General features: G+C 73.9%; 55 protein-coding genes (2 of these 55 only partly in view). 32 read left to right on the forward strand and 23 right to left on the reverse strand.

Annotated elements, in window-relative coordinates; translation table 11 throughout:
• On the forward strand, positions 1 to 728 hold the 3' portion of the coding sequence (dapB, locus tag ACIQLL_RS13135; RefSeq protein ID WP_402468135.1) for a 4-hydroxy-tetrahydrodipicolinate reductase. 43 nt of this gene lie to the left of the window's left edge; 728 of the gene's 771 nt are visible here — the last part of the coding sequence; its start codon lies off the left edge, out of view; it ends in the stop codon at positions 726 to 728.
• Positions 725 to 1213: a hypothetical protein gene (locus ACIQLL_RS13140; protein ID WP_402467838.1), complete on the forward strand. Its 489-nt coding sequence runs from the start codon at positions 725 to 727 to the stop codon at positions 1211 to 1213. The genes dapB and ACIQLL_RS13140 overlap by 4 nt, the downstream gene beginning before the upstream one ends.
• Here the strand turns inward: ACIQLL_RS13140 and ACIQLL_RS13145 are convergent.
• The 3 genes from ACIQLL_RS13145 to ACIQLL_RS13155 all read right to left on the reverse strand — a co-directional run bounded on the left by ACIQLL_RS13145 (position 1197) and on the right by ACIQLL_RS13155 (position 3160).
• The gene (locus tag ACIQLL_RS13145; protein WP_402467841.1) at positions 1197 to 1670 is read right to left on the reverse strand and encodes a hypothetical protein; all 474 of its coding nucleotides are present in this window, start codon (positions 1668 to 1670) and stop codon (positions 1197 to 1199) included. The two genes, ACIQLL_RS13140 and ACIQLL_RS13145, sit on opposite strands and share 17 nt — an antisense overlap.
• A 118-nt stretch (positions 1671 to 1788) precedes the next feature.
• Entirely contained in the window at positions 1789 to 2985 is a 1197-nt protein-coding gene (locus tag ACIQLL_RS13150; RefSeq protein ID WP_402467844.1) for an MFS transporter, read from the reverse strand.
• Positions 2986 to 3016: 31 nt separating this feature from the next.
• Complete coding sequence (locus ACIQLL_RS13155; protein WP_402468156.1) at positions 3017 to 3160, reverse strand: hypothetical protein; 144 nt, start codon at positions 3158 to 3160, stop codon at positions 3017 to 3019.
• Between the two features lie 125 nt (positions 3161 to 3285).
• On the opposite strand from ACIQLL_RS13155, the gene ACIQLL_RS13160 reads away from it, so the two are divergent.
• Positions 3286 to 4197: an HdeD family acid-resistance protein gene (locus ACIQLL_RS13160; RefSeq protein WP_402467847.1), complete on the forward strand. Its 912-nt coding sequence runs from the start codon at positions 3286 to 3288 to the stop codon at positions 4195 to 4197.
• A gap of 26 nt (positions 4198 to 4223) precedes the next feature.
• On the opposite strand, the gene ACIQLL_RS13165 is transcribed toward ACIQLL_RS13160, so the two are convergent.
• Genes ACIQLL_RS13165 through ACIQLL_RS13185 form a run of 5 tightly spaced genes read right to left on the reverse strand, consistent with a single transcriptional unit; the run spans position 4224 to position 8551 of the window.
• On the reverse strand, positions 4224 to 4730 hold the full coding sequence (locus ACIQLL_RS13165; RefSeq protein WP_402467850.1) for a GNAT family N-acetyltransferase: 507 nt from the start codon (positions 4728 to 4730) through the stop codon (positions 4224 to 4226).
• Between the two features lie 24 nt (positions 4731 to 4754).
• The gene (locus tag ACIQLL_RS13170; protein ID WP_402467853.1) at positions 4755 to 6011 is read right to left on the reverse strand and encodes an MFS transporter; all 1257 of its coding nucleotides are present in this window, start codon (positions 6009 to 6011) and stop codon (positions 4755 to 4757) included.
• Between the two features lie 4 nt (positions 6012 to 6015).
• Positions 6016 to 6336: an AzlD domain-containing protein gene (locus tag ACIQLL_RS13175; protein WP_402467856.1), complete on the reverse strand. Its 321-nt coding sequence runs from the start codon at positions 6334 to 6336 to the stop codon at positions 6016 to 6018.
• A complete protein-coding gene (locus tag ACIQLL_RS13180; RefSeq protein WP_402467859.1) occupies positions 6333 to 7052 on the reverse strand; it encodes an AzlC family ABC transporter permease in 720 nt (239 codons plus the stop codon). Before ACIQLL_RS13180 ends, ACIQLL_RS13175 begins: the two co-directional genes overlap by 4 nt.
• Positions 7053 to 7084: 32 nt before the next feature.
• Positions 7085 to 8551, reverse strand: coding sequence for an NAD-dependent succinate-semialdehyde dehydrogenase (locus ACIQLL_RS13185; RefSeq protein ID WP_402467862.1), 1467 nt, complete (start codon positions 8549 to 8551; stop codon positions 7085 to 7087).
• A gap of 163 nt (positions 8552 to 8714) precedes the next feature.
• Between ACIQLL_RS13185 and dapA the strand changes: the two genes are divergently transcribed.
• The 4 genes from dapA to ACIQLL_RS13205 all read left to right on the forward strand — a co-directional run bounded on the left by dapA (position 8715) and on the right by ACIQLL_RS13205 (position 15115).
• The gene (dapA, locus tag ACIQLL_RS13190; protein ID WP_402467864.1) at positions 8715 to 9638 is read left to right on the forward strand and encodes a 4-hydroxy-tetrahydrodipicolinate synthase; all 924 of its coding nucleotides are present in this window, start codon (positions 8715 to 8717) and stop codon (positions 9636 to 9638) included.
• A 22-nt stretch (positions 9639 to 9660) separates the two neighbouring features.
• Positions 9661 to 11346, forward strand: coding sequence for a ribonuclease J (locus ACIQLL_RS13195; RefSeq protein ID WP_402467867.1), 1686 nt, complete (start codon positions 9661 to 9663; stop codon positions 11344 to 11346).
• Between the two features lie 317 nt (positions 11347 to 11663).
• Positions 11664 to 12266 (forward strand): DUF4328 domain-containing protein, encoded by a 603-nt coding sequence (locus ACIQLL_RS13200; RefSeq protein ID WP_402467870.1) that lies wholly within the window; start codon positions 11664 to 11666, stop codon positions 12264 to 12266.
• Positions 12267 to 12565: 299 nt separating this feature from the next.
• Positions 12566 to 15115 (forward strand): DNA translocase FtsK 4TM domain-containing protein, encoded by a 2550-nt coding sequence (locus ACIQLL_RS13205; protein ID WP_449768908.1) that lies wholly within the window; start codon positions 12566 to 12568, stop codon positions 15113 to 15115.
• Positions 15116 to 15168: 53 nt separating this feature from the next.
• Here the strand turns inward: ACIQLL_RS13205 and ACIQLL_RS13210 are convergent, their stop codons facing one another.
• Positions 15169 to 16470: a CapA family protein gene (locus ACIQLL_RS13210; RefSeq protein ID WP_402467872.1), complete on the reverse strand. Its 1302-nt coding sequence runs from the start codon at positions 16468 to 16470 to the stop codon at positions 15169 to 15171.
• Positions 16471 to 16562: 92 nt separating this feature from the next.
• Between ACIQLL_RS13210 and pgsA the strand changes: the two genes are divergently transcribed.
• The 3 genes from pgsA (at position 16563) to ACIQLL_RS13225 (ending at position 18187) form a co-directional block, all read left to right on the forward strand.
• Complete coding sequence (pgsA, locus tag ACIQLL_RS13215) at positions 16563 to 17186, forward strand: CDP-diacylglycerol--glycerol-3-phosphate 3-phosphatidyltransferase (protein WP_402467874.1); 624 nt, start codon at positions 16563 to 16565, stop codon at positions 17184 to 17186.
• A complete protein-coding gene (locus ACIQLL_RS13220; RefSeq protein ID WP_402467877.1) occupies positions 17183 to 17659 on the forward strand; it encodes a CinA family protein in 477 nt (158 codons plus the stop codon). The genes pgsA and ACIQLL_RS13220 overlap by 4 nt, the downstream gene beginning before the upstream one ends.
• A gap of 201 nt (positions 17660 to 17860) precedes the next feature.
• Complete coding sequence (locus ACIQLL_RS13225; RefSeq protein ID WP_402467879.1) at positions 17861 to 18187, forward strand: helix-turn-helix domain-containing protein; 327 nt, start codon at positions 17861 to 17863, stop codon at positions 18185 to 18187.
• A gap of 2 nt (positions 18188 to 18189) precedes the next feature.
• Here the strand turns inward: ACIQLL_RS13225 and ACIQLL_RS13230 are convergent, their stop codons facing one another.
• Complete coding sequence (locus ACIQLL_RS13230) at positions 18190 to 18993, reverse strand: DNA-formamidopyrimidine glycosylase family protein (protein ID WP_402467882.1); 804 nt, start codon at positions 18991 to 18993, stop codon at positions 18190 to 18192.
• A gap of 45 nt (positions 18994 to 19038) precedes the next feature.
• A complete protein-coding gene (locus ACIQLL_RS13235; protein ID WP_402467885.1) occupies positions 19039 to 23778 on the reverse strand; it encodes an ATP-dependent helicase in 4740 nt (1579 codons plus the stop codon).
• Positions 23779 to 23833: 55 nt separating this feature from the next.
• Here ACIQLL_RS13235 and ACIQLL_RS13240 point away from each other — a divergent pair, with 55 nt between their 5' ends.
• The 4 genes from ACIQLL_RS13240 (at position 23834) to ACIQLL_RS13255 (ending at position 27110) form a co-directional block, all read left to right on the forward strand.
• Entirely contained in the window at positions 23834 to 24067 is a 234-nt protein-coding gene (locus ACIQLL_RS13240) for a DUF3046 domain-containing protein (RefSeq protein ID WP_402467887.1), read from the forward strand.
• A 230-nt stretch (positions 24068 to 24297) separates the two neighbouring features.
• Positions 24298 to 25443, forward strand: coding sequence for a recombinase RecA (gene recA / locus ACIQLL_RS13245; RefSeq protein WP_402467890.1), 1146 nt, complete (start codon positions 24298 to 24300; stop codon positions 25441 to 25443).
• A gap of 41 nt (positions 25444 to 25484) precedes the next feature.
• Positions 25485 to 26054, forward strand: a complete 570-nt coding sequence (locus ACIQLL_RS13250; protein ID WP_402467892.1) for a regulatory protein RecX — start codon at positions 25485 to 25487, stop codon at positions 26052 to 26054.
• A gap of 102 nt (positions 26055 to 26156) precedes the next feature.
• Positions 26157 to 27110: a quinone oxidoreductase family protein gene (locus ACIQLL_RS13255; RefSeq protein WP_402467894.1), complete on the forward strand. Its 954-nt coding sequence runs from the start codon at positions 26157 to 26159 to the stop codon at positions 27108 to 27110.
• A gap of 26 nt (positions 27111 to 27136) precedes the next feature.
• On the opposite strand, the gene ACIQLL_RS13260 is transcribed toward ACIQLL_RS13255, so the two are convergent.
• The 4 genes from ACIQLL_RS13260 to ACIQLL_RS13275 all read right to left on the reverse strand — a co-directional run bounded on the left by ACIQLL_RS13260 (position 27137) and on the right by ACIQLL_RS13275 (position 30548).
• Positions 27137 to 28084 (reverse strand): amino acid ABC transporter permease, encoded by a 948-nt coding sequence (locus tag ACIQLL_RS13260; RefSeq protein ID WP_402467897.1) that lies wholly within the window; start codon positions 28082 to 28084, stop codon positions 27137 to 27139.
• Positions 28081 to 28758: an ABC transporter permease subunit gene (locus tag ACIQLL_RS13265; protein ID WP_402467899.1), complete on the reverse strand. Its 678-nt coding sequence runs from the start codon at positions 28756 to 28758 to the stop codon at positions 28081 to 28083. The genes ACIQLL_RS13260 and ACIQLL_RS13265 overlap by 4 nt, the downstream gene beginning before the upstream one ends.
• 116 nt (positions 28759 to 28874) lie before the next feature.
• Positions 28875 to 29729 (reverse strand): glutamate ABC transporter substrate-binding protein, encoded by an 855-nt coding sequence (locus tag ACIQLL_RS13270; protein WP_402467902.1) that lies wholly within the window; start codon positions 29727 to 29729, stop codon positions 28875 to 28877.
• 39 nt (positions 29730 to 29768) lie between these two features.
• Complete coding sequence (locus ACIQLL_RS13275) at positions 29769 to 30548, reverse strand: amino acid ABC transporter ATP-binding protein (RefSeq protein ID WP_402467904.1); 780 nt, start codon at positions 30546 to 30548, stop codon at positions 29769 to 29771.
• Positions 30549 to 30695: 147 nt separating this feature from the next.
• Between ACIQLL_RS13275 and miaB the strand changes: the two genes are divergently transcribed.
• Positions 30696 to 32342 carry a tRNA (N6-isopentenyl adenosine(37)-C2)-methylthiotransferase MiaB gene (miaB, locus tag ACIQLL_RS13280; protein ID WP_402467906.1) on the forward strand — a complete coding sequence of 549 codons (1647 nt, stop codon included), beginning with the start codon at positions 30696 to 30698 and terminating at the stop codon, positions 32340 to 32342.
• Between the two features lie 60 nt (positions 32343 to 32402).
• On the opposite strand, the gene ACIQLL_RS13285 is transcribed toward miaB, so the two are convergent.
• A complete protein-coding gene (locus ACIQLL_RS13285) occupies positions 32403 to 32909 on the reverse strand; it encodes a type III secretion system chaperone family protein (protein ID WP_402467908.1) in 507 nt (168 codons plus the stop codon).
• Positions 32906 to 33469, reverse strand: a complete 564-nt coding sequence (locus tag ACIQLL_RS13290; RefSeq protein ID WP_402467910.1) for a YbjN domain-containing protein — start codon at positions 33467 to 33469, stop codon at positions 32906 to 32908. The genes ACIQLL_RS13285 and ACIQLL_RS13290 overlap by 4 nt, the downstream gene beginning before the upstream one ends.
• 35 nt (positions 33470 to 33504) lie before the next feature.
• Here ACIQLL_RS13290 and ACIQLL_RS13295 point away from each other — a divergent pair, with 35 nt between their 5' ends.
• The 3 genes from ACIQLL_RS13295 to dapF all read left to right on the forward strand — a co-directional run bounded on the left by ACIQLL_RS13295 (position 33505) and on the right by dapF (position 36079).
• The gene (locus ACIQLL_RS13295) at positions 33505 to 34098 is read left to right on the forward strand and encodes a hypothetical protein (protein WP_402467912.1); all 594 of its coding nucleotides are present in this window, start codon (positions 33505 to 33507) and stop codon (positions 34096 to 34098) included.
• Between the two features lie 68 nt (positions 34099 to 34166).
• Positions 34167 to 35147 (forward strand): tRNA (adenosine(37)-N6)-dimethylallyltransferase MiaA, encoded by a 981-nt coding sequence (gene miaA / locus ACIQLL_RS13300; RefSeq protein WP_402467914.1) that lies wholly within the window; start codon positions 34167 to 34169, stop codon positions 35145 to 35147.
• A complete protein-coding gene (gene dapF / locus ACIQLL_RS13305) occupies positions 35144 to 36079 on the forward strand; it encodes a diaminopimelate epimerase (RefSeq protein ID WP_402467916.1) in 936 nt (311 codons plus the stop codon). Before miaA ends, dapF begins: the two co-directional genes overlap by 4 nt.
• A gap of 81 nt (positions 36080 to 36160) precedes the next feature.
• Here the strand turns inward: dapF and ACIQLL_RS13310 are convergent, their stop codons facing one another.
• Entirely contained in the window at positions 36161 to 36712 is a 552-nt protein-coding gene (locus ACIQLL_RS13310) for a class I SAM-dependent methyltransferase (protein WP_402468141.1), read from the reverse strand.
• A 149-nt stretch (positions 36713 to 36861) separates the two neighbouring features.
• Between ACIQLL_RS13310 and hflX the strand changes: the two genes are divergently transcribed.
• From hflX to ACIQLL_RS13325, 3 genes are read left to right on the forward strand one after another with little or no spacing between them, the layout of a single operon-like run.
• Entirely contained in the window at positions 36862 to 38394 is a 1533-nt protein-coding gene (gene hflX, locus ACIQLL_RS13315) for a GTPase HflX (protein ID WP_402467918.1), read from the forward strand.
• Positions 38395 to 38444: 50 nt separating this feature from the next.
• Positions 38445 to 40508, forward strand: coding sequence for an ATP-dependent DNA helicase (locus tag ACIQLL_RS13320; protein WP_402467921.1), 2064 nt, complete (start codon positions 38445 to 38447; stop codon positions 40506 to 40508).
• A gap of 10 nt (positions 40509 to 40518) precedes the next feature.
• On the forward strand, positions 40519 to 41478 hold the full coding sequence (locus ACIQLL_RS13325; protein ID WP_402467923.1) for an L-lactate dehydrogenase: 960 nt from the start codon (positions 40519 to 40521) through the stop codon (positions 41476 to 41478).
• 24 nt (positions 41479 to 41502) lie between these two features.
• On the opposite strand, the gene lexA is transcribed toward ACIQLL_RS13325, so the two are convergent.
• Complete coding sequence (gene lexA / locus ACIQLL_RS13330) at positions 41503 to 42255, reverse strand: transcriptional repressor LexA (RefSeq protein ID WP_402467925.1); 753 nt, start codon at positions 42253 to 42255, stop codon at positions 41503 to 41505.
• 228 nt (positions 42256 to 42483) lie between these two features.
• Here lexA and ACIQLL_RS13335 point away from each other — a divergent pair, with 228 nt between their 5' ends.
• From ACIQLL_RS13335 to ACIQLL_RS13345, 3 genes are all read left to right on the forward strand, one after another.
• Complete coding sequence (locus tag ACIQLL_RS13335; RefSeq protein ID WP_402467928.1) at positions 42484 to 42825, forward strand: LysM peptidoglycan-binding domain-containing protein; 342 nt, start codon at positions 42484 to 42486, stop codon at positions 42823 to 42825.
• Between the two features lie 88 nt (positions 42826 to 42913).
• On the forward strand, positions 42914 to 43405 hold the full coding sequence (gene nrdR / locus ACIQLL_RS13340) for a transcriptional regulator NrdR (RefSeq protein ID WP_402467931.1): 492 nt from the start codon (positions 42914 to 42916) through the stop codon (positions 43403 to 43405).
• 40 nt (positions 43406 to 43445) lie between these two features.
• Positions 43446 to 43628 (forward strand): DUF5302 domain-containing protein, encoded by a 183-nt coding sequence (locus tag ACIQLL_RS13345; RefSeq protein ID WP_402467934.1) that lies wholly within the window; start codon positions 43446 to 43448, stop codon positions 43626 to 43628.
• Between the two features lie 15 nt (positions 43629 to 43643).
• Here the strand turns inward: ACIQLL_RS13345 and serA are convergent, their stop codons facing one another.
• Both serA and ACIQLL_RS13355 read right to left on the reverse strand, forming a co-directional pair.
• The gene (serA, locus tag ACIQLL_RS13350; protein WP_402467937.1) at positions 43644 to 44882 is read right to left on the reverse strand and encodes a phosphoglycerate dehydrogenase; all 1239 of its coding nucleotides are present in this window, start codon (positions 44880 to 44882) and stop codon (positions 43644 to 43646) included.
• A 43-nt stretch (positions 44883 to 44925) separates the two neighbouring features.
• On the reverse strand, positions 44926 to 47187 hold the full coding sequence (locus ACIQLL_RS13355) for a HelD family protein (RefSeq protein WP_402467939.1): 2262 nt from the start codon (positions 47185 to 47187) through the stop codon (positions 44926 to 44928).
• 142 nt (positions 47188 to 47329) lie between these two features.
• Between ACIQLL_RS13355 and ACIQLL_RS13360 the strand changes: the two genes are divergently transcribed.
• From ACIQLL_RS13360 to ACIQLL_RS13380, 5 genes are all read left to right on the forward strand, one after another.
• On the forward strand, positions 47330 to 48637 hold the full coding sequence (locus tag ACIQLL_RS13360) for a PP2C family protein-serine/threonine phosphatase (RefSeq protein WP_402467942.1): 1308 nt from the start codon (positions 47330 to 47332) through the stop codon (positions 48635 to 48637).
• On the forward strand, positions 48634 to 49803 hold the full coding sequence (locus ACIQLL_RS13365; RefSeq protein ID WP_402467944.1) for a sensor histidine kinase: 1170 nt from the start codon (positions 48634 to 48636) through the stop codon (positions 49801 to 49803). The genes ACIQLL_RS13360 and ACIQLL_RS13365 overlap by 4 nt, the downstream gene beginning before the upstream one ends.
• A 9-nt stretch (positions 49804 to 49812) precedes the next feature.
• Positions 49813 to 50256, forward strand: coding sequence for a response regulator (locus ACIQLL_RS13370; protein WP_402467947.1), 444 nt, complete (start codon positions 49813 to 49815; stop codon positions 50254 to 50256).
• A gap of 79 nt (positions 50257 to 50335) precedes the next feature.
• Complete coding sequence (locus tag ACIQLL_RS13375; protein WP_402467949.1) at positions 50336 to 51268, forward strand: PAC2 family protein; 933 nt, start codon at positions 50336 to 50338, stop codon at positions 51266 to 51268.
• Between the two features lie 204 nt (positions 51269 to 51472).
• Positions 51473 to 51676, forward strand: a complete 204-nt coding sequence (locus tag ACIQLL_RS13380) for a cold-shock protein (RefSeq protein ID WP_402467951.1) — start codon at positions 51473 to 51475, stop codon at positions 51674 to 51676.
• A 144-nt stretch (positions 51677 to 51820) separates the two neighbouring features.
• Here the strand turns inward: ACIQLL_RS13380 and ACIQLL_RS13385 are convergent, their stop codons facing one another.
• Positions 51821 to 52624 (reverse strand): spermidine synthase, encoded by an 804-nt coding sequence (locus ACIQLL_RS13385; RefSeq protein WP_402467954.1) that lies wholly within the window; start codon positions 52622 to 52624, stop codon positions 51821 to 51823.
• Positions 52625 to 52807: 183 nt separating this feature from the next.
• On the opposite strand from ACIQLL_RS13385, the gene ACIQLL_RS13390 reads away from it, so the two are divergent.
• Genes ACIQLL_RS13390 through ACIQLL_RS13400 form a run of 3 tightly spaced genes read left to right on the forward strand, consistent with a single transcriptional unit; the run spans position 52808 to position 54956 of the window.
• A complete protein-coding gene (locus tag ACIQLL_RS13390; RefSeq protein WP_402467956.1) occupies positions 52808 to 53245 on the forward strand; it encodes an SAV_6107 family HEPN domain-containing protein in 438 nt (145 codons plus the stop codon).
• The gene (locus ACIQLL_RS13395) at positions 53242 to 54516 is read left to right on the forward strand and encodes a DNA polymerase IV (RefSeq protein ID WP_402467959.1); all 1275 of its coding nucleotides are present in this window, start codon (positions 53242 to 53244) and stop codon (positions 54514 to 54516) included. The genes ACIQLL_RS13390 and ACIQLL_RS13395 overlap by 4 nt, the downstream gene beginning before the upstream one ends.
• Positions 54517 to 54554: 38 nt before the next feature.
• Positions 54555 to 54956, forward strand: a complete 402-nt coding sequence (locus ACIQLL_RS13400; protein ID WP_402467961.1) for a DUF3040 domain-containing protein — start codon at positions 54555 to 54557, stop codon at positions 54954 to 54956.
• A gap of 83 nt (positions 54957 to 55039) precedes the next feature.
• On the opposite strand, the gene ACIQLL_RS13405 is transcribed toward ACIQLL_RS13400, so the two are convergent.
• Positions 55040 to 55577: the 3' end of a transglutaminase family protein gene (locus tag ACIQLL_RS13405; RefSeq protein ID WP_402467964.1), read on the reverse strand. Its footprint extends 1688 nt past the window's final position; only the last 538 of its 2226 coding nucleotides appear in the window; its start codon lies off the right edge, out of view; it ends in the stop codon at positions 55040 to 55042.

Consider the following 55577-nt stretch of genomic DNA (forward strand, 5'->3'; position numbering starts at 1 on the left):
GCATGGGAGCCCAGACGTGCGCGGCCGTCGAGGCGGCCGAGGACCTGGAGCTCGTGGCGCGGCTCGACGCGTCCGACGACGTCGGTGCCGGCGTGCGCGCGTCCGGAGCCCACGTCGCCGTGGACTTCACGGTCCCGTCGGTGACCGAGGACAACGTCCACGCGGTGCTCGACGCCGGTGCGCACGCCGTCGTCGGCACGACCGGGTGGGACGCGGCGTCCCGCGGCCGTGTCGCCCAGCACCTCGACCGGCTGAACGACCGGCACGAGGGCGGCCTCGGCGTGCTCATCGCACCGAACTTCGGGCTGTCCGCCGTGCTGGCGATGACCTTCGCCGCGAAGGCGGCCCGGTACTTCGAGTCGGCCGAGGTCGTCGAGCTGCACCACCCGGACAAGGTCGACGCGCCGTCGGGCACCGCCCGCCACACCGCGGCCGCCATCGCTGCCGCGCGGGCGGAGGCCGGTCTGGGGTCCGCGCCGGACGCGACGCAGGCCGGCTGGGAGGCGCGAGGCGCCGACGTCGACGGCGTCCGGGTGCACGCCGTCCGCCTGCGGGGGCTGGTCGCGCACGAGGAGATCCTCTTCGGCAACGTCGGCGAGCAGCTGACGATCCGTCAGGACTCGTTCGACCGCGCCAGCTTCATGCCGGGTGTGCTGCTGGCCGTCCGCGAGGTCGTCGGGCGCCCCGGCCTGACGGTCGGCCTCGAGAACGTCCTGGACCTGTCGTGACCGACGGGCCCGCGCCCGACGCCGCCCCGCGGCGTCGTCTGCCCCGGGGACTCGTGGGGGCCGTCACCGTGACGGTCCTGCTCGGGATCTACGTGTGGGCGATCGGCGGCCGGGGCCTGGCGATGCTGCGCAGCGGAGAACCGGTGCTGGTCGCCATCGGCGCGGCGGTGCTGGTCATACCGTTGCTCGTCCTGGGCCTCGTCGCTCGTGAGTTCTGGCTGGCCGCGCGGGTGCAGCGCATGGCGGACATCCTGGCCGCCGGCGGCCGGCTGCCCGTCGACGAGCTGCCGCGCTCACCCGGCGGCCGGATCGACCGGGACGCGGCGGACGCCGCGTTCGCCGACGCCCGCGCCGCCGTCGAGAGCGATCCGGACAGCTGGGAGGCCTGGTACCACCTGGCCTTCGCCTACGACGCCGCCCGGGACCGTCGCCGGGCCCGCGCGGCGCTGCGTCGGGCGTCGGCGCTCTTCACCGGCGAGCGCTGACCGGCACCTCCGGGAGCCGCGTCCAGCAGTACAGCGCGTGCCGCACCTCGGCGGCGCGCCACGCGAGCTCACCCAGTGCGACGACGGCCGGGACGACCAGCGCGGGATCCGCACCGGGAGTCCGTCCGGCCCAGTCCAGCGCCGCCTCGGACAGCCGCACGGCCGAGGTCGTGGCGAGGCGGTCGGTCAGCTCGGTCGACACGGTGACCACCCAGGGGCCCTCGTCCGCGCCGACGACGAGGATGCCGTGCCGCGGGTCCGCCGTGACCTCGCCGTACGGACGCCCGCAGACGTGCTCCGCGAGGGTGCCCAGCATCACGAACGGCTCGACGCCCGGCATGCGGACCGTGTCGAAGAGCGGCTCGCCCGACCCGCGGGCCGACGTCGAGGGTCCGTCCTCGGCGTGCACCACGGTGGCCGCCAGGGCGTCCCCGGGCGCCGCGAAGTAGTCGGTCACGACCTGCGCGCCTCGTGCCGTCCTGGAATGCCGCACCTCGGTGCTCCGTCCCATCCGGCCAGCGTGCCACCCGGGTGCTACGCCGTGGTCACGACGGGGTTTCGGTCGGCGAACACCATCACCCGACGTCGCGTGGGAAGGCGGTGCGGGCCACCAGGACGCACGCGAGCGCGGCCGCGACGAGGCCCGCGCCGACCAGCGCCAGCGACGAGGGGCTCGTGGCTGCCAGGACGGCGGACCCGACGGCCGCCCCCAGTCCGATGCCGAGGTTGGAGGTGCCGTTGACGAACGCGCCGGCCAGGTCGGGGTCGGTGCCTCGTGCGCGCAGCGCCGCCGCCTGGAAGGTGGCGGGGATCGCACCGAAGGCGGCGAGCCAGATCCCGGCACACACCAGGACCGGCGCGATGGCCGGGAGGGTGGCCGACACCGCGACCAGCGCGCCGGCGATCACCGCCGTGGCGGCGACCGTGAGCGCGCGGGGCCGGCGGTCCAGGAACCGCGCCGCGGCCCAGAGGCCGACCAGGCCGACGGCGCCGAACACGAGCAGCACCGGCCCGACCGATCCCTCCGGCAGGCCGGTCGAGAGCAGCAGCGGCGAGACGTAGGTGTAGACCGTGTAGTGCCCGCAGAACAGCACGGTGTTCGTCGCGACGACGATCCCCAGCCGGACACGTCCACGGCGCGCACCGGCCCGACCGGTGGTGGTCGCGGGCTCCACGACGACGGCCGGCAGGAGGCGCGCCACCAGCACGGCGGTGAGCCCGCAGACCGCCGCCAGCACGCCGAACGACCACCGCCAGCCGACCGCGTCCCCGAGGGAGGTGCCCAGCGGCACCCCGAGCACGAAGCCCAGCGTGCCACCGGCGGTGACCAGCGTCAGTGCACGTCCGGTGTGCAGCGGTCCCACCAGCCGCGACGCATAGGCGATCGACACCGAGAAGAACACCGCGTGCCCGATCCCGCCGAGCGTCCGCGCGGCAGCGACCGTCAGGAAGGTCGGAGCGACGGCCACCAGCAGGTTGCTCACGGCGTAGGTCGTGACGGTGACCAGCAGCAAGGGCTTGCGGGGGTAGGAGCGGGTGGCGACCGTCAGCGGCACGGCGAGCGCGGCGACGACGAACGCGTACACGGTCACCAGCAGGCCGGCGCGTGCCTCGGTGACGTCGACCCCCCGCGCGAGCTGGGGGAGCAGTCCGACGGGCAGGACCTCGGTGGTGATGGCGACGAAGTTCGCGACGGCGAGGACCGTGATCCCCGCCGCCGCGTCCCGGACCGTACGGTGCTGCGGCGGGGGAGCGCCGGGCTCGGAGGACATCGCCTCATCGTCCCATCCCGCGCCGTCGTGCTCAGGCCGTCAGACCGTGCCCGCAGCGGAACAACGGGTCGATCGTGTCGAAGGGCACGTCCTCGCGGGAGGCCTCGACGGCCGCCGTCGATCGGGGCAGGTCGAACGGCAGCCTGCCGCGGGGCGGCGCGCAACGGGCCGACATGGCCGCGATGCTCCGCGCGTACCTCGACCAGCTGCTCGCGGACTGACCGCCCGGCGCCGTCGGGCGCTGTGGACACCGTGCGCCTACCATGGCCGCAGGTCAGCAGGCCGGGACGAGGGGATCACATGGCGCGCGACGATGCAGGCACGACGCCCGGAGCGGAGCTCGAGGCACCGGCACCGAACCCCTTCCGGAGGGTCTGGTGGCTGCCGGTGGTCCGCGGGATCGCGTTCGTGGTGCTCGGGCTGCTGCTGATGATCGAACCGCTCGGCGAGCTGGCCGTGCTGCGCCTGGTGATCGGGGCGTTCCTCGTCCTGGACGCCGTGCTGGTGCTGGTCCAGTGGCTGGCCCACCGCCGTCAGGTCGGGTCGGCCTGGTGGCTGGCGCAGGCGGCCGTCAACGTGCTCTTCGGCGCCGCCGTGGCGTTCTGGCCCGACCTGTCCGAGACGCCGCTCTACTACGTGCTGGCGAGCTGGACCATCGTGCTGGGCATCGTGGCCGTGGTGGGCGGGGTCGCCCTCGCACGCAACCGTGACCTCGGCTGGCCCTGGATGGTCACGTTCGGCATCGTCGCGGCGCTGTTCGGGGTGCTGCTGGTGACCCGCCCCCTCGACTCGCTCGACGTGCTGCGACTCGTGGCGATCGTGTTCGCCCTGTTCGCGTTCGTCGCGGGGTCGATCCACCTGGTCTCCGGCTTCGCCGTGCGGTCGGTGGCCCGAGAGCTGGCCGACCTGCGCGAGCAGGCCGAGAAGGTCGGCGTCGTCGTCACCGGGGGGTCCGTGCTGGGGGCGGCCAACCCGCAGGCGGCCCCGGCCCGCGCGTCCGCGGCCGACGCCGTCGGGCCCCGGACCGGCGTCGAGGGCATCGCGCACCCGCCCGCCGTCGCCCCGCCCGCTTCGACGACGACCCCGGTGGCGCCGGACGATCACCCGGACGAGGCGAGGCCGGGCCCGAGCACCGAGGCGGGGCCGGAGCCGAGCACCGACGCGGGGACCGGGTCACGGCCCGGCCGTCCGTCCGGGCCCGACGAGCCGTAGGCGGGGGGACGCCCGGCGCTTCCGGGTCAGATCGTGGCCGACCAGCGGCGTTCGACGACGTCGCGCACGCCGGTCGCGAGCGCCCGCTCCGAGCCGTCGGGGCCGAGCCCGGACGAGGCGAGGAACCGTTCGCGACCCTCGTCACCGTCGAGGACCCAGGTGACCACGTCCGTCGCGCCGTCGGTGCGCAGCCGGTCCACGCTGGCCGCCAGGAGGCGGGAGCCGTGCCCGGCGAGCCGATGGTCCGGGTCGACCTCGAGGGCGAGGAGCTGCCCGGGGGCGACCGCGGCGAAACCGACGACCCGCGCCCCGTCGAGCGCGACCAGGACCGCGAACCCCCGGCCCGGCGGCCGGGCGATCGCGTCGGCCCAGCGCTGGTGCATCGTGGCCTCGTCGAGCGCGTCGACCGCCCCGCCCAGGGTGTCGGCGTGGGTGGCGCGCCAGGCACCGACCTGGACGCGGGTCACCGCCTCCTCGTCACCGGGGACGGCGGGCCGGACCGAGACGTCGGCGGTCTCGCGGAACAGTGCCATGTCCACCACCCTAGGGGGTGCGGATCATCGTCCGGGCGCCCGCTCGCGGCCGGTGCCGAGGGGCCGGACCTGTCCGGCGACGGAGAGGCTGAGCACGACCGCCCCGCAGATCGCCAGCAGGGCCGAGCGCACGCCGACCTCGTCGGCGAGCAGCCCGAGCAGGGGTGGGGCGGCGAGCATCGCCACGGTGGAGAACGACGTCGCCACGGCGACGCGGGGGGCGGCGTGCACCGGCTCGTCGGAGGCCGCGGAGATGGCGATCGGGTTGGCGAGCGCCGCGCCGCAGCCCCACAGCACGATCCCGGCCCACGCCACCGGCAGTGCCGGCGCGAGACCGAACAGCAGCAGTCCCAGCAGGGCGGCCGCCCCCGAGGCACGCAGCACCGCCACCCGTCCGTAGCGGTCGATGAGGCCCGTGCCGGCGAACCGGACGACGGTCATCGAACCGACGAACGTGCCGTAGGCCACCGCGCCCACCGCCTCGCGGGAACCGAACCCGTCCACCACCGCCAGCGACAGCCAGGTGTTCGCCGACCCCTCCGACAACGACGCGGCCAGCAGCACGAGGCCGACGAGCAGCGTGCGGGGCTCGCGCCAGGCGCCCAGGGCGGCGTGCAGGCCCGCGCCGCGGCGAACCGCCGGGGCGTCCGGACCCGGCGTCCCCGTGCGTTCGGGCGAGAACGCCGTCGACGGCACGATCAGGAGGGCACGGGCGACCGTCACGACGCCGGTCACGGCGACGAGCTGCACCGCCACGGGTGCGCCGGACCACGCGAACGCCGCGGCGACCAGGGCCCCCAGCGCCGCTCCGACGGAGAAGGCGGCGTGGAAGTGCGGCAGGATCGCCCGCCCGACGACACGCTCGACGGCAGCCGCGTTGATGTTGATCGGGATGTTGGTCAACGCGCCGCACATGCCGTTGATCAGCGCCCCGGCGGCGAACAGGACGGCGCTGCCGGTCGTCGTGCCGAGGGCGAGCAGGCCGAACCCGGCTATGTTGCCCACGGTGGCTGATGCGAGCGTCGCCCTGCTGCCGAACCGCGCCACGACCGCGCCGGTGCCGAGCACGGCGATCAGCGTGCCCGCCCCGCCGACGACGAGGAGGGCGCCGAGCTGGCCCGCCGTCAGCCCCAGGTCGGCGCGGATCGAGGGCAGGCGGCTCATCCAGGACGTGCCCAGCACGCCGAACAGGGCGAACTGTGCCATCAGCGACCAGCGGGTGGCGCCGACGCCGGTGCGACCCGTCGTGGCGGGAGGCCCGGAGGGGAGCGGGGTGGGCATCGGCTCAGCCCCACCCGAGGGCGCGCAGCGCTGCCGCCGAGGCCGCGGCGAGGATGACGACCACGATGAAGGGCGCGCGCAGCGCGAGGGCGACCGCCGCCACCGCCAGGGCGGGCACACGCGCGTCGACGACGACGTGCTGGCCGTCGGCGACGGTCTGCACGACGACCAGGGCGGCCAGCAGCGCGACCGTGACCAGCGTGGAGGTGCGCTGCACCCGGTCGGTGGCCAGCCAGTGCTCGGGGATCAGGTGCCCGCCCAGCTTGAGGGCGAACGAGGCGAGGGAGGCCACCAGCACGGTCACCCACAGGACGGTGGTGGTCATCGGCCGCCCTCCGCGCCGGACCCGGTGTCCGCCGTCGGGCGCGGGGGACGGGTGACGAACCCGGCGACGATCGCGGCCGCAGCGGCTCCGAGCACCGGGACGCCTGCCGGGGTCAGCGGGATCAGCGCGAGGGACACGGCCACGGCCAGCGCGGCAACGAGCTGGGCCTGCCGGGCTGCCAGGCGTGGCCAGACCAGCGCCAGGAACGCGGCCCCGGCGGCGGCGTCCAGGCCCCAGGCCCGAGGGTCGCCGAGCGCGTCCCCGGCGAGGGCGCCCACCAGAGTGAAGGCGTTCCACAGGACGAACACACCGAGACCGGTGACCCAGAACCCGACCCGGGTGGCCGCGGGCTCGCGCTGCCCCACGGCCACCGCCGTCGACTCGTCGATCGTGATCTGGGCGGCCACGGCCCGGCGCCAACCCCGGACCTCCAGCAGCGGGGCGACGACCGCGCCGTAGAGGGAGTTGCGGACCCCGAGCAGCGTCGAGGTCGCCACCGCCGCCACCGGGGAGCCACCGGCGGCGACGACGCCGATGAGGGCGAACTGGGAGCCTCCGGAGAACAGCAGCAGGCTGAGCACAGCGGTCTGCACCACGGAGAGCCCCGCCACGACGGCGAGCGCACCGAACGAGATCCCGTAGAGCCCCGTCGCCAGGGAGACGCTCAGCCCCTGGCGCAGGGCAGCCGAGACCGCAGGAGATCGGGGAGGGAGCACGGCGCTAGGAAATCATGCCCGGCGCCGCCGGATCACATCGCGACGTACACCGTCTCCAGGTACTCCTCGAGCCCGGCCTCGCCACCCTCGCGGCCCAGGCCCGACTGCTTCACCCCGCCGAACGGGGCGCTCGCGTCGGAGACCATCCCACGGTTGATCCCGATCATGCCGGAGTCGATCTCGTGGGCGGCCCGCATCGCCAGGTCGACGTCACGGGTGTACGCGTAGGCGGCCAGCCCGTACTCCGTGTCGTTGGCCAGGGCGATGCCTGCGTCGGCGCCGTCGAACACCACCACCGGGGCCACCGGACCGAAGATCTCCTCGGCCACGCAGCGGGCGTCGGCCGGGACGTCGGCGAGCACCGTCGGCGGGTAGAAGTACCCGGGCCCGTCGGGCAGCTCGCCACCGGTGAGCGCCCGGGCACCCCGGCCGGTGGCGTCGTCGACCAGCTCGTGGACCTTGGCCACCGCGTCGGCCCCGATGAGCGGCCCCACGTCGTGGCCCTCGGCGCCGGGCCCCACCGTGAGCCGCTCGAAGCGCGCGGCGAGGCGGTCGGCGAACTCTCCGGCGACGGCGGAGTCCACGAGGAACCGGTTGGCGCCCACGCAGGACTGGCCGCCGTTGCGCAGCTTGGCGACCATGGCACCCTCGACGGCGGCATCGAGGTCCGCGTCGGCGAACACGACGAACGGCGCGTTGCCGCCGAGCTCCATCGAGCAGTTCAGCACCTGCTCGGCGGCCTGGCCGAGCAGCACCCGCCCGACGCCGGTGGAGCCGGTGAAGGAGAGCTTGCGCAGGCGGGGGTCGGCGATCACCGGTGCGGTGACGGTGCGTGCCGAGGAGGTCGGCACCACGTTGATCACACCGGCGGGCAGGTCCCGTGCCGCGAGCTCGCCGCGCACGATCTCGGCCACGGCCATCGTGGTCAGGGGGGTGAGCTGGGCGGGCTTGATGACCACGGGGCAGCCGGCCGCCAGGGCCGGGCCGATCTTGCGGGTCGCCATCGCGATGGGGAAGTTCCACGGCGTGATGAGCAACGCGGGACCGACCGGACGGCGGTGCACGAGCTGACGGTTCGCGCCGGCGGGCGCGGTGCGCAGCAGGCCCGGGGCGCGGACCGCCTCCTCGGCGAACCAGCGGAAGAACTCGGCGCCGTAGGCCACCTCGGCCCGCGACTCGGCGAGCGGCTTGCCGCCCTCGGCCGTGATGAGCGCCGCCAGCTCCTCGGTGCGGTCCACGATCGCCTCGAAGCAGGCGCGCAGCAGCTCGGCACGGTCGCGCGGGGCGACGGCGGCCCAGGCGGGCGCCGCCTCGTGCGCGGCGGCCAGGGCAGCCAGGCCGTCCTCGCCGGTGCCGTCCGCCACGCTGGTGAGCACCTCCTCGGTCGCCGGGTCGGAGACCTCGAAGGTGGCGCCGCCCGAGGCGGGGCGCCACTCGCCACCGACCAGGACCTGGGTGGGGACGTCGCGGACGGGGGAGGGGAGCGTCGTCGCAGTCATACCGTCCAGTATGTGACCGCCCGACGTCTGCGCACCACCGCGCCGCGGCACGTGGGCGTGCGTGGCACGTCGTCTCACGCCGCGGGTGCCGGACCACGGCGTCGCGGGGCGCCACACCTGGTCGTCGGCGCCCCGGGAGCCCGGTGAACGGTACGGTGTCCCCATGACGCTTCCCGGTACGCCTGCGCGCCCTTTCGGGGCCGTCCTGACGGCCATGGTGACGCCCATGACGGCGTCGGGCGAGGTCGACCTCGACGCCGCGGTGCAGCTCGCCGTACGACTGGTCGACCAGGGCAACGACGGGCTCGTCCTGTCGGGGACCACCGGCGAGGCGCCGGTAACCCACACGCCGGAGAAGTCCGACCTCGTGCGCGCCGTCGTCGGGGCCGTCGGGGACCGTGCCGTGGTCCTGTCGGGTGCCGGCTCCAACGACACGGCACACGCCGTGCGCATGGCCGAGCAGGCCGCCGACGCCGGGGCGCACGGGCTGCTCGTCGTCTCGCCGTACTACTCGCGGCCCACGCAGGAGGGCCTCTACCAGCACTTCGCGACCGTCGCCGACGCGACGGACCTGCCGGTGATGCTCTACGACATCCCCGGCCGCGCCGGGGTGCGCATCTCCCCGGCCACCTACGCGCGGATCGCCGCGCACCCCCGCGTCCTGGCGGCCAAGGACGCCACGGGTGACGTCGCCTCCGTCCCGTTCCTGCGCCAGGCCACCGGGCTGGCGTGGTACTCCGGTGACGACGGGCTGCTGCTGCCGTTCCTCGCCCACGGCGCGGCCGGCATCGTGTCGGTGTCCGCGCACCTCGTCGGTGGCGCGTTCGCCGAGGTCGTGCGGCGGTTCGACGCGGGCGACCACGTCGGAGCGCTCGACGTCTTCACCTCGACCCTCCCGGTCGTCTCGGCCATGAACGGCGCCGGTGCGCAGGCGGTCATGGTCAAGGCCGCGCTGCAGATCCTCGGCGTCCACCCGAACCGCGAGCTGCGCCTGCCGAACGTCGCCGCCACGGACGACGACGTCGCCGCGGTGCGCGCCGCCCTCATCGCCGGCGGCGTCCTGGACGCCGCCACCGTCCCCCAGTAACGAACCAGGCCTTGGAGGCCCCGTGAGCCACCCTCACCCCGAACTTCCCCTTCCCCCCGAGCTGCCCGCAGGCGGACTGCGCATCGTGGCTCTCGGCGGGCTGGGCGAGGTCGGCCGCAACATGGCCGTCCTCGAGTACGACGGCCGGCTGCTCGTCATCGACTGCGGCGTCCTGTTCCCCGAGGACCACCAGCCCGGCGTCGACCTGATCCTGCCGGACTTCGACTACATCGCCGACCGCATGGACGACATCGAGGCGATCGTCCTGACCCACGGTCACGAGGACCACATCGGCGCCGTGCCGTATCTGCTGCGCCGCCGCCGCGACATCCCGATCTACGGCTCGCAGCTGACCCTCGCGTTCATCGAGGCCAAGCTCAAGGAGCACCGGATCAAGCCCGTCACGCGCGTCGTGGCGGAGAACGACACCGTCACCCTGGGCGTGTTCGACCTCGAGTTCGTCGCGGTCAACCACTCCATCCCCGACGCGCTCGCCGTGGCCGTCACCACCGGGGCCGGCACCGTCCTGCACACGGGTGACTTCAAGATGGACCAGCTCCCGCTGGACGGCCGGGTCACCGACCTGCGTGCCTTCGCGCGCCTGGGCGAGCGGGGCGTCGACCTGTTCATGGTCGACTCCACCAACGCCGAGGTCCCCGGGTTCGTCACCAACGAGGTCGAGATCGGGCCGGTCCTGGACAGCGTGTTCGCGCAGGCGGAGAAGCGGATCGTCGTCGCGTCGTTCTCCTCCCACGTGCACCGCGTCCAGCAGGTCCTCAACGCCGCCTACGCCCACGGCCGCAAGGTCGCGCTCGCCGGCCGGTCGATGATCCGCAACATGGGCATCGCTGCCGAGCTCGGCTACCTGGACGTGCCGCCCGGCGTGCTGGTCGACCTCAAGCGCACCGGGGACATCCCGGACGACCAGCTCGTGTACATGTGCACCGGCTCGCAGGGCGAGCCGATGGCGGCGCTGAGCCGGATGGCCAACGGCGACCACCGGGTGGCGATCGGGCACGGCGACACCGTGATCCTGGCCAGCTCCCTGATCCCCGGCAACGAGAACTCGGTGTTCCGGGTGATCAACGGCCTGACGCGCCTGGGCGCGCGCGTCGTGCACTCCGGCAACGCCAAGGTGCACGTCTCCGGTCACGCCAGCGCCGGCGAGCTGCTGTACTGCTACAACATCCTGCAGCCCAAGAACGTCATGCCGGTGCACGGCGAGGTGCGACACCTCGTGGCGAACGCGGCGCTCGCGGTCCGGACGGGTGTCCCGGCCGACCGGGTGGTGCTGGCCGAGGACGGCGTCGTCGTCGACCTCGTGGACGGCAAGGCGTCCGTCGTCGGCGCGGTGCCCTGCGGCTACGTGTTCGTCGACGGGTCGTCCGTGGGCGAGGTCACCGAGAACGAGCTGAAGGACCGCCGGGTCCTCAGCGAGGAGGGATTCGTCTCGGTGTTCGCCGTCGTGGACTCCGCGACCGGCAAGGTGCTCGCCGGGCCGCAGATCCTGGCGCGCGGCATGGCCGAGGACGCCGCGGTCTTCGACGACATCCAGCCGGACGTCGTCAAGGCTCTCGAGGACGCGATCGCCGGCGGTGCCACGGACACCCACCAGCTCCAGCAGGTGATGCGCCGCGTGATCGGTCAGTGGGTCAACCGTCGGCTCCGGCGTCGTCCGATGATCGTCCCCGTGGTCGTGGAGGCCTGAGCCGGAGCGAGCGTGCGAGTGCAGGCTCGGGCCTCCCGTCGCCCCGAGACGGACCGGGCGACTGGGCCCGGGGGATGTCGCTTGACGCTACTATGACGCGACTTGTCCCGCTCATGGAGAATTCGATGTCGCATCCGGACCCGTTTGTTCCGCCGCTTCCAGCGTCCGCGTCCGAAAGTGGTGTGCCACGGACGGGACATGAGCCCCGTCCGGCGTACGGTGCCCGTGCTCCGCTTCCCCCGTCGGGTGCCGCGCCGCACCACGGCACGGGGCGCGACGTCGGGAACGGGCCGTGGTCGTGGGTCTCGGGGCCGTCCGTGCCCTCCGTGCTGGCGGGCTGGACGATCGGACTGGCGGTGGCGTGGGCGGCCGTCCAGGTTCTGACCTTCGTGACGTCGTTCGAGGCGGCCGAGGTGTACTCGCGGGGGATCGACGCCGGCGGCGCCACGGCCGTCCTGACGGCCTACGACGGTATCGGGTTCGTCTTCTTCCCGATCCAGGTCGCGACGTTCGTCGTGGCCTGCCAGTGGTTGTTCCGGTCTCGCGAGCTGACCGCGGTGCTCCAGCCGCGCGAGCGCCACAAGCGCCGCCCGGTCTGGGTCTGGCTCGGCTGGGTCGTGCCCGTGGTGGCGCTGTGGTTCCCGTTCCAGGTCGTCCGTGACATCCGGAGCGGAACGACGGGGCTGCGGCGGACCACGGGGCTGGGGTCGTGGTGGGCCTCGTGGCTGGTGATGGTTTGGGCCTCGACCCAGGCGGCGCGGTCTTCCATCGGCATCAGGCCGCTGGATCCGGCGCTCATGCCCGTCCTGGAAGGGGTGGCCGCGGTCGCTGCCGTCATCGGTGTCGTGCTCTGGATCCGGATCGTGCGTGAGATCACTGCCGCGCAGCGAGCCCGTCTGGAGATGCCTCCCGGCGTGTGAGCCCGGCCGCGATCCCGCTGAACGGCGGCGTGACACGCGTCCACGACCTGCGCCGTCGTGACGCGGCGGACGGGTACGGTGGTCGCATCATGGCGACCCGCAGCCCTGCCCGGAGAACGGCCGGCGGACCGAGCCGGTCCGGCCGGTCGGCCGGGGCCTCGACGGCGCGCACCCGAGCGGTGTCCGCGCCGTCGAAGCGTGCCTCGGGGTCGCGCAGCGGGGGCCGGTCGGCGGGCGCCAAGCAGCGGTCCGGCACCACGCGCCGGCCGGCCCGCAGCGGACCGCCGTGGCCGGTCAGGATGGTTCGCGGCGCCTACCTCGGCGTCGCCCACGGGCTGGGGGCACTGACCCGCACGATCACCAAGGGAGCGAGAGACCTGGAACCCGAGCACCGCCGAGACGGCGTGGCCTTCTTCCTCGTGGCCGTCGCGATCGTCGTGGCCGCCCGCGAGTGGTGGGGCATCCCCGGCACCTTCGGCGACGGCGTCCATGCCGTCGTGGCCGGAACGGTCGGCCTGGCGGGGGTCGCTGTCCCCGTGCTCCTGCTGTGGCTCGCGGTGCGCCTGATGCGCCATCCGGAACGTGGTCATGCGAACTCGCGGGTCGCGATCGGCCTGAGCCTGATCGTCATCTCGGTGTGCGCGCTCGTCGCCGTCGCCGAGGACACGCCGTCCCCGCGGGACGGGTTCGCCCCGGTGCAGGACGCCGGCGGCATCATCGGGTACCTGACGGCCACGCCGGTGGTGATCGGGGTGACGGAGTGGGTGGCGGTACCGCTGTTCCTCCTGCTCGGGTTCTTCGGCCTGCTGGTGGTCACGGCGACGCCGGTGCACCGCATCCCCGAGCGGGTGCAGGGGCTCTACGACCGGCTGACGGGCAACCGCCACGCCGAGGAGGAGCCCGCCGACGGCTTGCGGCTGGCCGAGGGGGTCTCCGCGCACGACGGCTCCGACGAGCGGGCGCCCACGAAGCGTCGTCGGCGGCGCACCAAGGCCGAGCGGGCGGCGGAGGCGGCAGCGGCCGAGCTCGACGAGTACGCCGGTGACGAGGCCTTCGAGAAAGCGGCGACACTGGCGGCGGGCGACGACTCGCCGGCGGGCGCGCCGGCAGACCGGTCCGCGGCCACCCAGCTCGTCCCGGCGGGCTCGACCCGTCCGGCACCGGGTCCGGCCGCGGCGACGCCGGGACCGCCCGAGCCGCGTCCGGCCCCGCAGGGTCGTGCCGAGCAGCCGATGCTCTCGGGGGACACCGTGTACCTGCTGCCGAGCGAGGACGCGCTCGGCAAGGGCGCGCCGCACAAGACGCGCTCGGCGGTCAACGACCGGGTGGTCGCCTCCCTGGAGGAGGTCTTCGACCAGTTCGGCGTGGATGCCAAGGTCAGCAACTTCACGCGGGGCCCGACGGTCACCCGCTACGAGGTCGAGGTCGGGCCGAAGACGAAGGTCGAACGCATCACCTCGCTGTCGAACAACATCGCCTACGCCGTGGCCAGCGCGGACGTGCGGATCCTGTCGCCGATCCCGGGCAAGTCCGCGATCGGCATCGAGATCCCGAACACGGACCGCGAGACGGTGGTCCTCGGCGACGTGCTGCGCTCCTCGGCCGCCCGCCGCACGGAGCACCCGATGGTCATGGGCGTGGGCAAGGACGTCGAGGGCGGGTTCGTGGTGGCGAACCTCGCCAAGATGCCGCACATCCTCGTCGCCGGTGCCACCGGTGCGGGCAAGTCGAGCTTCATCAACTCGATGATCACCTCGATCCTCATGCGTTCGACGCCGGAGCAGGTGCGACTGATCCTGGTCGACCCCAAGCGGGTCGAGCTGACGATCTACGAGGGCATCCCGCACCTGATCACGCCGATCATCACGAACCCGAAGAAGGCCGCCGAGGCGCTCGACTGGGTGGTCCGGGAGATGGACGCCCGGTACGACGACCTGGCCACCTACGGGTACAAGCACATCGACGACTTCAACGCCGCGGTGCGGGCGGGCAAGGTCACGCCGCCCCCCGGCTCGGAGCGCAAGGTGGCCGCGTACCCGTACCTCCTGGTGGTGGTGGACGAGCTGGCGGACCTGATGATGGTGGCACCCCGGGACGTGGAGGCCGCGATCCAGCGGATCACCCAGCTCGCGCGTGCCGCCGGCATCCACCTGGTGCTGGCCACGCAGCGACCGTCGGTCGATGTCGTGACCGGTCTGATCAAGGCGAACGTCCCCTCCCGGCTGGCCTTCGCGACGTCGTCCCTGGCGGACTCGCGGGTGGTGCTGGACCAGCCCGGGGCCGAGAAGCTCGTCGGACAGGGTGACGCGCTGTTCCTGCCGATGGGTGCGGCCAAGCCGATGCGTGTGCAGGGGGCGTGGGTCACCGAGTCCGAGGTCCATGCCGTCGTCGACCACGTCAAGTCCCAGCTCAAGCCCGTCTACCGGCCGGACGTGACGGCTCCGGCCGCCGCGAAGAAGCAGATCGACGAGGACATCGGCGACGACCTCGACCTGCTGCTGCAGGCGGCCGAGCTGGTCGTCTCGACCCAGTTCGGCTCCACCTCGATGCTGCAGCGCAAGCTCCGGGTCGGGTTCGCCAAGGCCGGGCGCCTCATGGACCTGCTCGAGTCCCGCGAGATCGTGGGCCCCTCGGAGGGGTCCAAGGCCCGCGACGTGATGGTGCAGCCGGAGAACCTGCCTGCGGCGCTGGCTCTCCTGCGGGGCGAGACGACGCCCGCCTACGACCAGGACGCGGACGGCACGCCGGCGGCAGACCAGTACGCTGACGGTACGGACGGGCACCGTCCACCCGTGGCGACCGACTACCACGACGGCGCCGACACCGATGCCGAGGACCCGGTGCGCTGACGGCACGGCACAGATCGGGCGCTGTCGGTGCCCGGCGTGGGCCGTCGCCCCCGTCAGCCCTTGCCCTGGCCGGCTCCGCGCGGCACGACCGTGGGTGGTGGGCCCGACGGCTCCGGGGGCTCGGTCCGCTCGGCGGCCTGCTCGCCGACGGCGTCGGCCACGCGCTGCTCCCGCGCCGCCAGGTCCGCCGCCGAGAGCGTGGAGCCGTCCCGGTCGTCCAGGAGGTCCCTGATCACGAACGCGCGGTGGCCTGCCGGGATGTCGACGGTGGTGCCCGTCCATCGGACCCGGGTCACCCGCAGCGGGTCGGAGGCGCGCTCCTGGGCGAAGGTGGCGGACAGCAGCACGCCGTTGCTCGTCCGCGCGTCGCAGCACGCCGCGCTCTGGTTGGACAGCAGGTTGCCGAGGCCGTAGGCCACCCACATCCCCGTGCCTCCCGGCCCGCCGTCGAGTCGGTCGATGCGCTGCGGGACGTGCGCGTGGTGCCCGATCACGAGGTCGACGACGTGCGACGCGGCCAGCTCGGCGACGACGTCGACCTGCTGGTCGGTGAGGGTCTCGGTGTACTCGACACCGGCGTGCAGGCTGACCAGCACGACGTCGGCGCCGTCGCGCCGGGCCTGCTTCGCCTCGGCGACCAGCGCGTCGGCGTCGATGAGGTCCACCGCCCACGGGGCGTCGGCGGGTACGGGCAGCCCGTTGAGCCCGTAGGTCGCCGACAGGTGCGCCACGGTGATCTCCTGGCCGGCGCGGGCGAGCCGGTAGAGCTGCGGCCGGGACTGCTCGGCGGCGGAGCGCGCTGTGCCGGCGTGTCCCATGCCGGCGGCGTCGAAGGCGTCCAGGGTGGTGACCACCCCGGGGTAGCCGCGGTCCACCGAGTGGTTGGACGCCGTGGAGCAGCCGTCCCAGCCCTGCTCGGCCAGCGCCGGGACGAGACCCTCCGGGGCCCCGAAGAGGGGATACCCGCTGGGTGCCGTGCCCTCCGGCGCGACGGGGACCTCCATGTGGCACAGGGCGAGGTCCGCCCCGGCGACCCAGTCGTCGAGGCCGTCCAGCAGCGACGCGAAGTCGCTGCCGCCGTCGGCGGACGTCACGACCGGGCCGTGCGGCAGCAGGTCACCGGCGGCCACCAGGGTGAACGACGCCGGCGGGGCGGGCGGAGGCGGCGCGACCTTCGCGCGTGCCACGTCCGCGGCGGTGGTGAGCGTGGGCGCGGGCTCCGGCGCGTGCGGGGCCAGGAGGCCGCAGGCGGTCAGGACCAGGAGCAGGGCGGCGGCCGTGACGGCTGCGGCGCGGTGGGGCGCCGGATGCGCCCGAGCGTGCGCGGGACCGGGTCTGGGGACGTCGGAGGCCACCGCGCGAGCCTACCGCCGTCGCCGCACCGCGGGCCGCGCTGCGCGGACCGCACCGGGTGAAGTGGGGCCCGGCACGCCAGTACGCTGGGCGGATGAGCGACACCGCCCCTTCGCCGTGGAACATCGCGAACCTCGTGACCATGGTGCGTATCGCCCTCATCCCCGTGTTCGCGGTGGCGTTGCTCGTCGACGACGGCACGTCGTTCGTCTGGCGGCTCGTGGCGGCCGGGATCTTCATGCTCGCCGCCCTCAGCGACAAGGTCGACGGTCACCTCGCACGATCCCGGGGGCTGGTGACGGACCTCGGCAAGCTGTTGGACCCCATCGCCGACAAGGCCCTGACCGGCACCGCCCTGATCCTGCTGTGGTGGCCGCTGGGAGAGCTGCCCTGGTGGGTGCCCGCGGTGATCCTGGTGCGCGAGCTGGGGATCACGGCGATGCGCCTCGGGATGCTGCGGTACGCCGTGATGCCGGCGTCCCGGGGCGGCAAGATCAAGACGGTGCTCCAGGTGGCGGCCATCGGTCTGTTCCTCCTGCCGCACGACCAGCTGCCCGCGGCCTTCGGCGTCATCGCCTGGACGGTGATGGGGGCCGCGATCGTCGTCACCGTGGTCACCGGTGCGGACTACGTCGTGCAGGCGTTGCGGATCCGCCGCCAGGGCCGGACCGGGGGCGCCGGACCCACGGATCCCGGGTCCACGCGTCCGGGCCCATGAGCGCGGAGGTCGTGCTCGAGTCCGCGCGTCGGCGGGCGTGGACCCTCGGGGTCGCCGAGTCCCTGACCGGAGGCCTGGTGGCGGCCGCGCTCGTGGAGGTGCCCGGAGCCTCCCGGGTGCTGCGCGGTGCGGTGGTCGCCTATGCGACCGATCTCAAGGCCACCCTGCTCGGGGTGGACCAGGAGCTGCTCGCGGAGCGGGGCGCGGTGGACCCGGACGTGGCCCTGGCGATGGCCGACGGCGTCCGGCGTGCCACCGGCGCCCAGGTGGGGCTCGCGACGACGGGCGTGGCAGGCCCCGACCCGCAGGACGGCAAGGAGCCGGGACTCGCCTTCGTCGCGGTGGTGACGCCCCGGGGCGGACGCGTGCGGCGGTGCGAGCTGTCCGGGGACCGGGCGGCGGTGCGGGCCGGTGCGTGCGCGGCGGTGCTCGACCTCGCCGCCGAGATGTGCGGCGATCAGGACGCACGGTGAACGAACCGTGCGCCCGGTGCGGGGATCCGCCGGTGGTGCGGGCGCCGGGAACAGACCGGGTCGGTCGGGCGTTGGGCAGGTGTGATCGCAGACAGGCCACGAACTCGTATCGATGCGCGACCCACGGGGCGCGCCCACCGGTCGTCGCGGTACGGTAGTGCCACCCCAAGCCCTGGGGTACCGGAGGAGAGGGGGCGCGAGATGATCGTCCTACGACGGGAGATCGGCGACGTGCTGCGCGGTGCGCGGCAACGTCAGGGGCGCACCCTGCGTGAGGTGTCCTCGGCGGCACGGGTCTCGCTGGGCTACCTCAGCGAGGTGGAGCGGGGTCAGAAGGAGGCCTCCTCCGAGCTGCTCGCCTCCATCTGCGAGGCGCTCGACGTCCCGCTGTCACTGGTCCTGCGCGAGGTGAGCGACCGGATCGCGGTGGCCGAGGGGCTGCACATCCCGGACACCATCCCGGCCGACGTCTACGTCGGGCTGTACCGGGGGACCGCACCGAGCGAGGACCTCGCCCCCGTCGGCTGAGGTCACGCCGACCGGGTCGACGTCGCCTGGCAACCCGGGCACCAGAACACCGGTCGCTCGTACGGTGGCTCGTTGGCCGTGCCGACGGCGATCGGGGTGCCGCACCGTCGGCACGGCCTGCCGAGCCGGCCGTGCACGGCGACCGGAACCTCCCCCAGCCCGCGCAGGCGCCCGATCTCGACGCTGCGTGCGAGCAGCCTGCGGGCCGTCCTGAGCAGGACGACCCGGGCATCGTCGTCGAGGGTGTCCTGCGGCGTCCACGGATGGAGCTGCAGGGCGTGCAGGGTCTCCGCCATCCAGATGGTGCCGAGGCCGGCGACCACCCCCTGGTCGAGCAGCAGGTCGCACAGCGGCCGAGGTCCCTGGCGCGCGAGGTTGTCGACCCCCAGATCGATGCCGGCGTCGGGGAAGTCCGCGGCGAGCACGTCCGGCCCCAGGTGCCCGAGCAACCGCGGCTCGTCGTGGGTGCGCAGCAGGTCGAGCATCCCGAGCCGCCAGCCGACGCAGGTCCACCGGGCGGTGGCCAGCACCGCGCGCACCTGCGGGTGCCGCGCGGCGGCGGCCGGGCTGCCGGTGCGCTCGACCCGCCAGGCCCCCTCCATCCGCAGGTGCGTGTGCAGGGTGCGGCCGTCGTCGAACCTCGTCAGCAGGTGCTTGCCGTAGGAGACGCATCCGAGGGTCCGCCGTCCGGTGAGGTCGACTGCCGCCGCACCCGGCCACCGCAGGTCGGCCCGCACCAGGGTCTCCCCGCTCAGGGCCTGGTCCAGCCGTTCGGCGGTGAGCCGGAGCACGTCACCCTCGGGCACGTCGTTCCTCCTTCCCCCGGCCGCGGTGCGTTCGCGCACCGCGGCTCATCGCGGTGCCACCCGCAGGCCGTGCGGGGTGATCCCGAAGCCGGCGTCGAGCAGCGCTGCGGCGACCGGCCCGCGGTCCCGTGCCGCCGCCAGGGCGGCGACGCCGTCGACCCGTTGGACGGTGACCCGGCCGAGCCGGCCCGCCCTCGCCCGGTCGGCGAGCGCGCCGGCCGCGGGCGCGAGCTCGGCGGCGTCGTCCGTGAACGACAGCAGCGAGCGGCCGCCGCGCTCGACGAACAACGTCAGCGCACCGTCGACCAGCACGACGACGGCCCCGGCCTTGCGACCGGGACGGTGCGACGTCGTGGCGTCGCCCGGCTCCTCGAGGCGGCGGGGCCACGGCAGCGCCGCGCCGTACGGGTTGGCAGGATCGGTGGCCGCCAGCAGGACGGCGGTCCGGCGCGCGTCGGGGTCGGCGCGGACGCGGTCCCGCTCGCCGGCGTCGAGCCGGAGCTGGTCGACGGCGCCCGGCACCGCGAACTGCGAGCCCCCGAGCCGCTCGACGAAGTAGCCGCGCCGCACCGCTCCGCGCTCCTCCAGGCCGCCGAGCACCTTGTACACCTCCCGGAACCGGGCAGTGACACCCTCCGACGGCGCCACGGCGCGGGTCAGGACACCGTGCCGGTCCAGGAGCACCTGGGTCAGGGCGTGCGCCGCCAGGGTGGGGTCGTGCTCCCGCACCGGGAGCGCGGACCACCGCCCGCCGCCGCCGCGCGGGACGGCCGGACGTGCTGTCGCGAACCGGGACCGGCGCACGGGCCGGGCGCGCGCAGGGCTCCGCGGGGCGCGGTGCGCTCCGCCGCCGGTCCCCAGCCGCTCGCGCAGCACAGCGAGCCCGTCGTTGGTGACGTGGCCCGCCCACACCAGGTCCCACAGCGCCTCGAGGACGCGAGCCGGGTCGGTCGCGGTCTGCTCGGCCAGCCGCCCCAGGAAGTACCCGCCCGACCCGGTGAGCAGGTCGAGGACGGCGCGGTGCAGGTCGGAGTCGAGCGGTCCGTCAGGTTCCGCGTCCGACGGCGCGGCCAGCGTCAGCGGGGCGTCGTCGGCCAGGTGCAGACTGACCAGACCGTCCCCGCCGCCCGAACCGGGCAGCGGGCCGTGCCCGGCCCAGAGCACCTCGCCGGTGGTGGTGAGCTCGTCCAGCAGCGCGGGGGAGTAGTCGCGCACGCGGGCGGGCAGCACCAGCGTCTCCAGCGCCGAGGCCGGCACGGCCGCTCCGGCGAGCTGCTCGACCACGCGCAGGACCCCGTCGGTGCCGCGGTGCCCGGTCCCCGTCACGCCCTGCCAGCGTGGCAGGAAGACACCCAGGGTCTCGGGCTCGACCGGTTCGACCTCCGCGCGCAGGGCGGCCAGGGAGCGACGCCGCAGGGTGCGCAGCACCTGGGGGTCGCACACCTCGTCACCGGTCGCCCCGAGCTCGGCCGGCAGCAGGGCACCGCGCACGAGCAGCCCGCGGGACTCCAGCCGCTCGACGACGTCGGCCACCACCGCGCCGCCCAGCGCGAACCGGTGGGCGACGTCGCGGGGTGCGAACGGGCCGTGGGTGCGGGCGTGGCGCCGGACCAGGTCGCCCAACGGGTCGGGCACGGGCGCGGTGTCCGCCTCGGGCAGCCCGTCGGGCAGGGCGACCCCGAGCGCGTCGCGCAGCCGTCCGGCGTCGCCCGTCACCGCCCACTGCTCCACGCCCCCGAGACGGACGCGGATGACCCGTCGAGCGCGCTCCAGCTCGCTCAGCCAGGTCGCGACCTCTCCGCGTGCCGGTTCGCGGGTCCGCTCGCGCAGGGCCGGCACGGTGTGCGGTCCGGTGCGCCGCAGCACGTCCCAGAGTGCCTCGGCGTCCTTCGCGCGCCGATCGGTGGCGAGGCACTGCAGCTCGTCCTCCGTGCGCCGGACTGCGTCGGGGTCCAGGAGATCGGCCAGGTCCGTCGCCCCCTGCTCGCCCAGCAGCTCGGCCAGCAGGGCCGGGTCCAGGGACAGCGCGGCCGCCCGGCGTTCGGCGAGCGGGGCGTCGCCGTCGTACAGGAACTGGGCGGTGTAGCCGAACAGCAGCGAGCGGGCGAACGGCGAGGGTTGGGAGGTGCTGATCTCCACGAGCCGTACGCGACCTGCGGCGAGGTCGGCCATCAGGTCTCGCAGGGCCGAGACGTCGAAGTCGTCGGTCAGGCACTCGCGCGCGGCCTCGAGCATGATCGGGAACTCGGGATGCACCGAGGCGACCTGCAGCAGCTGGGCGGCGCGTTGCCGCTGCTGCCACAGGGGTGCCCGCCGGTCGGGACGACGGCGGGGGAGCAGCAGCGCGCGGGCGGCCGCCTCGCGGAACCGGGAGGCGAACAGCACCGAGGACCCGAGCTCTCCGCGGACGGTCGCGGCGACGTCGTCGGGATCGAGCAGGAGATCCTCGGCCGTGACCGACGGCGCCTCGCCCGTGCTCGCCTCGAGGTCCCACGGCGAGTCGCCGGGCAGTCGCAGGACGATGCCGTCGTCGGCGGGCATCACGGCGACGTCCGCGCCGAGCCGTTCGCGCAGCCGCGCCGCGACGGTCAGGGCCCACGGTGCGTGCACGCGGGCGCCCAGCGGGCTGTGGATCACCACCCGCCAGTCGCCGAGCTCGTCGCGGAACGTCTCCACCAGCACGGTCCGGTCGTCCGGCAGCCGGCCCGTGGCAGCGCGCTGCTCGGTGAGGTAGGCCGCCAGGTTGTCGGCCGCCCAGGCGTCCAGCCCCGCGTCGCGTAGGTGGGCGCGGCCCTGCTCGGCGCCGGTGGCCAGCGCCGCGTCGGCCTCCCGCACGAACGCCCCCACGGCGCGTCCCAGGGACGGCGGGCGTCCCGGGGCGTCGCCCTTCCAGAACGGGAGCCGCCCGGGCAGGCCGGGCGCGGGCGTCACCACGACGCGGTCCGGGGTGATGTCCTCGATGCGCCACGTCGAGGAGCCGAGGGTGAACGTGTCCCCGGCCCGGGACTCGTAGACCATCTCCTCGTCGAGCTCCCCGACACGCTTGCCGCCCCGGCCGCCGTCGTCGGAGGCGAGGAACACGCCGTACAGGCCGCGATCGGGGATGGTGCCCCCGCTGGTCACCGCCAGGCGCTGGGCGCCCGGCCGGCTCGAGAGCCGGCCGGTGGCGCGGTCCCAGACGATCCGGGCGCGCAGCTCGGCGAAGTCCTCGCTGGGGTAGCGCCCGGCGAGCATGTCGAGCACGGCGTGCCAGGTGGCGTCGCCGAGGGCGGTGTACGGCGCGGACCGTCGCACGAGGGCCAGCAGGTCGTCGGCCTGCCAGTCCTCCAGCGCCAGCGCCGCGACGACCTGCTGGGCGAGGACGTCGAGAGGGTTGCGCACCATCGCCAGCGGCTCGATCTCCCCGGCCTGCATGCGCTGGGTGACGACCGTCGCCGGGACCAGGTCGCCGCGGAACGTCGGCAGCACCACGCCTCGCGAGACCGCGCCGACCTGGTGGCCGGCCCGGCCGATGCGCTGCAGGCCGCTCGCCACCGACGGCGGCGCCCCCACCTGCACCACCAGGTCGACGGCTCCCATGTCGATGCCGAGCTCCAGCGACGACGTCGCCACCACCGCGGGCAGCACGCCGGCCTTGAGGTCCGACTCGGTGCGGGTGCGCTCCGCACGGCTCATCGAGCCGTGGTGGGCCCGGGCCAGCACGGGGGCATCGGACGGCAGGCTCGCCGCCGTCCCGGACTGGCCGGGAGCGTCGGCGGCCTGGGCGGCCCCGGGGTCGGGTGCGGCGAGCCCCTGACGCTGCGCCCAGACCTCGTTGATCCGCGCCGTGAGCCGTTCGGCACCGCGGCGGGAGTTGGTGAAGACCAGGGTCGAGCGATGGGCGGCCACCAGGTCGACGACGCGTTCGGTCACGTGCGGCCACACCGACGCCTGCCGCTGCGGCCCGGCGGCGGCGCCGCTCAGGTCGGGTTCGTCGTCGCCCCCCAGGTCGGTGAGGTCCGGCACGGGGACCGCGACGTCGAGGTCCCATCGTTTCGTGACCTCGGGCTGCACGACGGCGACCTCGCGCCCGCCGTCGTCCGCCGGCCGTCCGCCGGAGAGGAAGTCGGCGACCTCCTGCACCGGCCGGACCGTGGCCGACAGCCCGATCCGCTGCGCGGGTCGCGGCAGCATCGCGTCCAGCCGCTCCAGGGTGACGGCCAGGTGCGCGCCGCGCTTGGTGCCCGCGACCGCGTGGATCTCGTCGACGATGACGGTCTCCACACCCGTCAGTCCGGTCCGCGCGGCCGACGTCAGCACCAGGAACAGCGACTCGGGCGTCGTCACCAGCACGTCGGGCGGGCGGGTCGCGAACGAACGCCGCTCGGCCGCCGGGGTGTCGCCCGTGCGCATCGCGACCTCGACGTCGGACGTCGCCGTGCCCGCGCGGGCGGCGGCCTGCCGGATCCCGGTGAGCGGCGCACGCAGGTTGCGCTGGACGTCCGCGGCCAGCGCCTTGAGCGGCGAGACGTACAGCACCCGGCACCGTCGGACGGGATCCTGCGGCGGCGGGGTCGACATGAGGCGGTCGATCGCCCACAGGAACGCGGCCAGCGTCTTTCCGGAGCCCGTGGGGGCGACGACCAGCGCGTGCCGGTCGGCCCCGATCGCCTCCCAGGCCCCGGACTGCGCCGCCGTCGGCCCGGCGAACGCGTCGGCGAACCAGGTGCGCGTGGCGGGCGCGAACCGGTCGAGGACGTCGTCGGGCGCGGCGTGCTCGTCGACGTCCCGGGATGCGCTGGCCACCGCCCCATCGTGCACCAGGGCACCCACACCCGGCCGGTCGTGGCACGCTGGACGGGTGCGCTACTCCGACTTCTCCCTGCTCGTCGACGAGGTGTTCGGCTCCGCCTACGGGCGTGTGCTCGTGCGCGAGCAGGTGCTGCCCGCGCTCGGCGACCGCTCGCCCGAGGAGGCGCTCGCGGCCGGCGTCGAGCCGCGTGACGTCTGGCACGCGCTCTGCGACGCCCTCGACGTGCCGGAGGAACGACGCTGGGGGACGGACCGCCACCGCCAGGCGCCGCCGGCGCGGTAGCCGACGCACGGTCGCGGGCCCGCACCGACGGGGTGCGACACGCCCGACGGCGAGACTCCCGTCTCGAACAGATGTTCGGTTAGAGTGTGTCCACAGGAGGGCGCCGGTGGGCGGCCGTCCACCGCGGGGCCGGCACGGACCGGTCGTTGTCGGTGGTGGCACGTACGGTCGTCCACGACATGAGCAGCAGACCGAAGCGCGGCCGCGCGCAGAACACGAAGGTGACCGACATGCCTGCACCGGAAGACCGTGAGAAGGCCCTCGAGGCCGCGCTCGCCCAGATCGACCGCAACTTCGGCAAGGGCTCGGTCATGCGTCTCGGACAGGAGGGGCGCGCGCCGGTCGACGTGATCCCCACCGGTTCGATCGCGCTCGACGTCGCCCTCGGTATCGGTGGGCTGCCCCGCGGCCGCGTCATCGAGGTCTACGGCCCGGAGTCCTCCGGCAAGACGACGATCGCGCTGCACGCCGTGGCGAACGCCCAGAAGAACGGCGGGATCGCCGGCTTCATCGACGCCGAGCACGCCCTGGACCCCGAGTACGCCAAGAAGCTCGGCGTCGACACCGACGCGCTGCTCGTCTCCCAGCCGGACACGGGCGAGCAGGCGCTCGAGATCGCCGACATGCTCATCCGTTCGGGTGCCCTGGACGTCATCGTCATCGACTCCGTCGCGGCCCTGGTGCCCAAGGCGGAGATCGAGGGCGAGATGGGTGACAGCCACGTCGGCCTCCAGGCGCGCCTCATGTCGCAGGCGCTGCGCAAGATCGCCGGCGCCCTGAGCACCTCGGGCACCACGGCGATCTTCATCAACCAGCTCCGTGAGAAGATCGGCGTTTTTTTTGGCTCGCCCGAGACCACCACGGGTGGCAAGGCGCTGAAGTTCTACGCCTCGGTGCGCATGGACATCCGCCGGATCGAGACTCTCAAGGAGGGCACCGACTCGGTCGGCAACCGGACGCGGGTCAAGGTCGTCAAGAACAAGATGGCCCCGCCGTTCAAGCAGGCCGAGTTCGACATCCTCTACGGCGTGGGCATCTCCCGCGAGGGCGGCCTGATCGACATGGGCGTCGAGCACGGGTTCGTGCGCAAGTCCGGATCGTGGTTCACGTACGGCGGGGACCAGCTCGGCCAGGGCAAGGAGAACGCGCGAGCATTCCTGCGCGACAACCCCGACCTGGCGAACGAGCTGGAGAAGAAGATCAAGGAGAAGCTCGGCGTGGGTGCCAAGGTCGACACGCCCGCGGACGGCGCCGGCACCGAGCCCTCCGCTGCTCCGGCAGCGGAGGAGGAGGACCCGGCCGTGGCCAAGCCTCGTTCGGCCGCCAAGAGCGGGGGTCGGTCGGCCGCGGCGAAGAGCAAGAAGGAGCCCTTCTGAGCACGAAGGGTACGAGCAGGGCCGAGGCGGACGGTCGCGGCGTGGGGAAGCGTCGCGGCCGTCCGACCGTCGTGGAGCGCTGGGAAGCCGGTGAGATCTCCGAGGCCGAGGCGACCGAGCTCGCGCGGGAAGCGGTGCTGCGCACCCTCACCGCGGCACCCAAGAGCCGCGCGGAGCTGGCCCGTTCCCTGTCGCGCAAGGGCTACCCGGAACACGTGATCGGTGCCGTCCTCGACCGCCTCACGGAGGTCGGGCTGATCGACGACGCGTCCTATGCCGAGATGATCGTCCGGACCCGGCACACCGAGCGAGGGCAGGCCCGTCGCGCCATCTCGGCGGAGCTCCACCGGCGGGGTGTCGACGCCGAGACCGCTGCGGAGGCGCTGGAGCAGATCGACGGTGACGACGAGCGTCAGGCCGCGGACGAGCTGGCGCGCAAGCATGTCGCCCGCTCCCGGGGACTGGACCGCGACAAGCGGGTTCGCCGCGCCGTCGGAGCTCTGAGCCGCAAGGGACACCACCCGTCGGTCGCCTTCGCCGCCGTCAAGGACGCGCTGGCCGCCGAGGGTGACGACGGCGACGACGTGCCGTTCGCCGAGGACGAGCCGTGACCTGCCGCGCGCCGGACCGTCCGCGGGGCACGTCCTGCGCGCCGGCCGCTCGTCGCAGCCGTCTGCCACGATAGGTGCATCAACCTCCCGCGAGGAGACACCATGCGCGCAGCCGTGCACGATCGCTACGGACCGCCGGAGGTGGTGTCGGTGCGCGACGTGGCCGAGCCGGAACCTCGCGAGAGTGAGGTGCTCGTGCGCGTGGTGGCGAGCACCGTGAACCGCACCGACACCGCCTACCGGGCCGGGCGCCCGTGGTTCGCCCGGCCGCTGTACGGCGGGTGGCGCCGACCTCGGGCGACGGTGCTGGGCTGCGAGTTCGCCGGCGTCGTGGAGGCAGTCGGGGAGGCGGTAGGCGACCGTGCGCCCGGGGACCGGGTCTACGGCTACGTCGAGGGTCGGTTCGGTGCGCACGCCGAGCTCCTGGTCGTGCCGGCGGGCGGATGGATCGATCCGGTTCCCGACGGCCTGGACCTCACCGATGCCGCGGTGCTTACCGAGGGGCCCCACTACGCCTGGGCGTTCTGCGAACGACTCCACGTCGGCACCGGCCAGGCTGTGCTGGTCCACGGGGCGACCGGGGCGATCGGGAGCGCGGCGGTCCAGCTCGCCGCGGCGCGGGGCGCGGTCGTCACCGCGGTGTGCGATGCCGAGCATGCCGATCTGGTGCGACGGCTTGGCGCCCACCGCGTCATCGCCCGCGACAGGACCGACTTCACCCAGGACCCGGAGCGCTTCGACGTCGTCCTGGACGCGGTCGGCAAGAGCTCGTTCGCCGCCTGCCGCCGCCTCCTCAGGCCGGCCGGGGCGTACGCGTCGTCCGAGCTCGGTCGTGGCGGCGTCAACGTCCTGCTCGCGGCTGCGCCGGGCGTGCGGGTGCGGTTCCCGGCGCCGCTGCCCGAGGGGCCGACACGGCGGGGGATCCACGACCTGATCACGTCAGGGCGGCTCGTGCCGGTCGTGGACCGCCACTATCCGCTCGAGGAGATCGTCGCCGCCCACCACTACGTCGAGTCAGGCCGGAAGGTCGGCAGTGTCGTCGTCGACGTGGGATGACGCCGGGCCCACCGCAACGTTGGTGGTCAGGCCCAGCGTCCGGGCTGGTCCGGATCGCCCGGCCCCGCCCCCGGACCGTCGTCGACGCCGTGCGGGTGGTCAGCCGCCTGGGCGGTGGCCCCGACCCCGACGCCCGCGTCCAGGCCGGCCGCCATCGTGCCGGTGCGCCCGGACGTGCGGCGCACCGTCCGTCCTAGTCGTTGCGCCAGCCGCGACAGGCTCCAGTTGATGATGATGAACAGCACGGCCGCCACCGTCAGCGTCTGCAGGATGTTGCTCTCGCCCGAGCCGAGGCGACGGGCCTCCTGCAACAGTTCGCGATACGTGATGATCGCACCGAGTGCCGAGTCCTTGACGACCACGACGAGCTGGGAGACCAGGGCCGGCAGCATGGCGACCAGCGCCTGCGGGACCTCGACCGACCGCAACGACTGCCCGCGGGTCAGCCCCACGGAGAGGGCTGCCTCGCGCTGCCCGCCGGGGAGCCCGTGCACGCCGGAGCGGACGAGCTCGGCCACCACCGAGCCGTTGTAGAGGATCAGGGCGATGACGACGCCCCAGTACGAGGAGGAGTTCACGCCCGCGTTGGCGAGCAACAGCCAGAAGAACACCATCATCAGCAGCACGGGCACCGCGCGGAAGAACTCGACGACGGCGCCGCACACGATGCGGACCGGCAGGGACGACGCGAGGCGGCCGACGCCGAAGAGCAGGCCGAAGATCATGGCGCCCACGATGGCGACCGCCGCGGCCTGCAGAGTCTTCAGGAATCCCGGCCAGTAGTAGTAGGCCCAGGCGTCGGCGTCCACCGCGTGCAGCCACAGCGTCGGGTCGAGCTGGCCCTTGTCGGCGAGCCGCACCAGCACGATCGCGGCGACGCCGGCGACGACGACCGCGCCGACGACGTTGCCGAGCAGGATGCGTCGACGGGCCCGAGGACCCGGCGCGTCGAAGAGGACGGACTGTGCGCTCATCGGGCCACCGCCAGGCTTCGCGAGAGGGACGTGGTGAGCAGGCCGACCGGCGTGACGATGATGACGTAGCCGATCGCGAAGGTGAAGAAGATCGCGTAGATGTAGTCGGACCGGAACTCGATCATCGTCTTCATCACCGACGAGGTCTCGGTCGCGACCGACGCCGCGGCGGCGACGGTCGTGTTCTTGATCAGGGCGATGAGGACGTTGCCCAGCGGGGCGACCGCACCGCGGAACGCCTGGGGCAGGATGATCAGCCGCGCGGCGGGCAGGAACGACAACCCGATGGAGCGGGCCGCCTCGGCCTGGCCGACGGGAACGGTGTTCACGCCGGACCTGATCGCCTCGCAGACGAATGCTGCGTGATAGATCGACAGGCCGACCACGGCGAGCCAGAAGAAGTTCGTGTCGAAGTCCGTGGCGAGGGAGAACTCGAGCTGCCCCCAGGCGCCGAGCACCATGAACACCATGATGATCGTCAGCGGCATGTTCCGGAACACGGTCACGTAGGCGGAGCCGGCCCACTGCAGGCTGCTGATCGGCGAGATGCGGAACAGCGCCAGCACCGAGCCGAGCACCAGGGAGAGCAGGGCGGCCCAGAACGCGAGCTGGATGTTCACCCAGAAGGCGCCCAGCACGTCGTACTGGCGGACGATGTCGAGGTACTCCTGCACGCGGCAGACGCTCCTTCGGTCGTTCGGACGGGGGCGGGCGGTCGGAGGACCACCTGCCGGGCGGTACCGGGCCCACCGCGGTCGAGGCGGTGGGCCCGGTACCGGTCAGCGGCGACTCACATGTCGCAGGGCTCGTACTCCGGCGGGTTCAGCTCGTCGTTGGGGACGTAGCCGGTGCCCTCGGTGGCAGCGTCCAGGGCCTCCTGCCAGGAGCCGTCGTCGACCATCTTGGTGATGGCCTCGTTGATCGCCTCGCACTGGTCGGAATCCTGCGGGATCCCGACCCCGTAGAGCTCCTCGGAGAACGTGTTGCCGACGACCTTGACCTGGCCCGCGTTGGACGGCTGGGCGCCCAGGCCCGCCAGGATGATGTCGTCGGTGGTCACGGCGTCGACCTGGCCGGAGATGAGGGCCGTCACGCACTCGGCGTATCCCGGCTGCTCGAGCAGGTTCACGCCCTCGGAGTACTCGTCCTTGATGCGCTGGGCGGACGTCGAGCCGGTCACCGAGCACAGGTTCTTGCCGTCCAGGGTGTCCGGGCCGGTGATGTCGGTGTTGTCGGCCGCGACGAGCAGGTCCTGGCCGGCCACGAAGTAGGGACCGGCGAACGAGACCTGCTCGCGCCGCTCGTCCGTGATCGAGTAGGTCGCGAAGATCATGTCGACCTGCCCCGTGGAGAGCAGGGTCTCGCGCTGGGCGGACGGCGCCTCCTCCCACGTGATCTGGTCCTCGGAGTAGCCGAGCTCGCCGGCCACGTACTTCGCGACGTCGACGTCGAACCCGGACGGGGTGTCGCCGTCCATGAACCCGAGGCCGGGCTGGTCGAACTTGATACCGATGGTGACGCCGTCGCCGCCGCTGTCCCCGCTGTCGCCGGTGTCACCACCGTCGCCTCCGTCGTCGGAACATGCGGCGAGCGTGAGCGCCGCCGTGGCAGCCAGGGCGATCGCCCCGGTGAGACGTGAACGCATGATCTTTCCCTTCGTCGGTCGTGCAGGTGGCGGGAGTGCTCAGTGGGCGAGGATCTTCGACAGGAAGTCCTTCGCACGGTCGCTGCGGGGACGGGTGAAGAACTCCTCGGGCGTGTTCTCCTCGACGATCTGCCCGTCGGCCATGAAAACCACCCGGTCGGCGGCCTTGCGGGCGAACCCCATCTCGTGGGTGACGACGATCATGGTCATGCCCTCCTTGGCGAGCTGGACCATGACGTCGAGGACCTCGTTGATCATCTCCGGGTCCAGCGCCGACGTCGGCTCGTCGAACAGCATCACCTTGGGCTGCATCGCGAGCGACCGGGCGATGGCCACGCGCTGCTGCTGGCCGCCGGAGAGCTGGGCCGGGAACTTGTCGGCCTGGTTCTTCACCCCGACGCGGTCCAGCCTCGCGAGACCGTCCTCGCGGGCCTTGCTCGCGGAGACCTTGCGGACCTTGCGAGGGCCGAGGGTGACGTTGTCCAGGACCGACTTGTGCGCGAAGAGGTTGAAGGACTGGAAGACCATCCCGACGTCCGAGCGCAGCCGCGCCAGGTCGCGACCCTCGGCAGGCAGGGGCTCGCCGTCGATCCGGATCTCGCCGTCGTCGATGGTCTCCAGCCGGTTGATGGCGCGGCAGAGCGTGGACTTGCCGGACCCCGAGGGCCCGATCACCACCAGCACCTCGCCCCGCCGCACGGTCAGGTTGATGTCCTGCAGCACGTGCAGCTCGCCGAAGTGCTTGTTGACGTGCTCGAGCTCGACGAGCGGTGCACCCAGGTGGGAGCGCGCCGCCGGATCCGATCCGCTGTCATCCATGATTCGAACCTAACCAGTCGTCGGTGACGCGCACGGCACCTGGGCCGTCGGGTCGGCAACAAATCGATAACAACTGTCCGGAAAGCCCGGAACTCCCTGTTCGACCCGGGTGAGATCGGCCGGGCAGGAGCCGTACCCTGGAGGGCGATGTCCACCACCATGACCCCGCCGGCCGGCGACCTCACCTCCGCGCACGGCGCGTCGCCCCGACGCACCTACCTGGTGCGGACCCTCGGGTGCCAGATGAACGTCCACGACTCCGAGCACATGGCCGGCATGCTCGAGCAGGCGGGCTACACGCCCGCCTCGCCCGCCGACGAGGCCGCGAACGCCGCCGACGTCGTCGTCATCAACACCTGCGCGGTCCGGGAGAACGCGGCCACCCGGCTGTACGGCAACCTCGGCCAGCTGGCGAGCATCAAGTCGCAGCGGCCGGGGATGCAGATCGCCGTCGGTGGCTGCCTGGCGCAGAAGGACCGCGGCGAGATCGTCGACCGCGCGCCGTGGGTCGACGTGGTCTTCGGCACGCACAACCTCGACGCCCTGCCGGTGCTGCTGGAGCGTGCGCGGCACAACGAGGCGGCCCAGGTCGAGATCGCCGAGTCGCTCCAGGTCTTCCCCTCCACGTTGCCGACCCGGCGCGAGTCGGTCTACGCCGGCTGGGTCTCCATCTCCGTGGGGTGCAACAACACCTGCACGTTCTGCATCGTGCCGCACCTGCGCGGCAAGGAGCGCGACCGGCGTCCGGGAGAGGTGCTGGCCGAGGTGCGTGCCCTGGTCGACGCCGGAGCCGTCGAGGTCACGCTGCTGGGCCAGAACGTCAACAGCTACGGCGTCGAGTTCGGTGACCGGGGAGCGTTCGCCAAGCTCCTGCGGGCCTGCGGCGAGATCGAGGGTCTGGAGCGGGTCCGCTTCACCTCCCCGCACCCGGCGGCCTTCACCGACGACGTCGTCGAGGCGATGGCCGAGACCCCCACCGTCATGCCGCAGCTGCACATGCCGCTGCAGTCCGGGTCGGACCGGGTGCTGCGGGCGATGCGTCGTTCCTACCGCTCGGCGAGGTTCCTGGGGATCCTGGACCGGGTGCGCGCCGCGATGCCCGACGCCGCGATCACCACGGACATCATCGTCGGGTTCCCCGGGGAGACGGAGGAGGACTTCGCCGAGACGTTGCGGGTGGTGGAGGCCTCGCGTTTCAGCTCGGCGTTCATGTTCCAGTACTCGCCGCGGCCCGGCACCCCCGCGGCGACGATGGGCGACCAGCTGCCCAAGGAGATCGTCCAGGAGCGGTTCGAGCGGCTCCTGGCCCTCCAGGAGCGCATCAGCGGCGAGGAGTCGGCGCGTCAGGTCGGCCGGGAGCTCGAGGTGCTCGTCTCCGAGGGCTCCGGCAAGAAGGACGGCGCGACCCACCGCCTGTCGGGACGCGCACCCGACAACCGGCTGGTGCACCTCGCGCTGCCGGCCGGCGTCCTGCCCGACGGCGCCACGCTCGCCGACCGGCCCGTCGGGCTGGACGACCCCCGGCTGCGCGACGTCGTCGACCTGGACCCGCGCCTGCCGCGGCCCGGCGACCTCGTGACCGTCCGGGTGACCCGCTCGGCGCCGCACCACCTCATCGCGGACTCGGGGGCCGACGGCGGGACGTACGCCGTGCGGCGTACCCGCTCCGGTGACGCCTGGACGCGCCGGGAGACGGCGCGGCTGGGAGGCGGGTCGGACGACCACTCCCACGGGTCCCCGGCGCCGGACGGCCCGGTCGCCCTCGGGATGCCGAGCCTGCGCCCGGCCCGATAGCCGGGGGCGGGGCGCCGCCACGGTCGACCCAAGCGCCGGCGTCCGGCGGGGACGGCTCCGCTACGGCGTGTCCGTCGGGTCGGACAGCGACCCGACGCTGCCGAAGAACTGCGAGGCCGTGACGAGTCCGCACGAGACCGTCTCGGCCAGCTGCTCGTCCGTGGCGCCGTGCTCCAGGTCGACCGACACCTCGGTGTACAGGGCCAGCCCGTCGCCCTCCGCCCGGGTGTAGACCTTCGGCCAGATGCGCTCGCGGTTCCAGTCGTTGCACGCCTGGAGGACGGCCGGGCGCGCGGACTCCGGCACGGTGCCGGACCAGCGGCCGCGCACCTGCAGGATCTCGGACTCCGCGCCGAGCAGCAGGAACCAGAAGCGGTTCCCGTCCCAGGTGCCGGTGATGTCGCCGTCGTCGTCCGTGCGGAAGCGGTACCCGCGCCGCGCCAGGTCGTGCCCGACCCGCGCGGTGGTCACGGGGCCCGGAAGCGTCGGACGCGTCGGGGCGGGGCGGCCACGACGCCGGGCGGCCTGCAGGACGGCGGCCGTCGCGCGCCGCAGCGAGCCGGTCACGGGGCTTCCCCCAGGGGGTCCGGGAAGGCCGCGTCCAGGTGCTCGAAGAACGTCGCGCCGGTCGACAGACCGCACTCCAGCATCTGGGCGAGCTGGTCGTCGGCCGCACCGTGCTCGACGCTGACCGTGACCTCGGCGCAGACCACCACCACGCCGTCGTCGCGCACCCGCGCGTAGGTCTTGGGCCAGATGCGCTCGGCGTTCCACTCGTTGCAGATCTCGAGGACCTCGCCGAGGCGTTCGATGGTGGCCTCGCGGTGCCACTGCCCGCGGACCTGCAGGACCTGACCGTCGTCGCCGAGGACGAGGAAGTGGAACATCCGACCGTGCCAGATGCCGCCCAGGTCGCCGTCGGAGTCGACGAAGTAGGTGAACCCGCCGGCGTCCAGCCAGGCACCGACCCGTTCCCGCGAGACCGGGACGGGCACCGCGCCCACCGCGTCCCCGACCGGACCGGAGAGCAGAACGTTCTGGACGTCCGTCCGCAGCCGTTCGTCGTCGGCCTCGACCTGAGGCGTGGAGGTCGGCCTGGCCGGCCGACGTGACCCGAAGAACCTCACCGGACCCACGCTACACGCCCCGGTAGGTTGTCAGCGTGCCCGTCCGTGCCGTCGTCCTGCCCGCCGCCCCTCTGCTCGTGACCGGTGCCGCCGGCGACGCCCGGCCGCTGGCGGCCACCCGGGCCGCGGTGCACCGCGCCCTGCGGGCGTCGCACGACGCCGGAGCGCGCCGGTGGGGTGTGCTGGCGCCGGCCACGGGCGCGTCCGCCCGGGCGCGCCGTCCCTCCCTGGCAGCGGCCGGGATCGCGGACCGCTGGGTCCCGGCGCTGGCGGGCCTGCACGCTCGGGACGCGGCGCTCGCGGATCTCCCGGCGTCCGTCGCCCTGCTCGTCCTGGTCGAGGCGGTCGGCCCGGGGGTCGCGGACAGCGCACCGGTCGTCGAGCTCGCCGACGACGACGGCGCCGCCGCGCAACGCGCCGTGGCCGACCTGGGGACCTGCGACGTGCTCGTCGTGGCCGGCGGCGTGCCGGGCGACGCCGCCGTAGGTCCGACGGCGCTGACCCGCGCCGTCCACGACGTGCTGGACCGCCTGGCCGGCCTCGGGGGGTGGCGGTCCGAGGTTCGCACCGTCGCCGAGGACGGTCCCCATCTGGCCGGCGGCTACGACGTGGTGACCTGGACGTCCTGAGCCCGGCCCGGTCGATCGCGCCGCGCGACCGCACCCGGCATGCCGCCGCGTCGTCGTACCGTGGGACCGTGATCGTCGCCGTCGTAGGACCCACCGCCACCGGCAAGTCGGACCTCGCCCTGGACCTGGCCCAGGCCCTGTCCGACGGCGCACCGGCGGAGGTCGTCAACGCCGACGCGTTCCAGCTCTACCGGGGCATGGACGTCGGCACGGCCAAGGTGCCACCCGCCGAGCGCCGCGGCGTCGTCCACCACCAGCTCGACGTGCTCGACCCCGACCAGGACGCCTCGGTGGCGCGGTACCAGGAGGCCGCCCGGGCCGACCTCGACGCGATCGCGGCGCGCGGGGCGCGGGCCGTCGTCGTCGGCGGGTCCGGGCTCTATGTCCGTGCGCTGCTGGACCACCTGGACTTCCCCGGCACCGACCCGGACGTGCGCGCGCGGCTCGAGCAGCGCGCGCAGGACGAGGGCAGGCGCGCGCTGCACGCCGAGCTCGCCGAGCTCGACCCGGCCGCCGCAGCCTCGATCGGCCCGCTCAACACCCGACGCATCGTGCGGGCGCTGGAGGTCATCGAGATCACCGGCGCCCCCTACACGGCCAACCTGCCGCGCCAGGAGTACGTGCGGCCCGCCGTCCAGATCGGGCTGGACTGCGACCGGGCCACCCTCGACGCCCGGGTCGCGGGTCGGGTGGACCGGATGTGGGACGCCGGGCTCGTCGACGAGGTCCGCCGCCTCGCCTCGCCGGCGCAGGGCGGCACCGGTCCCGGTCTCGGCGTGACGGCGGCGCGCGCCGTCGGCTACGCCGAGGTGCTGCGGTGGTTCGCGGGCGAGCTGACCGAGACCGAGGCGCGGGACGCGGTGGTGGCCAACACCCGCCGGCTCGCCCGCAAGCAGATGGGCTGGTTCGGCCGTGACCCACGCGTGCGGTGGCTCGACGCCGGGTCGGCCACCCTGCGCGAGGACGCCCTCGCCGTCGTCCGCGCGGCCGACGCCGGGGACCTGGCCGCGCCGGACGACGCCCCCGTACGCCGTAGTCTGGGCTCATGACCTTGCGCTTCACCAAGGGGCACGGCACCCGCAACGACTTCGTGCTGCTCGCCGACACCCGGGGGGACCTCGACCTGGCCCCCCAGCAGGTGCGGCGCCTGGCCGACCGGCGGGCGGGCGTGGGGGCCGACGGTGTCATCCGCCTCGCGCCGACCGCCGCCGTGGCACGCGCCGGCGAGGAGGTGGCGGACGCCGTGCTCGCCGCCGAACCGCGCGCGATCTGGTTCATGGACTACCGCAACGGCGACGGCACCGTGGCCGAGATGTGCGGCAACGGGGTCCGGGTCTTCGCCGCCTTCGCCGAGAGCCTCGGGCTGGCTGACCTGTCCGACGGCGACGAGCTGGCGCTGGGCACCCGCGGCGGCGTCAAGCGTGTGCGCCGGGAGCCGGGCGGCTGGTACGCGGTGGACATGGGCCCGTGGTCGTTCCCCGGGGGTCCCGACGCCGTGGCGTCCGGCTCCGACGCCGCGGTCATGGCCGCCGGCTGGGACGCGCCGCGCCCCGCCCTGAGCGTGGACCTGGGCAACCCGCACACCGTCGTCGCCCTCTCGCGGCCCGCCGAGCTCGACGCCCTCGACCTCACCCGCGCTCCCGCCGTCGACCCCGCTCCGCCGCACGGCACGAACGTCGAGCTCGTCGTCCCCCTCGGCGAGGAGACCGCGTCCGACGGCGTCACGGTCGGCCGGGTGCGCATGCGCGTCCACGAGCGGGGCGTGGGGGAGACGTTGTCCTGCGGGACCGGCGCCTGCGCGGCGGCGCTCGCGGTCCGTGCCTGGGCGTCGGCCGGCGCGGCCGACCCCGACCGGGTCCCGACCACCTGGTTCGTCGAGGTGCCGGGCGGGGAGGTCCGTGTCCGCCTCCTGGAGGGCGGGCACGTCGAGCTCGCCGGTCCTGCCGAGCTGGCCTTCAGCGGCGAGCTCGACCTGGGGTGACCGCAGCCCGGCAGATCGCGCGGGCGGCCTCGGACCTCCTCGGCCAGGACCTGGTGGACCCGACCGATCTCGGCGGGTTCCTCAGCGCGTCGTGTGCAGGATCCGGAACCCCTTCGACGACGTCACGCGCTCGGTCGGCAGCCCGAGCTCGGAGGAGATCCAGCGGGCCAACGAGTCGGAGCCGAGGTTCTTCTGGACCACCATCCACGCCCCGCCCGGTGCGCCACCGGGTGCCACCCGTGGCAGCCAGCGGCTCAGCATGCCGTGCAGGACGGTCTTGCCCACCCGGATCGGCGGGTTGGACCACAGGGCGGCGAACTGGAGATCGTCGGGCACCGCGTCCGGGGTGACGGCCCGGACCCGGTCGGCCAGTCCGAGCCGGTCGGCGTTGCGGCGGACCAGGTCGAGCGCGCGGGCGTTGACGTCCACGGCCCAGACCGTCGCGTCGGGGGATCGCAGCGCCATCGTCAGGGCGACGGGGCCCCACCCGCACCCGAGGTCGAGCAGGTCACCCGGCGGCGGCGTGGGCGCCTCGTCGAGCAGGATCCGCGTGCCCTTGTCGACGCCGCCGGGGGAGAAGACGCCGCCCGCCACCTCCACCTCGAGCTCGCGTCCGGCCAGGTGGACCCGCATCGTGCGGCGTTCGGCGTCGGACGCCGGCTCGGCCGTGAAGTAGTGGTCGCTCACGCAGGCATCGTAGAGGCCGCCGAAATTGGTTGCCGTCGGGACGAATCCGCGTGGGATCCTTGTTGTACAGCACGTCACCCATCGAGAGGACCACCTTGACCCACACCCCGACCGATCCCGAGCAGACCCCCGCCGTCGGCCCCGAGCCGAGCGCGTCGCGAGACGCCCAGGCGATCGCGGACGACGTCGTCGCGCGGGTGCTCGCCCGGGCCGGGACCGCACGGTCCGAGGGTGCCACGGTCCACACCGCGCACGACGGCGAGCAGCTCGACCTCGCCGAGCGCGCCGCGCTGCGCCGCGTCGCCAACCTGTCGACCGAGCTCGACGACGTCACCGAGGTCGAGTACCGCCAGCTGCGGCTGGAGAAGGTCGTCCTCGTCGGCCTGTACCCGGGTGGGGAGGCGGCCGCGCGCGAGGCCGAGGTCTCGCTGCGCGAGCTCGCCGCCCTGGCCGAGACGGCCGGCTCCCAGGTGCTCGACGGGCTGCTGCAGAAGCGTGCCAAGCCGGACCCGGGGACGTTCCTCGGCTCCGGCAAGGCGGCCCAGCTCGCCGAGGTCGTCGCCGCCTCCGGGGCGGACACCGTCGTGGTGGACACCGAGCTCGCCCCGTCCCAGCGACGCGGGCTGGAGGACATCGTCAAGGTCAAGGTGGTCGACCGGACCGCGCTGATCCTCGACATCTTCGCCCAGCACGCCAAGTCGCGGGAGGGCAAGGCGCAGGTGGAGCTCGCCCAGCTCGAGTACCTGCTGCCGCGCCTGCGCGGCTGGGGCGAGTCCATGTCCCGCCAGGCCGGTGGTCAGGTGGGCGGCGCCGGAGCCGGCATGGGGTCGCGCGGGCCCGGTGAGACCAAGATCGAGCTCGACCGGCGTCGCATCCGCAACCGCATGGCCAAGCTGCGCCGCGAGATCGCCGCGATGGCGCCGTCGCGCGAGACCAAGCGGCACGACCGCAAGCGGCACGCCATCCCCAACGTGGCGATCGCCGGCTACACCAACGCCGGCAAGTCGTCGCTGCTCAACGCCCTGACCGGCGCCGGGGTGCTGGTCGAGAACGCGCTGTTCGCCACGCTCGACCCCACGGTGCGCCGCGCCCGGACCGACGACGGCCGCGTGTTCACCTACGCCGACACCGTCGGGTTCGTGCGGCACCTGCCCCACCAGCTGGTCGAGGCCTTCCGCTCCACGCTCGAGGAGGTGGGCGACGCCGCGCTGCTGCTGCACGTCGTGGACGCCTCGCACCCGGACCCCGAGGGCCAGATCGACGCCGTCCGCGAGGTGCTGGCCGAGATCCCCGGCATGGACGACGTGCTCGAGGTCGTCGTGCTCAACAAGGCCGACGTCGCCGACCCCACCGTCGTCGGGCGGGTGCAGCGCCGCGAGCGACGCACCGCCGTCGTCTCCGCGCACTCCGGGGAGGGCGTCGCCGAGCTGCGGGCCCTGATCGCCGACGAGCTCCCGCGGCCCGCCGTCGAGATCGACGTGGTCGTGCCGTACTCGCGCGGAGACCTCGTGCACCGGGTCCACGAGAACGGTGAGCTCGCCCACGAGGAGCACCTCGCCCAGGGCACCCGCCTGCGCGGACGGGTCGACGCCGCGCTCGCGGCCGAGCTGGACAGCGCCGCCGTCTGACGCCTGTGGACCGCAGGTCCGGCGTCGGCGGGCCACCGTAGGATCGTCCGGTGAACTCGCCCGACCCTGCCGACAGCCCCGCCGAGCCCGCGCCGACGTCCCAGGACGACGTGGCCACCCTGCTGGGCCTGGCCGTCGGGGCGCTGGGCGGCACGCCGCGCGCGGGCCAGCAGCAGATGGCCGCCGAGGTCGCCGCCGCGGTGGACTCAGGCCGCCACCTGCTGGTGCAGGCGGGCACCGGCACGGGCAAGTCCCTCGGCTACCTGGTGCCGGCCGTGCATCACGCCGTGACGGCCGGGGAGCGGGTCGTGGTCTCCACCGCGACGCTCGCCCTGCAGCGGCAGGTGATCACCCGCGACCTCCCGCTGGTGGCGGACGCCGTCGCCCCCCGCCTGCCCCGGCCCGCCAAGGTGGCGCTCCTCAAGGGGTGGCACAACTACCTGTGCCGCCACAAGGTGGCCGGGGGCTATCCCACCGAGGGGTCCACCCTCTTCGACCTCCCGGCCGACCCCGGACCGGGCGAGGGCGCCGCCGCGGAGCAGCACCCGGCATCGTCGGGCGGGCGCGTCGACGACGGTGCGCGGCTGGCGGACCACGTGCGGCGGCTGCACGCCTGGGCCGAGGAGAGCGACACCGGCGACCGCGACGACCTGGTGCCCGGCGTGCCGGACCGCGCCTGGCGGCAGGTGTCGGTGACGTCGTTGGAATGTCTCGGGCAGCGCTGCCCGCTCATCGAGGAGTGCTTCGGGGAGCGGGCCCGGCTGGCCGCGCGGGAGGCCGACGTCGTCGTCACGAACCACGCGATGCTCGGGATCGCGGCCTCGGGGAACCCGAACGTGCTGCCGGAGCACGGTGTGCTCGTGGTCGACGAGGCGCACGAGCTGGCCGACCGCATCACGGCCGCCGCCACCGTCGACCTCGCGGCCGGGACGGTGGAGCACGCCGCCCGGCTCGCGCGCCGGCACGGGGGAGTGCGCACCGACGACCTCGACGCCACCGCCACCACCCTGGCCCGGATGCTCCTCGAGGTTCCCGCCGAACGGTACCCGCAGGGTCTGCCGGACGAGCTGCGTGCCGTCGTCGCCTCGGTGCGGGACGCAGCTCGCGGCCTGCTCACCGAGCTGCGCCCGGACAAGAACGCGGAGGCGGACTCCGGGGTCAAGATGGCTCAGTCCGCCGTCCAGCAGCTCTTCGACGTCACCGAGCGCATGGCCGCCGAGGACACCTCCGGAGACGTCCTGTGGTGCTCGCGCCCGCCGGCGGACGCCCCCTGGGGCGACGGCGTCGCCCGGTTGCACGCCGCCCCGCTGGCCGTGGCCGGGCTGATCGGCAGCCAGCTGCTCGGCGAGCGGACCGCCGTCCTGACGTCCGCCACCCTCGAGCTGGGCGGCACGTTCGACCCGGTCGCACGGTCGCTGGGCCTGGAGGTGTCCACCGGGGGCGACGACGCTTCCTGGCGGGGGGTCGACGTCGGCAGCCCGTTCGACTACGCCACCCAGGGCATCTGCTACGTGGCCCGGCACCTGCCGGCCCCCGGGCGTGAGCCGACCACCGAGGCGCAGCTCGACGAGATCGCCGACCTGGTCGAGGCGGCGGGCGGCCGCACCCTCGGGTTGTTCTCCTCGCGACGCGCTGCCACCGCGGCCGCCGAGGCCATGCGCGAGCGCCTCGACGTCCCGGTGCTGTGCCAGGGCGACGACCAGCTGCCCACCCTGGTGCGCCGGTTCAGCGAGGACCCCGCCACCTGTCTGTTCGGCACGCTGTCCCTCTGGCAGGGCGTCGACGTCCCCGGAGACGCCTGCCGACTGGTGATCATCGACCGCATCCCCTTCCCGCGACCGGACGACCCGGTCAAGGCGGCGCGGGCGCGCGCCGTGGAGGAAGCGGGCGGGAACGGCTTCATGCAGGTCGCCGCGACGCATGCGGCCCTGTTGCTGGCCCAGGGTTCCGGACGGCTCATCCGCTCGGTCACCGACCGGGGGGTGGTCGCGGTGCTGGACCCGCGGCTCGCCACGGCCCGGTACGGCACCTTCCTGGCCCGCTCGTTGCCGCCGTTCTGGAAGACGACGGACCCGCAGCTGGTTCGGGCTGCGCTCCGCCGCCTCGACGCCTAGCGTTGCTGCCGTGACCGAGACCCGCAGCACCACGAAGCTGGCCGTCGTCGGAGCAGGCGCCGTCGGTGCCACGCTCGCCTACGCCTCGCTCGCTCGGGGCACCGCCCGGAACGTCGCGTTGCTCGACGTCAACAAGGCCAAGGTCGAGGCCGAGGTCCTCGACCTGCGGCACGGCGGGATGTTCGTCCCGCAGGCGGAGGTGCACGGGTCCGACGACGTCGAGGTCTGCCGTGGTGCGGACGTCGTCGTCGTGACGGCGGGGGCCAAGCAGAAGCCGGGCCAGTCGCGGCTCGACCTGGCGGAGGCCACGATCGGACTGACGCGGGCGATCCTGCCGGGGCTGGTGGAGGTGGCGCCGGACGCGATCTACATCATGGTGACCAACCCCGTCGACGTCGTGACCTATGCGGCCCAGCAGATCTCGGGGCTGCCGCACGAGCGGGTGTTCGGTTCGGGCACGGTGCTCGACTCGTCGCGGCTGCGTGCGGCCCTGGCGGAGCACTGCGGTGTGGCGACGGGCAACGTGCACGCCTACATCGCCGGGGAGCACGGGGACTCGGAGATCGCCCTGTGGGACTCGGCGCGGATCGCCGGGGTGCCCCTGCTCGAGTGGACCGCGCTGCCGGGACGCCCGCCGCTCGACGACGTGGCGCGCGAGACCATCGCCCGCGACGTCGTCGAGTCGGCGTACCGGGTCATCGCCGGCAAGGGCGCCACGAACTACGCCGTCGGCCTGGCCGTGACGCGCATCGTCGAGGCGGTGCTCAACGACGAGCACCGCGTCATGCCCGTCTCCACGCGGCTCGAGGGCTTCCGGGGCATCAGCGACGTCTGCCTGTCGGTCCCGACCCTGGTGGACGCGCGCGGTGCGACCACGACGGTCGCGACGCCGTTGTCCGACGTCGAGCTGGCCGGCCTGCGGGCGTCTGCCGACCACGTGCGGGCCGTGCAGCGCCGGTTCGGATTCTGAACCGGCGGCGTCGCGGAGCCCGGTTCAGAGGCTCCGCAGCACCGCGACCACCCTGCCGAGGACCTGGGCCTCGTCGCCGGCGATGGGGCTGTAGGCAGGGTTCTGCGGCAGCAGCCAGGTGTGTCCCCCGGTCTGCTTGAAGGTCTTGACCGTCGCCTCACCATCGATCATCGCGGCCACGATCTCGCCCTGCTCGGCGACGTTCTGCCGCCGGACGACGACCCAGTCGCCGTCGCAGATGGCGGCCTCGACCATCGAGTCGCCCGTCACCTTGAGCAGGAACAGCTCGCCGTCGCCGACGAGCTGACGGGGCAGCGGAAAGACGTCCTCGACGACCTGCTCGGCGAGGATCGGGCCGCCGGCGGCGATGCGGCCGACGACCGGGACGTAGGAAGGGCGGGGAGTCTCGTCGCTCTCCCCGTCGGGCGTGGGCGCGGCGGGGACGACGGGCTCGTCCGTGCCGGACGTGCGGCCGGTGACGGGGTCGACGACCTCCATGGCGCGCGGACGGTTCGGGTCGCGCCGCAGGAACCCCTTGCGTTCGAGCGTGGTGAGCTGGTGCTTGACCGACGACGGGCTCGCCAGCCCGACGGCCTCCCCGATCTCCCGCATGGTGGGCGGGTAGCCACGGGACTCGACGGACTCGCGGATCGTCTCCAGGACGCGCCGCTGTCGCGTCGTCAGGCGGTCAGGACCCGGTGCGAGCTGGGAGACGGACGCGAGCGCGCCGTCGTGCGTGCCGGCCGCCCCGGCGTCCGTCTCGCGTGGCGTCGTCATCCGTCTCTCCTGTCGTCGAACCTGTGGTGCTCCGGTGCCGGACAGCCCTTGGACCTGGGCAAACCCGTCGTCGCGCTGTGGTCAGCCTAGGGCAGATCGGCATCGACTTCAAACATCTGTTCGAGATCTCTCGACGCGTGTCGGGGCGCCGTGCTATGAATGGTACAGATGTTCGACGAACATACGTATGACGCACACGCGTTCGATTCCGAGAGGCGGGGACCGATCATGGCTGCAGTTGTCGCAGGTCCGGTGAGCGACCCGGGGTTCGCGGGCCTGGCAGGGCTGAGGCTCACGAGGCGCGGTCGGCTGGTCGTGGCCGTCCTGACCGTGCTGGTCGCCCTGACGCTCGGAGGGTGGGGCGTCGGCGCCGTCGCGGGCGACGGTGGAGAGCCGCTGGAGGTCCGCCTGCACACGGTGGTCCCGGGTGAGACGTTGTGGCGTCATGCGAGCCAGGTCGCGGGGCCGGGGCAGGACGTCCGTGAGGTGGTGGCCCAGATCAAGGAGATCAACGGGATGCGTTCGTCCGACCTGCGGGTCGGGCAGGTGATCGTGCTGCCCCGCGACTAGCGGCACGTCTTCTTGCACCGGGCGGGCTCGGCCGCATACTTTCGTCGGGCAGTCGGGCAGAAGCCCGGCACCGACCGCAGGAGAACCGATGCACTGCCCGTTCTGCCGCCACCCCGACTCCCGTGTCGTCGACTCCAGGACGTCGGACGACGGCGCCGCCATCCGGCGTCGTCGGCAGTGCCCGTCGTGCCAGCGGCGGTTCACGACGATCGAGACAGCGAGCCTGTCCGTCGTGAAGCGCTCGGGCGTGACGGAGCCGTTCAGCCGGGACAAGGTGGTCTCCGGGGTGCGCAAGGCCTGTCAGGGCCGACCCGTCAGCGGGGACGACCTCGCCCTCCTGGCCCAGAGGGTCGAGGAAGCGTTGCGGAGCGCGGGCAGCGCGGAGATCGACGCCTACGAGATCGGGTTGGCGATCCTCGGGCCCCTGCGCGAGCTCGACGAGGTCGCCTATCTCCGGTTCGCCTCGGTCTACCAGGCCTTCGAGTCGCTGGACGACTTCGAGTCCGCCATCACGTCGTTGCGCGCCGAGCACGCCGAGCGGGCCGCGGCCGCGGCGGACGAGGCGCCGACGGACCGATAAGCCCTGGCGCTCGGTACGCCGGGGGCGCATGCTGGACGCCATGACCGCCGACAAGAAGTCGCAGGGGCCCGACGACGCCACCAAGGAACGCTTCAAGGAGGCCTTGGCGAAGAAGCACGCCGCGAGCCACCCGAGCGCCGACGGGGGACGCAACACCGGTCCCGTGCACGGTTCGGAGACCGCCGGCCAGGTCCAGCCGATCTTCCGGCGCAAGTCCGGCTGACCCGGCCGGTCCCGCTCAGCGGGCGGCGGGACCCGGGGGGAACTCGGGTCGCTCGAACGCGTCGCGGATGCGCAGACGGACGGTGGTGGCCATCTCCATGAGCTTGGACGACGCTCCCCGGTGCGTGACGTCGGAGATGTCGGTGACCACGTAGCCGAGATCGCCGCGGGTGGCGAGCATCTGCGCCTCGATGTTCGCCCCGTGGTCGGCGAAGACCTGGTTGACGGCCGCGAGCACCCCGGGCACGTTGCGGTGCAGCAGGGCGATGCGACCCACGCCGGTGTGCTCGAGCTGCAGGTTGGGCAGGTTGACCGAGAGCGTCGTCGACCCCGTGAAGAGGTAGTCGCGCAGCTTCTTGGCCACGAAGTGGCCGATCGACTGCTGCGCCTCCTCCGTCGAACCGCCCACGTGGGGGGTGAGGACGACGTTGTCGAGCCCGCGCAGCGGCGACTCGAAGTGATCGCCCCGCTTCTTGGGCTCGGCGGGGAACACGTCCACCGCGGCACCGGAGAGATGTCCGGACAGGATGTGCTCGCGGAGCGCCTCGACGTCCACGACGAAACCGCGCGACAGGTTGAGGAAGATCGCCCCGGGCTTCATGCGCGCGAACAGGTCCTCGCCGAACAGCCCGGCGTTGCCTGGCCGGCCGTCGACGTGGATGGTGACCGCGTCGGCGATCTCGAGCAGCTGGTCGAGCGTCTCGACGCGCCGTGCGTTGCCCAGGGCCAGCTTCTCGTCGGTGTCGAAGAACACGACGCGCATGCCCAGGTTCTCCGCGAGCACGGACAGCTGCGAACCGATGTTGCCGTAGCCGATGATGCCCAGCGTGCGTCCGCGCACCTCGTGCGAGCCGTCCGCGGTCTTGTCCCACACGCCGTCGTGCAGCGCCTTGTCCCGCACGGTGAGGCGGCGGGTCAGGGCGATGATCTCGGAGACCGCGAGCTCGACCACGGAGCGCGTGTTGGAGAACGGCGCGTTGAACACGGCCACGCCCTGGGCGGCGGCGGCCTCGAGGTCGATCTGGTTGGTCCCGATCGAGAAGGTCCCCACCGCGAGCAGGCCCGGCAGGGACTCCAGGACGCGGCGGGTGACCTGGGTCTTGGACCGGATACCGAGGATCTGGAAGTCGGTGAGGGTCTCGATGAGCTCGTCCTCGTCGAGGGCGCCGGGGCGCACCTCGACCTCGATCTCTGCGTCACGCAGGATCTGGACGGCGTCGGGGTGGATGTTCTCGAGGAGGAGGGCGCGCAGCACGACCCTATGATGCGCCGGGATGACCCCGGCTCACAAACGCGTCTCACCCATCGTGCACGAGTCCGGGCGGCAGCTCGCCCTCGTGGACGACGACGAGGCGTTGCGTCGGCCGCGTCATGGCCACGTAGAGATCGCCCCAACCGCCCGGACCTGCCGCGACGTCGGTGGGCTCGACGACGACGACCGCGTCGAACTCCAGGCCCTTCGCCTCGCGCGGGGTCAGGACCAGGACCTGGGCGTCCTCGGGCCGCTGGTCGGCGAGCCGGGCTGCCTCGGTGCCCCCGAGCGCCGTCGTCAGGGCCTCGGCGAGCCCCGTGCGCAGCGCGTCCACCGCGTCCTCGCGGGCGATGACGGCCACGCGACCGGCGCCGTCGGCCGCGACGTGCTCGACCGCGAGCCCGGCGGCGTGCCGGGCCGCGTCCGCGACGGGTTCCGCGGACTTCACGAGCACGAGCGCGTCCTCGACGTCGCGGGCCGCGGTGAGGGGTGAGACGGGCAGCCCGGCCGTGGCGGCGACCCGCTGGGCCGCGTCGGCCACCGTGGCCGGCGTGCGGTAGCTGACGGTCAGCTCGGCGAGGCGCCAGCCGTCGCGCAGCACGGGGTCGAGGGCGTCCTGCCAGGAACGGGTCCCGGCGGCCGACGACGTCTGGGCCACGTCGCCGACGATGGTCAGGGAACGCGTGGGGACGCGTCGCACGAGGGCGTGCCACGCCATCGGGCTGAGCTCCTGTGCCTCGTCGACCACGACGTGGCCGTAGGTCCAGCTGCGGTCGCTCGCGGCGCGCTCGGCCGTCGTCAGCACGGGGCCGGAATCGGCGAACCGGGCCGCCAGCGTCTCGGCGTCGACCAGCCCGCCCCCGGCGCCGGAGGACTCCAGCACGTCCTTGGCGTAGGCGAGGTCCGCGGCGCGCTGCGCCTCGGCGGCGCGCGCCTCGGCCCGGGCGACCGAGTCGTCCTCGCCCAGCAGCTCGGCGGCCTCGTCGAGGATCGGGACGTCGGACTCCGTCCAGGCGGCCTCGGGGGAGCGGCGCAGCAGCCGGCGTTCGGCGGCGGTCAGCTCGGGCGCCGCCTCGGCGAGCCGGTGCGGCTTGGACCACAGGTCGGCGACGAGCTTCTCCGGCGAGATGGGGAACCAGGCGAGGTTCAGGGCCACGCGGACGTCCCGGTCGGAGCGCAGGTCGTCGGTGAGCACGGCGACGTCGTGCTCGGAGAGCTCGGAGTCGGTGCGGGTGCGGTACTGGTCGACGAGCCGGGAGAGCATCTCGCGCACGAACGTGGCCCGCGCCTCGTTGTGGGGCTTGTGGGTGCGTCGCGCCCGGGAGATCGCCTCGCGCACGTCCCGCCGGAGCACCGTCAGGTCGACGCCGTCGATCCGCACCGCGACGTCGTGCTGCGGCACGCGCTCGCGTGCGCGCACCGCGCGCCGGACCGCCGATCGCCACAGCAGGCGGCCCTTGACCTCGGCGACCGCGCCGTCGTCGACGCCGTCGGCGCGGACTCCGGGGAGCAGCTCGGCGATCGTGGTCGCGACCACGCCGGTCTCGCCCAGCGAGGGCAGCACCTGGTCGATGTACCGCAGGAACGCCCGGCTCGGCCCGACCAGCAGCACCCCCGAGCGCTCGAGCACCTTGCGGTGGGCGTACAGCAGGTAGGCGGCGCGGTGCAGGGCCACCGCCGTCTTGCCCGTCCCGGGACCGCCCTGGACCACCAGCGCCCCACCGAGGTCGTCGCGCACGATCCGGTCCTGCTCGCCCTGGATGGTCGCCACGATGTCGGACATCCGCCCGGTGCGCCGCGCGGCGAGCGAGGCGAGCAGCGCCCCCTCGCCGGACAGCGTCGAGGCGTCCAGGCCGTCGTGGACGGCGTCGAGGTCGAGCACCTCGTCCTCGAGCCCGCTGACCGTCCGGCCGGTCGTGACCAGGTGCCGACGACGGCGGACGCCGTCGGGGTGCAGGGCCGTGGCCCGGTAGAACGCCTGGGCGGCGGGCGCCCGCCAGTCGGTGAGCAGCGACCGGTGCTCGTCGTCCGTCAGGCCCAGCCGGCCGACGTAGCGCACCTCGTCGTCGTCCAGGTCGAGGCGGCCGAAGACGAGCCGGTCCTCCACGGCGTCGAGCCGGGCGGTCCGGTCGGCGTACATGGTCGCGAAGGCGTCCCGTTCGCTGCGGTTCTGCGGGGAGCCGGAGGGCCCCTCCCGGCGGACGCCGGCCAGACGTTCGCGCGCCACGGCACGCAGCTCGTCGAGCCGGGCGTACAGGCGTGAGACGACCACCTGCTCACGTGCGACCTCGTCCTGCCTGCCGGCCACGCGTCCTCCCGTGCTCGTCGGTGTGCGGCCGACCATCTTTCCACGTTCGGCCGTGGTGGTGTGAACCTGCAGGTGGCACGGGGCGACGCGCCGACCGTCGACCCGATGACGGGACCGCCGCAGCGGCATAGGATCTGCCGGTATGAGCAGCGGTGACGAACGCGACGCGCGGCCCGCGGCGGCACCGAGGCCGCTCGTGCTCCTCGTCGAGGACGACGACGGCGACGCCCTGCTCGTGACCGAGCTCCTGTCCGACGCCGGGGTGGAGATCGACCTGCGCCGCGCGACGACGGTGGCGCGGGCGGTGACCGAGCTCGACGGCGGGGCGGTCGACTGCCTGGTGGTCGACCTCGGCCTGCCCGACGCCGAGGGGCTGGACGCCGTCGAACGGTTGCGGCACGCGGGTCGCCGCCATCCCGTCCCTCCGGCCCTGGTGGTGCTGACCGGACATGCGGGTATCGACCTGGGCGTCGAGGCGGTGGCGGCCGGTGCCGACGACTACCTGGTCAAGGGGGAGACGGGCCCCGACCTGCTGGGGCGGTCCCTGCGCTACGCGCTGCAGCGCCGCTCCTCGGCGGCGCAGCAGCGGGCGCTCTACCGCTCCGAGGTCCGTGCCGCGGAGACGGCCCGCCTCGAGCGGGCCCTGCTGCCCAAGCACCTCGTCGAGGACCCGACGGTCTCCGTGATGGTGGGTTACCTGCCCGGCGGCGGGGGGCTGCTCGGCGGCGACTTCTTCGACACGGTGGAGACACCGGACGGCACGGTGCTGTCGGTCGTCGGCGACGTGGCGGGGCACGGCCCGGACGAGGCGGCGCTGGGCGCCACGCTGCGCACCGCCTGGCGGACGCTGGTGCTCACGGGCACGCCGCCGCAGGAGGTGCTGGGCCATCTGGAGCGGGTGCTCCTCACCGAACGGGCGAGCCCGGAGATCTTCGTGACCCTCTGTCAGGTGGCCGTCGGTGCCGACCGTGCCGGGCTGGACGTCTACCTGGCCGGCCATCTGGCGCCCATGCTGCTGACGGGACCCGTCGGTGCGGTGCGCTGCACGGAGATCGTTCCGCAGGACCGGGGGCGTGCCCTGGGGATCCCCGTGCCCGGCGGGTGGTCGGCGCAGCACGTGGACCTGTCCGGTCCGTTCGCGGTGTTGACGTACACCGACGGGCTCGTCGAGGCCGCGCTGGGTGCCGGCGGGGAGCCGACGGTCCGTGGCCGCGGCCGGGCCACCCCCCGGCTCGGGACCGCGGGGTTGCGCACGCTCGTGCAGGACGAGCTCGACGCGGGTGGGATCGTCGGGGTGGTCGAGCGGGTGCTGCGGCGGGTGCGTTCCCTGCACGGGGGGCCGTTGGTGGACGACGCCGCCCTGCTCGTGGTCGGCTGGACCGGCGCCGACGAGGTGCCCGGTGAACGGTCCTCGACCCTGGCGGACTCGGCCGAGTGGGCACGGTCGTGACCGCCGAGCGCTCCGTCCTGGACGACGTACGACGTCTGCTGCGCTGGGCGGTCGCGGTCCTGGTGGTGACGCTCGTCGTCGCGCTCGTGGCCGTGGTGGGATCGCTCCGGTTGCTCACCGCCGGCGCCGACGCCGAGACCATCGCGGACGCCCGCCGGTGGAACGAGGTGCTCTTCCTCGCCGTCGGCCTGCTGGTGCTGGTCGCCGCCGGGCTGGGCTGGTACGCCTGGCGCGTGGTGCAGCGGCAGGTCACGGTGCCGCTGGCACGTCTCGCGGCCGAGGTCCGTGCGGCCTCGACGGGAGAGCACGCCCACGAGATCCCCCGGGTGGGGGCCGGCGAGGTGGCCGCGCTGTCCGACGACGTCGAGACCATGCGTCGAGAGCTCGTCGCGCAGGTCGCCGACGCCCGCGAGGCGCACGCCGAGGTCGAGCACGCCCACGAACAGCTGCGTGAGCAGGCCGCCGAGCTCGAGCGGTCGAACCGCGACCTGGAGCAGTTCGCCTACGTCGCCTCGCACGACCTGCAGGAACCGCTGCGCAAGGTCGCGAGCTTCACCCAGCTCCTCCAGAAGCGGTACGGCGACCGTCTCGACGACCGCGCCGACCAGTACATCGCGTTCGCCGTCGACGGCGCGCACCGCATGCAGCGGCTGATCCAGGACCTGCTGAGCTTCTCCCGGGTCGGGCGGTCGGGAGCACCCCCGCAGGACGTGCCGCTCGAGGAGGTGCTCGCGCACGTGCTCGGTGATCTCGCGGACCGCATCGCCGAGCAGCAGGCCGAGGTGACCCACGACCCGCTGCCCGTGGTCCGCGGTGAGCCCGGTCTGCTGACCATGCTCCTGCGCAACGTGGTGGGCAACGCGCTGAAGTTCGCGCGCCCCGGCGAGGTGCCCCGCGTCCACCTCACCGCCGCACGGACCGCGGGCCAGTCCGGCCCCGAGTGGGAGCTCGCCTGCGCGGACAACGGCATCGGCATCGACCCCCAGTACGCCGAGCGGGTGTTCGTGATCTTCCAGAGACTCCATCCCAAGGAGGTCTACACCGGGACCGGCATCGGACTGGCCCTGGTGAAGCGGGTGGTCGAGCACCACGGCGGCCGGGTGTGGATCGACCCGGAGGCCACGGTGGGCACCACCGTCCGGTGGACGTTGCCGGCGGGCGCATAGGGTGTGGCCATGACGGAGCAGCAGCAGGCCGGGATCGACGTCCTCCTGGTGGAGGACGACCCCGGTGACGTCCTCATGACGCGGGAGGCGTTCGCCGAGCACAAGGTGGCCAACGGCCTGTGGGTGGTCTCCGACGGGGTGACGGCGATGGAGTTCCTGCGCAAGGAGGGCGCCCACGCCGACGCGCCGACGCCGGACCTCATCCTGCTGGACCTGAACCTGCCGCGCATGGACGGTCGTGAGGTGCTGGCGTCCGTCAAGCAGGACCCGGCGCTCAAGCACATCCCGGTGGTGGTGCTGACGACATCGGAGGCCGAGGAGGACGTGCTGCGCTCCTACGCGCTGCACGCGAACGCCTACGTGACCAAGCCGGTCGACTTCGAGCGGTTCATCGAGGTCGTCCGGCAGATCGACGACTTCTTCGTCTCCGTGGTGCGCCTGCCGGCTCGCTGACGGGAAGAAGTCGGGCCCGTGCGCCGTTGAGGGACGCACGGGTGCGCACGCACCCGGACCGGCGAGACGAGGAGGAACGGTGCTGGACCCGCAGGGCATCTACGAGGTGGACACCGAGGCCGTGGAGCGGACGTTGGGCGCTGCAGGGGCCGACGTGGCGCCGTCGGGTCCGGTCCTCGTGCACGCGCTGAGCGGGTTCGTCGACGCCGGCTCGGCGGGCGAGCTGGCCGTCGAGCACCTGCTCGGTCGTTTCACGACCACCCGGCTGGTGACGTTCGACGTGGACCAGGTGGTGGACTACCGGTCGCGACGCCCGGTGATGACGTTCGACGCGGACCGCTGGACCGACTACGAGGCGCCGTTCCTGGTGGTGGACCACCTCGCGGACGGTGACGGCACGGGCTTCCTGCTCCTGCACGGCGTGGAGCCGGACCTGCAGTGGGAGCTCGTGGTGGCTGCGGTGCGCGACGTCGTCGAGCGGTTCGGGGTGTCGCTGACGATCGGCCTGCACGGCATCCCGATGGGCGTGCCGCACACCCGGCCGATGTCGCTGACGGCGCACGGGACGCGCGAGGGCCTGGTCGAGGACTACACCTCGTTCCTCGGCCGCGTGCAGGTGCCGGGCTCGCTCGGCGCGCTGCTGGAGCACCGGTTGGGTCAGACGGAGCACGACGCGATGGGAGTGACGGTGCACGTGCCGCACTACCTCGCGCAGTCCCGCTACGCGCCGGCCGCGGTGGTCGCCCTGCAGCACCTGGAGAAGGCGACCGGCCTGACGCTCGACGTCGACGCCCTGGCGGAGGCGGCGGCGCAGGCCCGGGTCGAGGTGGCCGAGCTCGTCGCCGAGAACGACGAGGTGGCGGCAGTGGTGCGGCGCCTCGAGGAGCAGTACGACGCGTTCAGCCGATCGATCGGGCGGCCGAACCTCCTCGCCGAGGACGACCCGCTGCCGACGGCCGAGGAGCTGGGGGCGGAGTTCGAACGTTTCCTCGCGCAGCGCGACGACGACTGACCGTCTTGTCGATGAGTCCGGATGTTTCCGCAGGTGGCACCGGACATCCGACGTGCAGCGACCCGTGGCGGGCCGACGTGTTCCATGCCACACTGACGCACGTTGCAGCGCAGGACGACGCACGAACCGGCGGCGGCAGCGCGTTGCGACGGCGGGGCGCCGTCCGGCGTGCCCGTGCTCCGGAGGGAAGGTCGAAGGATCAGCATGGCGCAGGGTTCCGTGAAGTGGTTCAACGCTGAGAAGGGCTACGGGTTCATCGCCCAGGACGGCGGCGGCGCCGACGTCTTCGTCCACTACTCGGCGATCCAGTCGCAGGGATATCGCACGCTCGACGAGGCGCAGCGCGTCGAGTTCGAGATCACCCAGGGCCCCAAGGGCCCGCAGGCGGAGCAGGTCGTCCCGCTCTAGCAGGCCGGCTCTCCCGGCCACCGTCGCAGGCCGCCCACCGGGGATGGTGGGCGGCCTGTGGCGTCCCGGGGCCCGCGGACGGTCACCGGTGCGCAGCGCGTGGTGGCGGTTCCGCGTCGCGGCCGAGGTGCCCGGCGGCGCGGCCTACGGCAGCGCGACCCCCGAGGACGCGAACCGTTCCAGCTCGGCGCCGGTGAGCACTTGGGCCGGGACGGCCAGGGAACGCAGGGCGCGGCCGAGCGCGGCGTCGCCCAGGTCGAGGCCGGCGTCGTCGTCGCCCGGCGCGACCGCGGCGACGACGACGTTGCCGTAGCGCCGCCCCTTGAGGACCGCGGGTTCGGCGATCAGGGCGAGGCGGTGCTCGGCGACCGCCGTCGGTCCGAAGGCGGCGGCGAACGAGGCGACCTCGGCCCGGGCGAGGTTCAGGGGCGGCCGGTCGGCGCAGTTGGCCAGGGCGAGCCCGCCGGGACGCAGCGCTCGGCGGCAGGCGCGGGCGAACTCGGTGCCCACCAGGTGCTCGGGTGTGGTGTCGCCGTCGAACGCGTCGCGCACGACGACGTCGGCGAGCCCGGGGGTCAGGCCGGCGAGCGCACGTCCGCCGTCCTCGGCCCGCAGGCGGAGGGCGGGGGACCGGGGCAGGTCGAACCACTCGCGCACGAGCGTCAGGAGCCGGGCGTCCACGTCGACGCCGATCTGCCGGGACCCCGGTCGGGCGTGCTCGATCTGCCGGGGCAGCGCGCAGCCGGCGGCGCCGAGGTGGACGGCACGCACCGGTCCCGGGGGGAGGCGGTCGACGACGGCCGCCATCTGCTGCAGGTACTCGAAGGCGAGGAACCCGGGGTCGGTGAGGTCCAGGCACGAGCTCGGCACGCCGTTGACGTAGAGGGTCACCCGTGCGGGGTGGTCCGGGTCCTGCTCGATCCGCGCCGAACCGGTGTCGATGGCCACCTCTCCCGCGGGCAGTGTCGGTGCCTCGCGGGAGGATCGGGAAGGTCGCGAGGGGCGGGAACGTCGGGCCATGCGGCCAGTCTCTCGTGACGAGAGCGGTCCGACGACGATCTTGACAGGATCGAACACCTGTTCGACGATGGGAACGGGCGGAGACTTCCGCCCCGATGCAGGAGGTGCGCCATGGAGGTACCAGGTCACGTCCCGACGCCGGAGCGCGTGGTGCGCCTGCTGGCTCGGGCCGATTCCGAGCTCGCGGCCGCGGCCGGAGCGTCGGCTCCCGCCGAGCGGTTCGCGCACGCCCACCTGGCGGCGCTGCGCTCGGCGGCCGCCGTGGTGGCCCTGCACGGCGGCACCCCGGCGCGGGGTCGAGCACGGCCCGTGTGGGAGCTCCTGACGCGGGTCGAGCCCGAGCTGGCGGCGTGGAGCGTCTACTTCGCCTCGGGGGCCCGGCTGCGGGCCAGGGTGGACGCGGGCCGGGACGAGGACGTGTCGGCCGCCCGTGCCGACGAGCTGCTCGCGTGCGCGGAGGACTTCCGCGACGAGGTGGGCCTGCGCATCGACCCGGCAGCCGGGTTCTCGCTGCCCGCCGCCCGCGGGGTCGCGACGGCGGCGTCATGAGCCGCGGTCCCCGTGCGGCCGCCGTGCGCCGGGACTGGGGGACCGACGAGTCCGGAGCGACGGTCCTGCACGTCGACATGGACGCCTTCTTCGCCTCCGTCGAGCTGGCCCGTCGCCCCGAGCTGCGCGGCCGCCCCGTCGTCGTCGGGGGGCGTGAGCGGGGCGTGGTGCTCGCGGCGACGTACGAGGCGCGGGCGTACGGGGTCCGCTCGGCCATGTCGATGGCCCAGGCGCTCGCGCGGTGCCCGCAGGCCGTCGTCGTCCGCCCGGACCACGCCCGGTACCGGGAGGTCTCGCGCTCGGTGATGGAGATGCTCGGCGAGATCACGGCCGTCGTGGAGCAGGTGTCGGTGGACGAGGCCTTCCTCGACGTCGCCGGGGCCCGCCGCCGGCTCGGTCCTCCGACGCGGATCGGTGCCGCCCTGCGCGAGCGCGTCCGGGCCGCGCACGGGATCACCTGCTCGGTAGGAGTGGGGCGGAACAAGCTGGTGGCCAAGCTCGCCTCGACGCACGCGAAGCCCGACGGCATGCTCCTGGTCCCCGCGGACGCGACGGTGGACTTCCTGCGCGCCCTGCCCGTGGGTGCTCTGTGGGGGGTGGGCGACAAGACCGAGCAGGTCCTCGCCCGCTGGGGGATCACCACGGTCGCCGAGCTCGCCGACACCGACGTCGACGTCCTGCGTGCCGCGGTCGGTCGCGTCGCCGGAGCGCACCTGCACGACCTCGCGTGGGGCCGTGACCCGCGCCCGGTCGTGGCCGGGCGCTCCGAGCGCAGCGTCGGTGCGGAGTCGACGTTCGCCCAGGACGTGCGCGACCAGGAGGTGGTGGCCCGGCGGCTCCGGGAGCTGTCCGACCGTGTGGCGGCGCGGTTGCGCCACGGGGAGATGGTGGCCCGCACGGTCTCGCTCAAGGTGCGCACGGGGGACTTCCGGACGTTGACGCGCTCGCGCACGCTGGAGACCCCGACGGACGTCGCGCAGGTCCTGTTCGACGTCGCACGGGAGATGCTGGTCGGCGTCGACCTGCGGGGCCTGCCCGTACGGCTGGTCGGGGTGCGTGGCGAGGGGCTCCGGCCGCGGTCGGGGACCACCACCCAGCCGTCCCTCTTCGACGCCGACAATCCTCACGACGGCGCACGTCGGGAGGCGGAGGTGGCCGTCGACGCGGTGCGTGAACGGTTCGGCACGGCGGCGATCACCCTGGGCGCCTCGACCGGGAGGACGCCGGGGCCGACCTCGACTACCGCCAGCGCCTCAGCGGGCCTATCCTAGAGGGAAGACAGCCGTCCACAGCGAGATCGGGGGGCCCGATGCCTCTGTCGGAGTACGAGCAGCGTGTGCTGGAGCAGATGGAGCGCGCGCTCGAGAGCGACGACCCCCGCCTGGCCACGACGCTCCAGCAGTCCCGTCGGCGCTCGCCCCTGCGCTTCGTGCTGGCTGCCGTCGGCGTCGTGCTCGGCCTGCTGCTGCTCGTGGTCGGAGCCGCCTCGGACATGACCTGGCTCGGAGTCGTCGGCTTCGCGCTGATGTTCGCCGGCGTCGCGTTCGTCTTCGCCGCTCCGCGCCGCAAGGGCCCGCAGGGAGTGGTCAACGCCAAGGGTGGCGTGGACAAGCCGGGTCCGACGGCGGGGCAGGCGACGAAGCCCAAGGGCCAGGGCTTCCTCGACCGGCTCGAGGAGCGCTGGGACCGTCGGCGCGAGCAGGGTCGCTGAGGCCCGCCCGCTCCAGCGCCCGGGCTCGCGCCGTCCGGCACCCGATCTGCGCTGATCGGCGCCGCGTCCGATCGGCCGTCCGTTCAGCGGTTCTCGGCCAGCCCCCGGGTGACCACGTCGGCCACCTCGGCCAGGTCCACCTCGTCCCCGGCCGGCTCGTCCGGCGCGGCGTAGCGCGCGTGCTCGAGAGCATCGGCCAAGGTCCGCAGCCCGGCACGCACCTCGGGTGAGGGCGCGCTGCCCCGGGCGGCGGTCACGGCCTCGGTCACGATCTCGGGCGCCGTGTGCGGGGTCGTCCGCGGTGGCAGTCGGACACCGTCGCGTTCCAACGCCGAGACGACCTGCTGCCAGGCGCGCTCGGGGTCGAGCGGGCCGTCGTCCCGGCGTCGCCGCAGGACGAGCACGACGGCGGTCGCGACCAGCACGAGGAGGACAGCGCCTCCGACGGCCCAGGGCCACAGCGGGTCGTCGTCCGAGGACGTGCTCACCGCCACGGCGGGTTCCGACTCGTCCGCACCGGGTGCGCCCGCGTCCTCGGGAACCGGCGCGGCCGCCGTCGGGACCTCCTGGGGCTGGGGGGCGGAGGTGGCGGAGCCCGACGACTGCTCGGTGGTGTACTCG

The sequence above is a fragment of the Isoptericola aurantiacus genome, assembly GCF_044769875.1.
Classification (GTDB): domain Bacteria; phylum Actinomycetota; class Actinomycetes; order Actinomycetales; family Cellulomonadaceae; genus Isoptericola; species Isoptericola aurantiacus.

What these genes read in the sequence shown, in the direction of transcription:
- ACIQLL_RS13150 (WP_402467844.1), bottom strand. Translation starts at nt 2,985, where the DNA reads ATGTCCTCCGAGCCCGGCGCTCCCCCGCCGCAGCACCGTACGGTCCGG.
- ACIQLL_RS13155 (WP_402468156.1), bottom strand. Translation starts at nt 3,160, where the DNA reads ATGTCGGCCCGTTGCGCGCCGCCCCGCGGCAGGCTGCCGTTCGACCTG.
- ACIQLL_RS13160 (WP_402467847.1), top strand. Translation starts at nt 3,286, where the DNA reads ATGGCGCGCGACGATGCAGGCACGACGCCCGGAGCGGAGCTCGAGGCA.
- ACIQLL_RS13165 (WP_402467850.1), bottom strand. Translation starts at nt 4,730, where the DNA reads ATGGCACTGTTCCGCGAGACCGCCGACGTCTCGGTCCGGCCCGCCGTC.
- ACIQLL_RS13170 (WP_402467853.1), bottom strand. Translation starts at nt 6,011, where the DNA reads ATGCCCACCCCGCTCCCCTCCGGGCCTCCCGCCACGACGGGTCGCACC.
- ACIQLL_RS13175 (WP_402467856.1), bottom strand. Translation starts at nt 6,336, where the DNA reads ATGACCACCACCGTCCTGTGGGTGACCGTGCTGGTGGCCTCCCTCGCC.
- ACIQLL_RS13185 (WP_402467862.1), bottom strand. Translation starts at nt 8,551, where the DNA reads ATGACTGCGACGACGCTCCCCTCCCCCGTCCGCGACGTCCCCACCCAG.
- dapA (WP_402467864.1), top strand. Translation starts at nt 8,715, where the DNA reads ATGACGCTTCCCGGTACGCCTGCGCGCCCTTTCGGGGCCGTCCTGACG.
- ACIQLL_RS13205 (WP_449768908.1), top strand. Translation starts at nt 12,566, where the DNA reads ATGGTTCGCGGCGCCTACCTCGGCGTCGCCCACGGGCTGGGGGCACTG.
- pgsA (WP_402467874.1), top strand. Translation starts at nt 16,563, where the DNA reads ATGAGCGACACCGCCCCTTCGCCGTGGAACATCGCGAACCTCGTGACC.
- ACIQLL_RS13220 (WP_402467877.1), top strand. Translation starts at nt 17,183, where the DNA reads ATGAGCGCGGAGGTCGTGCTCGAGTCCGCGCGTCGGCGGGCGTGGACC.
- ACIQLL_RS13225 (WP_402467879.1), top strand. Translation starts at nt 17,861, where the DNA reads ATGATCGTCCTACGACGGGAGATCGGCGACGTGCTGCGCGGTGCGCGG.
- recA (WP_402467890.1), top strand. Translation starts at nt 24,298, where the DNA reads ATGCCTGCACCGGAAGACCGTGAGAAGGCCCTCGAGGCCGCGCTCGCC.
- ACIQLL_RS13255 (WP_402467894.1), top strand. Translation starts at nt 26,157, where the DNA reads ATGCGCGCAGCCGTGCACGATCGCTACGGACCGCCGGAGGTGGTGTCG.
- ACIQLL_RS13260 (WP_402467897.1), bottom strand. Translation starts at nt 28,084, where the DNA reads ATGAGCGCACAGTCCGTCCTCTTCGACGCGCCGGGTCCTCGGGCCCGT.
- ACIQLL_RS13270 (WP_402467902.1), bottom strand. Translation starts at nt 29,729, where the DNA reads ATGCGTTCACGTCTCACCGGGGCGATCGCCCTGGCTGCCACGGCGGCG.
- ACIQLL_RS13275 (WP_402467904.1), bottom strand. Translation starts at nt 30,548, where the DNA reads ATGGATGACAGCGGATCGGATCCGGCGGCGCGCTCCCACCTGGGTGCA.
- miaB (WP_402467906.1), top strand. Translation starts at nt 30,696, where the DNA reads ATGTCCACCACCATGACCCCGCCGGCCGGCGACCTCACCTCCGCGCAC.
- dapF (WP_402467916.1), top strand. Translation starts at nt 35,144, where the DNA reads ATGACCTTGCGCTTCACCAAGGGGCACGGCACCCGCAACGACTTCGTG.
- ACIQLL_RS13310 (WP_402468141.1), bottom strand. Translation starts at nt 36,712, where the DNA reads ATGCGGGTCCACCTGGCCGGACGCGAGCTCGAGGTGGAGGTGGCGGGC.
- lexA (WP_402467925.1), bottom strand. Translation starts at nt 42,255, where the DNA reads ATGACGACGCCACGCGAGACGGACGCCGGGGCGGCCGGCACGCACGAC.
- ACIQLL_RS13335 (WP_402467928.1), top strand. Translation starts at nt 42,484, where the DNA reads ATGGCTGCAGTTGTCGCAGGTCCGGTGAGCGACCCGGGGTTCGCGGGC.
- nrdR (WP_402467931.1), top strand. Translation starts at nt 42,914, where the DNA reads ATGCACTGCCCGTTCTGCCGCCACCCCGACTCCCGTGTCGTCGACTCC.
- ACIQLL_RS13345 (WP_402467934.1), top strand. Translation starts at nt 43,446, where the DNA reads ATGACCGCCGACAAGAAGTCGCAGGGGCCCGACGACGCCACCAAGGAA.
- ACIQLL_RS13360 (WP_402467942.1), top strand. Translation starts at nt 47,330, where the DNA reads ATGAGCAGCGGTGACGAACGCGACGCGCGGCCCGCGGCGGCACCGAGG.
- ACIQLL_RS13370 (WP_402467947.1), top strand. Translation starts at nt 49,813, where the DNA reads ATGACGGAGCAGCAGCAGGCCGGGATCGACGTCCTCCTGGTGGAGGAC.
- ACIQLL_RS13380 (WP_402467951.1), top strand. Translation starts at nt 51,473, where the DNA reads ATGGCGCAGGGTTCCGTGAAGTGGTTCAACGCTGAGAAGGGCTACGGG.
- ACIQLL_RS13390 (WP_402467956.1), top strand. Translation starts at nt 52,808, where the DNA reads ATGGAGGTACCAGGTCACGTCCCGACGCCGGAGCGCGTGGTGCGCCTG.
- ACIQLL_RS13395 (WP_402467959.1), top strand. Translation starts at nt 53,242, where the DNA reads ATGAGCCGCGGTCCCCGTGCGGCCGCCGTGCGCCGGGACTGGGGGACC.
- ACIQLL_RS13400 (WP_402467961.1), top strand. Translation starts at nt 54,555, where the DNA reads ATGCCTCTGTCGGAGTACGAGCAGCGTGTGCTGGAGCAGATGGAGCGC.